At 55.6% G+C, this 49940-nt stretch carries 39 protein-coding genes and 1 pseudogene; 32 read left to right on the top strand and 8 right to left on the bottom strand.

All coding sequences use genetic code 11. The features are described 5' to 3' along the window. Positions 1-212: 212 nt before the first annotated feature. From B2590_RS16065 to B2590_RS16015, 11 genes are all read left to right on the top strand, one after another. Entirely contained in the window at positions 213-1733 is a 1521-nt protein-coding gene (locus B2590_RS16065; RefSeq protein ID WP_075194290.1) for an aldehyde dehydrogenase family protein, read from the top strand. A gap of 364 nt (positions 1734-2097) precedes the next feature. Next, positions 2098-2169, top strand: a complete 72-nt coding sequence (pqqA, locus tag B2590_RS16060; RefSeq protein ID WP_007153157.1) for a pyrroloquinoline quinone precursor peptide PqqA — start codon at positions 2098-2100, stop codon at positions 2167-2169. Between the two features lie 52 nt (positions 2170-2221). Beyond that, positions 2222-3151: a pyrroloquinoline quinone biosynthesis protein PqqB gene (pqqB, locus tag B2590_RS16055; protein WP_126811502.1), complete on the top strand. Its 930-nt coding sequence runs from the start codon at positions 2222-2224 to the stop codon at positions 3149-3151. 20 nt (positions 3152-3171) lie between these two features. After that, on the top strand, positions 3172-3903 hold the full coding sequence (gene pqqC, locus B2590_RS16050; RefSeq protein WP_206512162.1) for a pyrroloquinoline-quinone synthase PqqC: 732 nt from the start codon (positions 3172-3174) through the stop codon (positions 3901-3903). A gap of 11 nt (positions 3904-3914) precedes the next feature. Then, positions 3915-4178 carry a pyrroloquinoline quinone biosynthesis peptide chaperone PqqD gene (pqqD, locus tag B2590_RS16045; RefSeq protein ID WP_075194481.1) on the top strand — a complete coding sequence of 88 codons (264 nt, stop codon included), beginning with the start codon at positions 3915-3917 and terminating at the stop codon, positions 4176-4178. After that, positions 4175-5329: a pyrroloquinoline quinone biosynthesis protein PqqE gene (gene pqqE / locus B2590_RS16040; protein WP_178380751.1), complete on the top strand. Its 1155-nt coding sequence runs from the start codon at positions 4175-4177 to the stop codon at positions 5327-5329. Before pqqD ends, pqqE begins: the two co-directional genes overlap by 4 nt. Positions 5330-5471: 142 nt before the next feature. Next, on the top strand, positions 5472-7181 hold the full coding sequence (locus tag B2590_RS16035; protein ID WP_286811146.1) for a S9 family peptidase: 1710 nt from the start codon (positions 5472-5474) through the stop codon (positions 7179-7181). Positions 7182-7306: 125 nt separating this feature from the next. Continuing rightward, positions 7307-9079, top strand: a complete 1773-nt coding sequence (locus B2590_RS16030) for a CotH kinase family protein (RefSeq protein WP_286811131.1) — start codon at positions 7307-7309, stop codon at positions 9077-9079. Further along, positions 9079-9900 carry a polyphosphate polymerase domain-containing protein gene (locus tag B2590_RS16025; RefSeq protein WP_126811506.1) on the top strand — a complete coding sequence of 274 codons (822 nt, stop codon included), beginning with the start codon at positions 9079-9081 and terminating at the stop codon, positions 9898-9900. The genes B2590_RS16030 and B2590_RS16025 overlap by 1 nt, the downstream gene beginning before the upstream one ends. Continuing rightward, a complete protein-coding gene (locus B2590_RS16020; protein ID WP_075194295.1) occupies positions 9861-10439 on the top strand; it encodes a DUF4956 domain-containing protein in 579 nt (192 codons plus the stop codon). Before B2590_RS16025 ends, B2590_RS16020 begins: the two co-directional genes overlap by 40 nt. Then, complete coding sequence (locus B2590_RS16015; protein WP_126811507.1) at positions 10436-11557, top strand: OprO/OprP family phosphate-selective porin; 1122 nt, start codon at positions 10436-10438, stop codon at positions 11555-11557. The genes B2590_RS16020 and B2590_RS16015 overlap by 4 nt, the downstream gene beginning before the upstream one ends. On the opposite strand, the gene B2590_RS16010 is transcribed toward B2590_RS16015, so the two are convergent. The 3 genes from B2590_RS16010 to B2590_RS16000 are packed head-to-tail and all read right to left on the bottom strand — an operon-like array spanning position 11547 to position 14997. Beyond that, positions 11547-12923 carry a sensor histidine kinase gene (locus B2590_RS16010; protein WP_041335239.1) on the bottom strand — a complete coding sequence of 459 codons (1377 nt, stop codon included), beginning with the start codon at positions 12921-12923 and terminating at the stop codon, positions 11547-11549. The two genes, B2590_RS16015 and B2590_RS16010, sit on opposite strands and share 11 nt — an antisense overlap. After that, entirely contained in the window at positions 12920-13567 is a 648-nt protein-coding gene (locus tag B2590_RS16005) for a response regulator transcription factor (RefSeq protein ID WP_041336799.1), read from the bottom strand. Before B2590_RS16005 ends, B2590_RS16010 begins: the two co-directional genes overlap by 4 nt. Then, positions 13564-14997 (bottom strand): response regulator, encoded by a 1434-nt coding sequence (locus tag B2590_RS16000; protein WP_126811509.1) that lies wholly within the window; start codon positions 14995-14997, stop codon positions 13564-13566. Before B2590_RS16000 ends, B2590_RS16005 begins: the two co-directional genes overlap by 4 nt. Positions 14998-15197: 200 nt before the next feature. On the opposite strand from B2590_RS16000, the gene ercA reads away from it, so the two are divergent. The 5 genes from ercA to B2590_RS15975 are packed head-to-tail and all read left to right on the top strand — an operon-like array spanning position 15198 to position 20367. After that, positions 15198-16361 (top strand): alcohol dehydrogenase-like regulatory protein ErcA, encoded by a 1164-nt coding sequence (gene ercA, locus B2590_RS15995; RefSeq protein WP_286811132.1) that lies wholly within the window; start codon positions 15198-15200, stop codon positions 16359-16361. Continuing rightward, complete coding sequence (locus B2590_RS15990) at positions 16345-18096, top strand: PAS domain-containing hybrid sensor histidine kinase/response regulator (RefSeq protein ID WP_286811133.1); 1752 nt, start codon at positions 16345-16347, stop codon at positions 18094-18096. The genes ercA and B2590_RS15990 overlap by 17 nt, the downstream gene beginning before the upstream one ends. A 49-nt stretch (positions 18097-18145) precedes the next feature. After that, on the top strand, positions 18146-18430 hold the full coding sequence (locus B2590_RS15985; protein ID WP_036206012.1) for a hypothetical protein: 285 nt from the start codon (positions 18146-18148) through the stop codon (positions 18428-18430). A gap of 31 nt (positions 18431-18461) precedes the next feature. Then, positions 18462-19838 (top strand): class II fumarate hydratase, encoded by a 1377-nt coding sequence (locus B2590_RS15980; RefSeq protein ID WP_075194300.1) that lies wholly within the window; start codon positions 18462-18464, stop codon positions 19836-19838. A gap of 46 nt (positions 19839-19884) precedes the next feature. Then, entirely contained in the window at positions 19885-20367 is a 483-nt protein-coding gene (locus tag B2590_RS15975) for a CDP-archaeol synthase (protein ID WP_075194301.1), read from the top strand. 9 nt (positions 20368-20376) lie between these two features. On the opposite strand, the gene B2590_RS15970 is transcribed toward B2590_RS15975, so the two are convergent. Continuing rightward, on the bottom strand, positions 20377-21351 hold the full coding sequence (locus tag B2590_RS15970; protein ID WP_136633744.1) for a metallophosphoesterase: 975 nt from the start codon (positions 21349-21351) through the stop codon (positions 20377-20379). A gap of 145 nt (positions 21352-21496) precedes the next feature. Here B2590_RS15970 and chrA point away from each other — a divergent pair, with 145 nt between their 5' ends. The 3 genes from chrA (at position 21497) to msrB (ending at position 23875) form a co-directional block, all read left to right on the top strand. Next, complete coding sequence (gene chrA / locus B2590_RS15965) at positions 21497-22690, top strand: chromate efflux transporter (protein WP_286811134.1); 1194 nt, start codon at positions 21497-21499, stop codon at positions 22688-22690. Positions 22691-22788: 98 nt separating this feature from the next. Beyond that, entirely contained in the window at positions 22789-23436 is a 648-nt protein-coding gene (gene msrA, locus B2590_RS15960) for a peptide-methionine (S)-S-oxide reductase MsrA (protein WP_075194304.1), read from the top strand. 10 nt (positions 23437-23446) lie between these two features. Further along, entirely contained in the window at positions 23447-23875 is a 429-nt protein-coding gene (gene msrB / locus B2590_RS15955) for a peptide-methionine (R)-S-oxide reductase MsrB (protein WP_286811135.1), read from the top strand. A 9-nt stretch (positions 23876-23884) separates the two neighbouring features. Here the strand turns inward: msrB and B2590_RS15950 are convergent, their stop codons facing one another. Beyond that, a complete protein-coding gene (locus tag B2590_RS15950) occupies positions 23885-24856 on the bottom strand; it encodes a calcium/sodium antiporter (RefSeq protein ID WP_286811136.1) in 972 nt (323 codons plus the stop codon). Positions 24857-25186: 330 nt separating this feature from the next. Here B2590_RS15950 and mqo point away from each other — a divergent pair, with 330 nt between their 5' ends. The 5 genes from mqo (at position 25187) to B2590_RS15925 (ending at position 32751) form a co-directional block, all read left to right on the top strand. After that, entirely contained in the window at positions 25187-26668 is a 1482-nt protein-coding gene (gene mqo, locus B2590_RS15945; protein WP_075194305.1) for a malate dehydrogenase (quinone), read from the top strand. A gap of 153 nt (positions 26669-26821) precedes the next feature. Beyond that, on the top strand, positions 26822-28054 hold the full coding sequence (locus tag B2590_RS15940; protein ID WP_007153140.1) for an ATP-grasp domain-containing protein: 1233 nt from the start codon (positions 26822-26824) through the stop codon (positions 28052-28054). Positions 28055-28107: 53 nt separating this feature from the next. Further along, on the top strand, positions 28108-30132 hold the full coding sequence (locus tag B2590_RS15935) for a hypothetical protein (protein WP_075194306.1): 2025 nt from the start codon (positions 28108-28110) through the stop codon (positions 30130-30132). Between the two features lie 28 nt (positions 30133-30160). Next, on the top strand, positions 30161-31831 hold the full coding sequence (locus tag B2590_RS15930) for an acetolactate synthase large subunit (RefSeq protein ID WP_286811137.1): 1671 nt from the start codon (positions 30161-30163) through the stop codon (positions 31829-31831). 50 nt (positions 31832-31881) lie between these two features. After that, positions 31882-32751 carry a hypothetical protein gene (locus tag B2590_RS15925; RefSeq protein ID WP_286811138.1) on the top strand — a complete coding sequence of 290 codons (870 nt, stop codon included), beginning with the start codon at positions 31882-31884 and terminating at the stop codon, positions 32749-32751. A 132-nt stretch (positions 32752-32883) separates the two neighbouring features. Here the strand turns inward: B2590_RS15925 and B2590_RS15920 are convergent, their stop codons facing one another. Further along, positions 32884-33480: an exopolysaccharide biosynthesis protein gene (locus tag B2590_RS15920; RefSeq protein ID WP_286811139.1), complete on the bottom strand. Its 597-nt coding sequence runs from the start codon at positions 33478-33480 to the stop codon at positions 32884-32886. A gap of 181 nt (positions 33481-33661) precedes the next feature. Here B2590_RS15920 and B2590_RS15915 point away from each other — a divergent pair, with 181 nt between their 5' ends. Then, a complete protein-coding gene (locus B2590_RS15915) occupies positions 33662-34171 on the top strand; it encodes an MgtC/SapB family protein (protein WP_036212145.1) in 510 nt (169 codons plus the stop codon). Positions 34172-34367: 196 nt separating this feature from the next. Here B2590_RS15915 and dsr1 read toward each other — a convergent pair whose 3' ends face one another. Continuing rightward, the gene (gene dsr1, locus B2590_RS15910) at positions 34368-38147 is read right to left on the bottom strand and encodes an anti-phage defense-associated sirtuin Dsr1 (RefSeq protein ID WP_286811140.1); all 3780 of its coding nucleotides are present in this window, start codon (positions 38145-38147) and stop codon (positions 34368-34370) included. Between the two features lie 478 nt (positions 38148-38625). On the opposite strand from dsr1, the gene B2590_RS15905 reads away from it, so the two are divergent. The 7 genes from B2590_RS15905 to B2590_RS15875 all read left to right on the top strand — a co-directional run bounded on the left by B2590_RS15905 (position 38626) and on the right by B2590_RS15875 (position 49580). Further along, positions 38626-38976 carry a hypothetical protein gene (locus B2590_RS15905; protein ID WP_286811141.1) on the top strand — a complete coding sequence of 117 codons (351 nt, stop codon included), beginning with the start codon at positions 38626-38628 and terminating at the stop codon, positions 38974-38976. A gap of 31 nt (positions 38977-39007) precedes the next feature. Continuing rightward, on the top strand, positions 39008-39970 hold the full coding sequence (locus B2590_RS15900; RefSeq protein WP_286811142.1) for a DUF932 domain-containing protein: 963 nt from the start codon (positions 39008-39010) through the stop codon (positions 39968-39970). A gap of 86 nt (positions 39971-40056) precedes the next feature. After that, entirely contained in the window at positions 40057-41058 is a 1002-nt protein-coding gene (locus tag B2590_RS15895; RefSeq protein ID WP_286811143.1) for a YqaJ viral recombinase family protein, read from the top strand. A gap of 61 nt (positions 41059-41119) precedes the next feature. Next, a complete protein-coding gene (locus B2590_RS15890; RefSeq protein WP_286811144.1) occupies positions 41120-42007 on the top strand; it encodes a hydrolase or metal-binding protein in 888 nt (295 codons plus the stop codon). 282 nt (positions 42008-42289) lie between these two features. Next, positions 42290-47272 carry an AAA domain-containing protein gene (locus B2590_RS15885; protein ID WP_286847993.1) on the top strand — a complete coding sequence of 1661 codons (4983 nt, stop codon included), beginning with the start codon at positions 42290-42292 and terminating at the stop codon, positions 47270-47272. Next, complete coding sequence (locus tag B2590_RS15880) at positions 47269-48690, top strand: hypothetical protein (RefSeq protein ID WP_286847992.1); 1422 nt, start codon at positions 47269-47271, stop codon at positions 48688-48690. Before B2590_RS15885 ends, B2590_RS15880 begins: the two co-directional genes overlap by 4 nt. A gap of 8 nt (positions 48691-48698) precedes the next feature. Then, the gene (locus B2590_RS15875) at positions 48699-49580 is read left to right on the top strand and encodes a hypothetical protein (protein ID WP_286847991.1); all 882 of its coding nucleotides are present in this window, start codon (positions 48699-48701) and stop codon (positions 49578-49580) included. Between the two features lie 82 nt (positions 49581-49662). Here B2590_RS15875 and B2590_RS15870 read toward each other — a convergent pair. Continuing rightward, positions 49663-49917: pseudogene (locus B2590_RS15870) on the bottom strand (M48 family metallopeptidase); the annotation flags it as partial. Between the last annotated feature and the right edge of the window lie 23 nt (positions 49918-49940).

Genomic DNA, 49940 nt, shown 5'->3' with positions numbered 1-49940 from the left:
GAGGGTTTGTCAGCAATCTGGGGGCTGCCGGAAGGCAGCCCTTTTTGTCTGCGCAAGCGCTAGATTGTCGTAGTCCCCGCTTATCTACTACCAAGGGATGAGTTTTTCCCCTCTATCGAATCATTCACCTAACCGGTTTGAGGGTCTACATTGAATAGGTAAACGCGCAAGGCCGCGTTGTCCTGCGACAAACACAACAAGAGGTCGAGACCATGATCTACGCACAACCTGGTAAGGAAGGCTCCGTCGTCTCCTTCAAACCCCGTTACGAGAACTACATCGGCGGCGAGTGGGTCGCCCCGGTCAAGGGTCAGTACTTTGAAAACATCACGCCGGTGACCGGCGATGTCATCTGTGAGATCCCCCGCTCCTCGGCCGAAGATATTGACCTGGCTCTGGATGCCGCCCACAAGGCCGCGCCAGCGTGGGGAAAAACTTCGACCACTGAGCGTTCCAATATCCTGCTGAGAATTGCTGACCGTATCGAGCAGAATGTTGAAATGCTGTCGGTCGCCGAAACCTGGGATAACGGCAAAGCCGTTCGCGAGACGTTGAACGCCGACATTCCTTTGGCGGTTGACCACTTCCGTTACTTTGCCGGTTGTATCCGCGCCCAGGAAGACACGTCCAGCGCCATCGACAACAACACTGTGGCCTATCATTACCATGAGCCACTGGGAGTGGTTGGCCAGATCATTCCCTGGAACTTCCCACTGCTGATGGCTGTGTGGAAACTGGCGCCTTGTCTGGCAGCCGGCAACTGTACGGTGATGAAGCCAGCCGAGCAGACGCCAGCCAGCATCCTGATCCTGATGGACCTGATTGGTGACCTGTTACCCCCGGGCGTGGTTAACATCGTCAACGGCTACGGCATTGAAGCGGGCCAGGCCCTGGCCACCAGTAAGCGTATTGCCAAGATTGCCTTCACCGGCTCCACACCGGTGGGCTCTCACATTCTCAAATGCGCGGCCGAGAACATCATCCCCTCTACTGTAGAGTTGGGCGGCAAGTCTCCGAACATCTACTTCTCAGACGTAATGCAGGCTGAGCCGGAGTTTATCGACAAGTGTGTGGAAGGCTTGGTGCTGGCGTTCTTCAACCAGGGTGAGGTCTGTACCTGTCCGTCCCGTGCGCTGGTACAGGAAGACATGTACGAGGAGTTCATGGCCAAGGTTGTTGAACGCACGAAGTCCATCAAGCGTGGCAACCCGCTCGATACCGATGTGCAGGTCGGCGCTCAGGCCAGCAAGGAGCAGTTCGACAAGATCATGTCTTACCTCGACATCGGCAAGCAGGAAGGCGCGGAAGTGCTGACCGGCGGTGGCCGTGAGGAAATGGACGATGCCTATAACAATGGCTTCTACGTTCAGCCCACGCTGTTCAAAGGCAAGAACAACATGCGTGTGTTCCAGGAGGAAATCTTTGGTCCGGTGGTGGGTGTAACCACCTTCAAGGACGAGGAAGAAGCCCTGGCCATCGCCAACGACACTGAGTTCGGTCTGGGTGCCGGCCTCTGGACCCGCGACATCAACCGTGCCTATCGCATGGGCCGCGCCATCCAGGCAGGCCGCGTATGGACCAACTGTTATCACCAGTACCCAGCGCACGCTGCCTTCGGTGGTTACAAGAAGTCCGGTGTTGGCCGCGAGAACCACAAGATGGCGCTGGATCATTACCAGCAGACCAAGAACCTGCTGGTCAGCTACGACATCAACCCGCTGGGCTTCTTCTAAGTCCGCCAATGACTGTTGTGCCCGGGCCCTCCCACACAGGCCCGGTGGCGAGTCAGCACATGGATGTGCACATTCCTTCCCGGTGTCTGACCGGGGCGCATCTCTACCGGGTTGTAGTTGACTGGTGGGGATGGATGGGTCTTCCTGCCAGTTTTAGGTCCTTCCCAGGGCCTTTTTTTGTGTCTGAGCCGGTGCTCACCGGAATGGGTCGAAAGGATGAGTTTCGCGGCCTGGATCGAGCGGAAATCAGTGCCAAAGTACCATATTGGCCTTTTCGGGGACTGGGTAGGATTGAGAGTGAGTTACCGGGCAACCGGTTAACGGATCCTCAATGCCACAACAATCATCACAAGAGGTAAGCGTTATGTGGACCAAACCAGCCTATGAAGACCTGCGGATCGGCTTCGAAGTCACCATGTACTTCGCCAACCGCTGAGAAGTAATGGCCAGCCTCGTGCGCTGGCCATTTTGCTTCTGGAGTTTCTGTCATGCAGATTCGTATCCTCGGTTCCGCCGCCGGCGGAGGGTTTCCCCAGTGGAACTGCAATTGCGCCAACTGTGATGGATTCCGCAAAGGGACCCTGAACGCCAGCGCACGTACCCAGTCCTCCATTGCCATCAGCGAAGACGGCGTGCACTGGATTCTCTGCAACGCCTCTCCTGACATTCGTGCTCAACTGGCAAGCTTTGATGCCATGCAGCCGGCGCGTGCGCTTCGGGATACCGGAATTAACGCGGTGTTGCTGTGCGACAGCCAGGTGGATCACACCACCGGTTTGCTGATGTTGCGCGAGGGGTTGCCCCTGGACGTGTGGTGTACCGCCCAGGTGCATGAAGATCTGAGCAGCGGCTTTCCACTGTTTCGCATGCTCACCCACTGGAGCGGTGGCCCCCAGTGGCATGAAGTACCCTGTACCGATCAACAGTCTTTTTCCATTCCCTGCGCCCCGGCGTTGCGGTTGACGGCCATTCCGTTACTCAGTAATGCGCCGCCGTATTCGCCGCGCAGGAATAATCCCCACCCGGGAGACAACATTGGGCTTTTCATAGAAGACACCCGCAGTGGTGAAACCGTCATGTACGCCCCGGGGCTCGGGCAGCCCGATGAGCAGATTCTGCAGTGGATGCGCAAAGCCGACACGCTGCTGGTGGATGGTACCGTTTGGCACGACGATGAAATGTTGCGCTGCGAGGTGGGTACCCGTACCGGTCAGGAAATGGGGCATCTTGCCCAGAGCGGCCCCGGGGGCATGATCGATGTGCTGGATACCATGCCAGCACGCCGGAAAATCCTTATCCATATCAATAACACCAACCCCATTCTCAACGAAGACTCCCCGGAACGGGCCGTGCTGGCCAGGCACGGCATTGAGGTGTCGTTTGACGGCATGCATCTGGATATGGAGGTGCCCTCGTGAACGCACTCGCTACACCTGTCATGAATCGCGGGGATTTCGAGCAGGCCCTGCGGGCAAAGGGCCAGTACTACCACATCCACCATCCGTACCATAAAGCCATGTATGGCGGTGATTGTACTCCCGAGCAGATTCGTGGCTGGGTCGCTAACCGGTACTACTATCAGATCAACATTCCCCGCAAGGACGCAGCGATCATGGCCAACTGCCCGGATGCCTCAGTGCGCCGGTTGTGGCTCCAAAGAGTACTGGATCATGATGGGCACAGTGACGACGAAGGCGGTATCGAGGCCTGGCTGAGTCTGGCGGAAGCCGTAGGGCTAACCCGGGACGAGGTCCTCGACCAGCGCCACGTGCTGCCGGGTGTGCGGTTTGCGGTAGACGCGTACCTGAACTTTGCCCGACGGGCGACCTGGCAGGAAGCGGCCTGTTCCTCCCTGACGGAGCTGTTTGCACCCGAGATTCACCAGTCCCGGCTCGATAGCTGGCCCCTGCATTATCCCTGGATCCAGACCGATGGTTATGCCTATTTTCGCAAGCGGCTGTCGGAAGCGCGACGTGACGTGGAGCATGGTTTGACGATTACCCTGGATCACTTTACCTCCGCGGCACAGCAGGCCCGTGCCCTGGAAATCCTTCAATTCAAACTGGATATCTTATGGTCTATGTTGGATGCCCTGACTATGGCTTATCAGCACCGCACGCCGCCGTACCACACCGTAACCAACCAGCCAGTCTGGCACCGGGGGGTGTAGTGGCCACGCCCATGGAGCGCACACCGCGACTTCGCCCGGGTTTCCGCTTCCAGTGGGAGCCGGCCCAGAACGCCCATGTGCTGTTGTATCCCGAAGGTATGGTGCGGTTGAACGACAGCGCCGGGGCGGTGCTGAAGGAAGTGGATGGCCAGCGCACGGTGGCCGATATTGTCGCTATCCTGGAACAGCAGTTCCCCGATGCGGGATCCCTGGCAAACGATGTCAGTGATTTCCTCAAGGACGCCGAACAGCAGCATTGGATACTGTTTCCATGAGTCAGCACGACACCATGCCGACGGGCGATCGCCCTGGTATTGGTCCGCCCCTATGGCTGCTGGCGGAATTGACCTACCGCTGTCCACTGCAGTGCCCTTACTGTTCCAATCCACTGGATTTCGCGCAGACCCAGCAGGAATTAAGCACCGAAGAGTGGGTCAGGGTGCTGCGCCAGGGCCGTGAGATGGGAGCAGCCCAACTGGGCTTTTCCGGCGGCGAACCGCTGGTGCGTCAGGACCTTCCGGAGCTGATTGCAGAAGCCAGGCAGCTGGGCTATTACACCAATTTGATAACCTCCGGCCTGGGGCTCACCGAGGCCAAGGTGAACGCCTTCCGCGACGCCGGGCTGGACCATATCCAGGTCAGTTTCCAGGCCTCAGACCCGGAACTGAACAACGCCGTGGCCGGCTCACGCAAGGCTTTCGAGCAGAAGCTGGCGATGGCCCGTGCGGTAAAAGAAGCGGGTTACCCCATGGTGCTCAACTTTGTGATCCATCGGCACAATATCCACCAGATGAACGATATCATCAGTTTGTGTGAGCGATTGGGTGCGGATTACGTGGAGTTGGCCACCTGCCAATACTACGGCTGGGCGTTCGAAAACCGTGAGGGGTTGATGCCCTCCAAGGCACAGCTGGAAAAGGCTGAGGCCGAAGTAAACATCTATCGCAAACGTCTGGCAGATGACGGCTCGGCGATGAGGTTGATCTTTGTCACCCCGGACTATTACGAGGAGCGGCCAAAGGCCTGCATGAACGGGTGGGGCAGCCTGTTCCTCACCGTGGCGCCGGACGGCACCGCCTTGCCCTGCCACAGCGCCCGCCTGTTACCCATTGAGTTTCCCAATGTACGGGATTCCTCGCTACACTCCATCTGGTATGACAGCCCGGGTTTCAACCATTACCGGGGTGACAGCTGGATGCCGGAGCCGTGCCGGTCCTGCGACGAAAAAGGAAAGGATTTCGGCGGCTGCCGATGCCAGGCCTACCTGCTGACCGGTAATGCCGACAACGCCGACCCGGTTTGCAGTAAATCACCCCATCATGACCGCATCCTCGCCGCCCGCCAAGCGGCGGACCATGCCACCGCCGGGTTGGAGGAGCTGACCTATCGCAACGCCAACAACTCCCGGTTGTTCTTCAGGGGCTGATGCGCCCCGTGAGCCAGATGCAACGACAAAGCTGACGTCAGAACAGGCCTCGTCGGCGCTTTTACAGCGTACAGAGCTAGCGGCATCTGCGACCGGTGAATTCTGGCTGGAGTCCGACCCGGTCAGTGGTGGCAATGTGATAATGACCTTGGAGGCGGGTGTCGGGATTCCTTTGCTCTCTCGCAGCTTCAGCGCTCGCAGCCAGGTTAACGGTTATGGAGGTGGTGCGCTGTGTGCCGGGCCCGAAAGCGTATTCGCCGTCGAGGCGTCCGGGCAGCAGGTTTATCACATTGATACGGCCACAGGGGCGTGCTCTCCACTCACTGACGACGATGCCTGCTATGGCGGACTCTCCTGGGACGCGGCGCATCACCGGGTGTTGGCAGTGCGTGAGGCGAACGGCCGCCAGCAACTGATGGGTATTGCCCTAACGGACAGTGAATCAGCGAACTGCATACTCCACGAGTCGGAAGACTTTTACAGCGCCCCGGCGGTATCGGCCGACGGGCGGCACCTGGCCTGGGTGAGCTGGTCACTACCGGACATGCCCTGGGTTGCCTCCGTACTCTGGACAGCATCGATTCAGCGGGACGGCTCACTGACCCAAGCGCGACGCTGGCCCTCGCCTTCAAAAGGCAGTGTGCAGCAGCCGATATTTGATGGCGACGACGTGATTGTGTTGTCGGATCATGAGGGGTGGTGGCAACCGTGGCGACTGGCGTCCAGTGGGCAATGGCACTTGCTGGATGGCACGCGGGAGGATCATGCCAGCGCCCCCTGGCAACTGGGCGAGCGTCACCACCAATGCCTTCCCGACGGTGGCTGGGTACGTGTGCGGTACCAGGCTGGAGTCGGGCAGTTGTGGTTGTGTTCAGGGAATGAAGAAACAGGCGTGCGGATCGCAAGGGAGTACGTCGACTTTCGATGCCTGGTTGTGCAAGGCCAGAGGGTGCTGTGTATTGCCCGCTCGTCCACCCGGCTCGACACAGTGTTGTCGGTCGATTGGGCAACCGGACATGCCGAGCCGCTGTCTGGTGGCGAAGAGCCCTTTCCTGAAATGACGCTGTCTCAGCCGGAACTCTTTAGCGTTCCGACATCGGTCGGTGGTGGCGATCCCATCAGCGGTTTTTTCTACCCGCCAGTGCCATCCGCGTCTGATGGTAAGTCGGTACCAATCATCCTGATTGCCCATGGCGGCCCGACCTCCACGGCGTATCCGGTGCTCAACCTACAGACTCAGTTCTGGTGTCACCAGGGCTTTGCTGTGGCTGAGGTGAATTACCGCGGCAGTTCGGGCTTCGGCCGGGCCTTTCGCATGGCGTTGGCGGGCAGCTGGGGACAAGTAGACGTGGCGGATATGGAACGTGCTGCTCGCTGGCTGGTCGCCAACAAAGCCGTTGATCCCGCCAGGCTTTTCATCCAGGGCCGCAGTTCGGGCGGGTATACCGCATTGCTGGCCATGGTCCAAACTGACGTGTTTGCGGCGGGCGCCAGCCAGTTCGGTGTCAGTGATCCCCGGCGGCTGCGAGCGATGACGCATCGATTTGAATCCGGTTATCTGGATTGGTTGTTGGGATCTCCCGACGACTGTCCCGACAATTGGCAGCAGAGGTCGCCACTGGATCAGGCAGATCGCCTCTGGCGACCGATGATCTTTTTCCAGGGTGCGCAGGATCGGGTGGTGGTCCCGCAGCAGACCACTGCCATCGTCAATGCGCTGCGTCGCAATGGTGGCTCTCCGGAGGTGTATGTGTACCCTGACGAGGGTCATGGATTTCGCAAACAGAACAACGTTGCCGATATGCTGGAACGATTGCTTCGGTTTTATCGCAGGCAGTCGACCGATCAGTAATGTGACGCCTGTCCGCTTTCCTGTTTCGCTGTAAGACAGTCTTACATACAGTTTTCAGTCCCCCCGACAATACTCTTCCATCAGACAAGAAACCGGCCAATTCGGCCTGATGTGGGGATAAAACAATGAAAATAGGGACTGATGGATTTCCGGGAAAGGCAGTCGTTCTGCTGGGCGCTCTGGCGGTATTGACCGGCTGCGGTGGCGGTGGGAGCAGCAGCGAATCCAGCCCGTCGGATTTTGACGCACCGGTAGAGCCGGTCAACATCGGCGGCGATGGCGATATTTTTGACCCGGAGCGCCTGCTCGACGTGGACATCACCATGTCTGCCAGCAACTGGCGAACATTGAAAGCCGAGGCGCGAACGTTGGCTGACACCTCCCGCGAATGCCTGCCCGAGTTCGAGTACAGCGAGTTGCCTGCCATCGTCACCATCGACGGCGATACCATGGGCAACGTGAACGTGCGGAAAAAAGGCTTTATCGGGTCCCTCAGCCCGGACCTGCCTTCCCTGAAACTGGATTTTAACGACCTGCAGGAAGGGCGTACTTACCAGAACGTGTCCCGTATGACCCTGAACAACAATCGTCAGGATCCCTCCAATGTTCGTCAATGCCTGGCTTACGACCGGTTCCGGGATATCGGTATCGCAGCGCCGTTATGCAACTACGCCCAGGTGACCGTCAATGGCGAGGACCTGGGGGTTTTTGCCCATGTTGAACCTATCCGGAAGCCCTTTTTGCGGCGCACGTTTGGCGATGACTCGGGCAATCTGTATGAGGCGCAGCAGGCCGATTTCGGCAACTATCTGATCCGCCGGTTCGAGACCAAGACCAACGAAGACGCCAACAACCGCTCTGATCTGCAAGCCGTTGCGGACGCCATGGCGCTGGATGATGAGGCGATGATGGACGTGTTGCCCCAATTGCTGGATGTGGATGAGTTCATCCGTTTCTGGGCCATGGAAACCTTGCTGGGAGCGTGGGATTCGGCGAGCGGCAACGCCAATAACTTTTACCTCTACCATTCTCCGGACGATGGGCTGTTCCACTTCATCCCCTGGGGTGCCGATACCGCCTTTCGTGGAACCCATCCCCTGAAGCCTGGCTCCGCGCCTCTGTACCGTAACTTCCGTCTGGCGGAGCGGCTTTATGGGATGCCGGAATACCGCCAGCAATACCTGGACGCGCTGGAAGACCTGTTGGCCAACCACTGGGACGAAGAAGCGATGCAGCTGGAGATCGAGCGGGTGATGGCGTTGACTGGGACCACGGAGGCCGACGTTGAAAGTGTTGAAAGCTTCCTGCTTGGCACCGGCATGCCCGGAGACGACGGGTATGAGCGATCGCAACGGGAGGTGTTGCTCAGCGCCATCGCCGGAAACGAGCCGGAAGAGGCGGTGACCTTGCTGGAGGATACCCAGCCGGACTGCTCCGAGCCAGCCACCACCAATCTGACCGCCAGTGTTTCAGCGGTATCCGGCACAGACTCCGGAGTATTCAGTTTCACCTTGCCGGATGGTCGACAGGTCAGCGCGAGCCTGACGTTCGCTGCCTTTGAAGTAGACAGCCTGGTGTACTCCGTTGACACCGAGCTGGCTCCCGCCGTGCACAGTTTGCTGCTGATTGGTGTCGACGCCGCCCAGGGCTTCAAGCCTTATGTGTTGCAGGTATTTATCGAAGACACCGATTACATACCCGGAACCCATAAGCTCCATGGCTTTGCCACCAATGCGTTGCTCTTTGAAGTGGATGAATCCGTACCTGGCGACGTGGTGTCACTGGCGCTGGGGGCGACCGGCACCATCACCCTCAACAGCGTAGGCAGCGGCGCAAACGCCGGCGATGTGGATATGGACATCGACATGACCATGGAATACCTGCCGGGTACTGAATAATGGCCAGTTGTTTCAGCCTGAACGCATTTGAATCCCACTCACTGGCGGATCAGAGCTCGTCAGCGTTGATGGATCGGGTGGATACCAAGTATCTGATCGACGCTGCCGAACTGAACCAGTGTCTGGCAGAGCTGACGGCAGAGTACACGGTGCTGGAGATGAACGGGTGTCGGGGAATGGCATACGACACGCTCTATTTCGATACGCCCGGCCGGCAGCTCTACCTCGATCACCACAATGGCAAACTGAACCGCGTAAAGGTCCGCACTCGCCACTACCGGGCCACCGGTGAGCGTTTTCTGGAGGTCAAGGTCAAGACCAACAAACTGCGCACCTCCAAACAGAGAATGGTATTGACCGGGGCGGAGCCAGACGCACGAACCCTGCACCACTTCCTTCAAGAGCAACTGGGCCTGCCGGCGACACGGATGCTGCCGGCTCTTTTTGTTCACTACCATCGCATCACGCTGCTCAGCAGAACCGGTCACGAGCGGGTTACCGTGGATACGGATATCTGCTTCGAGCATAGCGGGGAACACCAGCGGATCGGGTTGCCGGGCGTTGTGTTGGTGGAGGTCAAATCGTTGCGCCATCAGCGGCGTTCACCCGTTCTGGACATCCTGAAAAGGATGGGCCACAGGCCCGTCAGCTTCAGCAAATACTGCATCGGCACGGCGCTGCTGTGCCGGGGCCGGATCAAGGCCAACCGCTTCAAGCCAGTGTTGTCGAAGCTTGATGCGCTCAGGGCCCCGAGAGAATACCGCTACTTCAAGGAGTCATCATGGAATCTGCAGTTGATGTCCATTTCTTTATCCGCCTGATCATTAACCTGATCTCGGTTTTCATCCTGATCCGTTGTTACTACGCATTTTCCCACCATCGTGAAAACGCCGCCTCGTTCATCCTGTTTGGCGTGGGTGTGTTCCTGGTCACGGCGTTACTGAATTCGGTGACCGTGTCCATGGGTTTCGCCTTTGGGTTGTTCGCGGTGTTCTCGATGTTGCGATACCGCACCGAAGCATTGGGTATCAAGGAAATGACCTATCTGTTTCTGGTGATCGCCATGGCGCTGTTGGCGGCCGTCGGGAACGTGGAGCATTGGGTGTTGGCGTGCCTGAATGGCCTGGTGATCGCCATCGCCTTGTTGCTGGAAACCCGGATGATGTTGCCATTGTGCGGCGAGAAGGACATCGAGTACGAAAAAATTGACCTGATTCACACCGACCGTCAGGACGAACTGATTGCCGACCTGCGATCTCGGACTGGCCTGGATGTGAATCGGGTGGATGTGGTTTCCGTAAGCTTTCTGCGGGATACAGCGCAGCTAAGGATGCATTACCGCATGGAGCAGGGATCATGATGGGCGATCTGCGCTGGGCAATGCTGGTGATGTGGCTGACGGCCTGCTTTTCCCTGCAGGTGCATGCAGACACCACTGATTTTGAGGCCGACATCGGCGGCTACGTGGTGGGCGGTGTGGACCATTATGGCGCTTTCCATGACGAAGATGGCGTTGACTCGACCACGAACACGGTACTGCGGAAATTCAGGCTCGGACTTGAACTTGCCTATGGCAAACACTGGTCCTTCGAGCTTGATGGTGACTATCAGTACGACGGTGATGAGCAGGTACTGGAATTCGATGACGTCTGGTTGCGATACGATGGCTTTGGCTGGGGTGGCGTCCAGGTGGGTCGGATGAAAGAGCCTTTTGGTTTTGAACGTACCAGTGGCTATTCCAGCCTGATGACCAACGAACGCTCCCTGGCGACCAGCGCCTTTGCGCCGGGGCGCTCCGAAGGCGTGATGGTAAACCGGGCCGGTAAAAAGGCCACCTGGGCACTGGGCGTATTTCGGGAAAGTGGCGATTCCCAGGCTCCCAGGGCGGTAACGGGCCGCGTGACCTTTGCCCCGCTTCACACTGAACATCAGACAATCCATCTGGGCCTGGCCGGATCCTGGCGTGACATGCGCGGCGAACGGTTCCAGATACGCGATCATGGGGAGGTCTACAGCGCCGACAATGTGATCCGAAGCCCGCGTTTTGACGCGGATGACCTGGCACTGTTGGGTGGCGAGTTTGCCTGGAGTCGCGATTCAGTCACCGTCACATCGGAGGCGATGACCCAGCGTGTCAGGCAGGTTGGGGGCGACGAATGGCAATTCACTGGCGGTTATGCCCAGCTGGGCTACCTGCTCACGGGCGAACACCGGGGGTATAGCCGAGGCGAGTTTGACCGCATTGACCCGCTCAGCCATCTGGGTGCCGTCGAACTGGTGGCGCGCTGGAGCGGGGTGGATCTCAGGCAGCGGGATGTGGGCGCCGAAGCCTCCATAGCGATGCTGGGGATCAACTATTATTGGCGTAAATCGGTTCTGCTGAGGGTGAATTACCTGATTCCGACCATCAGCGGCAATGCTTTGATGGCAAACCCCGATGGGGATGCGGTCACCGTGCGTGCCCAGCTCAGGTTCTGACGCGATCGGCCTCCAGGGGCAGCGCCAGTGTCACCCGCGTCCATTGCCCCAGCGCACTGCTAATCGACAGTGTCCCACCGTGGTGGCGCAGGATGGTCTGGCAAATGCTAAGGCCCAGCCCGAGGTTTTCCGGTGTGTCACTGGTCGAATAGAAAGGATCCGTCAGGCGACGTATCTCCTCCTCGGGAATGCCGCAGCCATTATCGGCCAGTGTGATATCAAGGGTCCGGGCATCGCGAGTCGTCGACACATGAATGATGGCGGGCTGACGATCCAGTTGGCTCTGAAGCGCCGAGGCAGCATTGAGAAACAGATTCACGAACACCTGAGTCAGCGCCGAAGGGTAGCAAGGTACTGTTAGGGTTTCCGGTACGTCGATCTCCAGGTCAATGCCGCGCAGTTTGTGTTTGGTGAAGCGCGTGGCGGCATTGATAAGCCCCGTGAGGTTTGCCAGTTCTTTGGCGTGCTCCGGATGAGGGACAGAGAAATCGATAAGGTCCGAGACGATGTCGGCAATGCGTTTCTGATGCGCCGCGGCATCGTCGATCGCTTCGCCCAGTTCGGGGTCTTCGTTGATATCCTTTGCGTACTGCAGCGCCTGCACGGAGCAGTTGACCGGATTCATGATTTCATGGAGCAGGCCCTTGGCCATGTGACTGAGGGCCTGATGCTTCTGTTGCTGGATCAGGTTTTCCTCAGTCACCTGAAGCGTTCGCAGAGTGCGGCTCAACATCCGGTTTCTGTCGCGCAACAGGAACTGCAGCGCCAGGATGTTTCGCACGAAGCGACGAAAAAAAACGGCTAACAACGGTGAAATGACCAGGCACATCAGAACCAGCCAGTTCAACAACACTTCCTGTAGCTTGGTTGCCACATCCGCTGCGGGTACCGCGGCCCAGGTAGCGGCGTAGAGAAACGCCAGATTGATGGCGATCATGATCAGGGTATGCCGTGGCGACAGTGTCACGATGCCGAGGAAGCTGATGAAGAAGTAGAGCCCGATCGTCGGTGTGAGATCTCCACCGGTTTTGATAAAGGCAAGATAGCTGAACAGGGCCATGTTCAGGAAAACCAGATACATGATCAGTGGCGTGCGAAAACGCACGGCCTTGAATCGGTGGGCCACAATGAGACAGGAGAGAATCGTGGTGTAGACAAACAGTCCGCTCGGAACGTTGGCAGGGCCAAGCTGTGTGGCCAGCGTCATCATGTGCGCAAGGGTTCCGATCAGTGTGATTAGCAGCGAGACGTCCGCAAAGACCGGCAGGAAACGGAACCGGGATTGGGCGCTGTAGAAACGCTCGAACTGTCGTTGCTTGCGCGGAGTAAGTTGCTGAACCTGTTTCAGGCCGTCGAGTATTTTCATGAGTCGAGATTGTTCCTGAAGCGTTTCATGAACAGCATCAGATCCGGTTGCCGTTCAAAGCCCATCTTGATGAATATTCGGTCCTTGTAGGAGTGCACTGTTTTATAGGAAACCCCGAGTCGATCCGCAATGGTCTTGAACGCGACCCGATCCGCCATGAGGCGTGCCACTTCCCGTTCACGGGCAGATAGCGCGTGAAACGCCTCCAGATCTGGTGATGTTGTGGTAGCGGGTGCCTGGCACGAGTCCGCGTCCACATACACTTGCCCGTTGCGAATGTAGTGCAGGGATCGAATGAGTTCCTGTACTGACTGAGTCTTGGCCACAACCGTTTTGATGCCTGACTCCAGATAGATCGCCAGGCGGGCTGGAGAGACCGGTCGCTCGACCAGCAGTAGCACAGACAGCGCGGGGTGATTGGAAAGGGCCACTTCGGCGATGGTCAGGCCATCGTTGTCCTGCAGGGCTTCCTCAATGATCAGCACGGTAGGCCTGACGGTCGGCAACTGCTCCAATGTATCGACACCGGTTGCGGACTCGCCCACCAGATCAATGTTCTCTTCGAGAAGCAGCTGATAGAGGATGGCGTCCCGGTACAGGCGCTTGTCGATGGTGACGTACAGCCGGATATCATCTTTTGTCACGGCTGCCGGCTCCCGCCCGAGGGCGCGCGCAGAGGCAACGACAGCTCAAGGGTGAAGCGTTGTTGGCCTCCCTGAAGGAGAACTTGGCCGCCCTGTTGTTGGGCCATGATGTAGAGCGCAAGCAAGGCGCCCTGTTGCTTCAGTAATTGGCTGGAAACACGCGCCATTGGCGAAAGGACATGACTGTATAGGTGGAGGTTCTTTCCGGCTTCCAGCCGAAGGGTCGTGACGTCCTCATCCTGCTCACTTATGAGGTGGTCACGGCTCATTCCGGACGCGCTCAACAGCACATCCAGCGCTGACTGAATGGCGTCGGGCAGGGTACCGTTGCTGGGAACGGCGTCGGTTAACGGTATCTCCAAATACCGAGTCAGTTCGGCGCGTAGCCCGCGGACCAGAGCGTTATCCAGAGCCTCAGGGCTATGGTCACGAAAGTGGGAGGCGCCGGGAGGCAAGGTGCTGATGGCGTCCATATCCCTCAGGAAATTCTGTATCACGTCCCGTGACGCCCAGGGAACTGATGGCGATTCGGTCAGAGCCCTGAGAAGAGCGGCTTTTCGCCGTTCGCGAACGCCCTCGAAACGCTCAGCAAGTGCAAATTGCCACTGCTCCGATTTCTGGCGCGATGCGTGGTGCTGAGCAATAGCGTCGTCCAGCACCGGGAGCAGGGATGCGGCATGCCACGGCTTCTTCTGATAACGGAAGATTCGCCCCTGGTTAACCGCGCCCAGCGCAACGTCCAGTTCCCCGTAGGCCGATGTGAGGATGCGAGTAATATGGGGATAGGACTGTCGCATCTCGTTGATCAACTGCAGTCCTTTCATGCCTGGCATGCGCTGATCTGTCATCAGGACTGCAGTCCGGTGACCTTCCTGATGGAGAGTCTCCAAAGCCTGCTGAGCGCTGGCGGCGCAGCGGGTTTCGAAGCGGTCCTGCATCCGCATCAGCTGTTTGCTCAGGTACTTGGTCGCCGATTGTTCGTCGTCAACGATCAGTACCAGCGGCTTGGGGTGTCCGCTCTCGACGGGAGTGGGCCCGGCGTTATCCTGTACCGACATGGTGGCTGCAAACAGGTCGGTGCGTACGAGGTTGATGTCCCAAGGCTTGGCGTAGCAGCGGTCGACAACCCTATTCTCCAGCAAGTGAATGATCTGATCGAGGGAAAACTGGCCGCCAATGACGATTCGCAAGCAGCAGCCACCATCGCTGACCTGCTGAAGTAGAGAAGACGTCAGCAACTGATCGGTGTCGGTGGTGATGAATACGAGCGCGTCGGGCAGGGATCGGCCCCGTGCAATGGCGGCCAGGGCCTCTTGGTCAGAGGAGTAGCTGTCAATTGAAAATGCCCCGGCAAAATCCTGGAGAAAAGCATCCCGATCGTCTTCCCGGTCGTACCTGAGAAGTACCCGATGTGGTTGATCAGCGGACATGTGAGCTGGATCCTTGGAGACAGGTTGGCCGAGCGATAATACCAATCGGGTATCGACCCGAATGTAGGAACATCCTACGCTGTTTGGGTGCCGAAAATCCCGGCACAGGTCTCAGGATGAGGAACCAGATGAGAAGGCACCCGGGTTGGGTTAAACTCCGGGTGAGACATAATAACAACGACAAAATGGCGAGACCTTACATGAGCTACGACATTTCCTCCCTGCGCAAGTTTGTGTCCCCCGAGATCATCTTTGGTGCCGGCTCACGCAAGGCAGTAGCCAACTTCGCCAGTAACTTTGGTGCTCGACATGTGTTCCTGGTATCTGACCCTGGCGTGGAGAAAGCCGGCTGGGTTGCGGAAATCATGGATATCCTGGTGGCAGCGGGTCTCCGTGTCACGGTATTTACCGGCGTCTCAGCCAATCCGAAAGTGGACGAAGTCATGGCCGGGGCTGAATTGTATAAGTCCAGCCAATGTGACGTGATTGTCGCCATCGGCGGCGGCAGCCCCATGGACTGCGCCAAGGGTATCGGCATTGTCAGTGCCCATGGCCGGAACATTCTTGATTTTGAGGGTGTGGACACCATTACTTCGCCCTCGCCCCCGATGATCCTGATTCCCACCACGGCGGGGACATCCGCCGATGTCTCCCAGTTCGCGATCATTTCCGACCCCAGCCGGCGCTTCAAGTTCTCCATCATTAGCAAGGCGGTGGTGCCGGATGTGTCGCTGATCGACCCGGAAGTGACGGAAACCATGGACGCCTACCTGACGGCCTGTACCGGGGTGGACGCCATGGTGCACGCCATTGAAGCCTATGTCTCCACTGGTAGCGGGCCGCTGACGGACACCAACGCCCTGGAAGCCATCCGGCTGATCAACCGCCATCTGGAGCCGCTGGTACTGAACACCGCCAATGTGCACCTTCGAGAGCAGATCATGCTGGCGTCCATGCAGGCCGGCCTGGCGTTTTCCAATGCCATCCTGGGGGCGGTGCATGCCATGTCCCATAGTCTGGGCGGGTACCTTGATTTGCCCCACGGACTTTGCAACGCCTTGCTGCTGGAACACGTTGTGGCCTACAACTACACCTCGGCCGAGGATCGATTCCGGCGGGTGGCGGAGGCCATGGATATCGACACCCGCGGCATGTCGAAACCGGTGATCAAACAGCGCCTGATGGGGCGAATCATCACGTTGAAACAGGCCGTGGGGCTGGAGGCCAAACTTGGCAAACTGGGCGTGACCACATCTGACATCCCTTACCTGTCGGGCTTCGCGCTGCAGGACCCATGCATCCTGACCAATCCCCGCAAGTCCTCACGCCGTGACGTCGAAGTTGTTTATGAAGAAGCCCTCTGATTCCAACGACGCTGACTACGACATCGGCGATCTGCTCGGCCTTGGCAGCCAGTCGGTACGCAAGAATTACTACCCGGCACTGCAGCAACGGATCGATGAACTGGAAAACGAGCGCAACCGCTACAAATGGCTTTTTGAAAACGCCCTTCATGGCATCTTCCAGGCCAATCTCCGCGGTGGCTTTGTGGCCGTCAATCCGGCCATGGCGCGGATTTGCGGCTACGACAGCGCCGAGGCCTTGGTGGCCGGGGTTATCCGCTTGCGCGAACAGCTATTCTGCAGTTCTGGTGAGTTTGATGCCATCCGGCAGGAGTTGCTGGACAACGGCAGCCTCAGTGCAAGGGAAACCCGGCTCAGACGCGCGGACAATACGCCAGTGCAGGTGGCAATCACGTTGTTGCGGCGGCCAGACCTCGGTCCGGAAGTGGTGGAGGCCTTTGTCGCCGATATCACCGAGCGCCACCAGGCGCGAGAAAAGTTGCGCCAGCTCAACGCGGATCTGGAACGCCGTGTGGAGGAGCGCACCGAAGAGCTGCAGAACGCCAACGTGGTGCTACGTTACCAGATCGAGCAGCGCGAACGGGTGGAGCGGGAGTTGGTGGTGGCTGTAGAGGCCGCCAAGGAGGCCAGTGAGAGCAAAGACAAGTACCTCGCGGCGGCCAGTCATGATTTACTGCAACCCCTGAATGCGGCCAGGTTACTGGTGTCCGCCCTGATGGACAGCGATCTGCCTGCGGACGAGAATCGACTTGTTCAGCGTGTGCAGCGGTCTTTGGAAAGTGCCGAGGATCTGCTGGCGGATCTTCTGGATATATCCAAACTGGACCAGAAGGCCATGCGACCGGACTTTGTCCATGCCGACATTGGCGAACTGATGCGGGGACTCGCCCAGGAATTCGAACCGGTGGCTGAGAACGCGGAACTGCACTTCCGGGTACGCTCAGGCGCAGGTTACGTGCGTACTGACCCGCGAATGCTGACACGGATCCTCCGTAACCTGTTGAGCAACGCGTTTCGCTACACCCGTGAAGGTGGCGTGCTGTTTGCGGCCCGCAAGCGTGGTCCCAACCTGGAAATCGGGGTGTGGGATACGGGCGTGGGTATCGAGCAGGAAAAGCTGGAGGATATCTTCCGGGAGTTTCATCAGATACTGCCCAAGGGCGGTGGCCGCCAGGGGGTGGGCCTGGGATTGGCGATCGTTGAGCGAATGGCGAGGGTATTGGCCTGCGACATCCGTGTGGATTCACGTCATGGCAAGGGTTCCTGCTTTAGTGTTCTCATTCCCCTGGCCCGCTTCACAGAAGCGTCCGCCAGCGGCCAGAAATCGGAGCCTTTAGCGATTGCGCCCGCGTTCTTCGACGGGCTGCGTGTTCTGGTGATCGACAACGAAGAGCCAGTACAGGAAAGTATGCGGGCCCTGCTGGAACGCTGGGGTTGTATAGTTGCCACAGCAGGCAGCGCGGCGGATGCCGTGGCGCATTGCAGTGGCACTGATATCATCCTCGCCGATTTCCACCTGGATGAGAACCTGACGGGTTGTCAGGCGGTGTACGCGGTTCGGCGTCACTTTGGTCGTGATATACCGGCCGCCATCATTACCGCTGATCGCAGCGATGAAACGCGCCGGCTCATCAGTGCACAGTATCTGCCTGTGCTCAACAAGCCGGTCAAGCCCAACCGCCTTCGGGCGTTGGTATCCAGTCTTGCCACATCCCTGAACTCAGAATCGCAATGACGGTCTACACTTTATTCTGTCAATGTTCGTTTTGTCAGGAGAGTGTGCCATGTCCGTTCCGGAAAACGCCCTTACCAATCACGAAGTGACTGTTTGCCTGTCTGGCGGTGCCGTCCTCGGGCCCTTCAACGCCACCTGGTCGAGGGACGAGGGAGGAGACGTGCGCGAGCTGGTGCGGGAGTATGACGGTTTCCTTCAGGGGGAGAAGCAACATCGCTTCAAGTTTCACCTTCACGACACCTATACCAATACGGTTCATACCCTGATCCTGAATTTTGATCAGGTTACCGGCATTTGCGACCATGTCAGACTGAAGTCACCGCCAAACGGGTGAGCCCCAATGCCTGTGAACAGAGGAGGATGTCATGACGAATTTCAGGACTGAAAAAGACAGCCTGGGCGAAGTACGCGTTCCTGAAGACGCTCTTTGGGGCGCACAGACCCAGAGGGCTATCGAAAATTTTCCGGTAAGCGGCCAGCCAATGCCACCGGCGTTCATTGCGGCAGTGGTAAGAGTGAAGCAGGCCGCCGCCGATGCCAACGCCAGCCTCGGTTTACTGGATAACGATCTGCGGGACGCGATTGTTGCGGCCGGTGACCGCCTGGTAAACGGTGAATTCGCTGACCAGTTCCCCATTGATCGTTATCAGACCGGGTCTGGCACCAGCACTAACATGAATGTGAACGAGGTCATCGCCGCCCTGGCGGCGCAGGAGGATGTTGAGATTCACCCCAACGATCACGTCAACATGAGCCAGAGCTCCAACGACGTGATCCCGACCGCCATCCATGTCAGTGCCGTGGCGGGTATATACGAGCGTCTGATTCCCGCGTTGACCCACCTGTGTGGGGTGATCTATGAGCGTGAGGCGTTGTTCGCGAATCAGGTCAAGACCGGCCGTACTCACCTGATGGACGCCATGCCGGTCACCCTGGGCCAGGAGCTGAGAACCTGGCGGGAGCAATTGCTCGCCGCGGAAAGACGGCTTGAGGCGGCCGCCGATGATCTGCTGGCGGTGCCCCAGGGTGGCACGGCCGTGGGAACCGGGGTGAATGCGCTGGAAGAGTTTCCTGGGCAGTTCGTTAAGTTCCTCACCTCCAATACGGGTTACCACTTCCGCTCCCTGGAGCATAAATTCGTGGGGCAGAGTGCTATCGATGCGCCCGTAGCTCTGTCGTCCCAGTTGCGGGGGCTGGCCATCGTACTGACCAAGATCGCCAACGACCTGCGCTGGATGAATAGTGGGCCGATTCACGGTCTGGCGGAAATCAGCCTGCCGGCGTTGCAGCCTGGCAGCAGCATCATGCCAGGTAAGGTCAACCCGGTGATTCCCGAGTCGGTGGCCATGGTCGGGGCCCAGGTCATGGGGCTGGACAGCACCGTTGCGATGGCAGGGCAGTCGGGTAACTTCCAGTTGAATGTGATGTTACCGCTGGTTGGTGCCAATCTATTGGACATGATCGAACTGCTGACCAACGCCTCAACCATGCTCGGAGATAAGGCGATTCGGGATTTCACGGTGAATACCGATCATCTGGACGCCGCAGTCGGCAAGAACCCGGTACTGGTTACCGCACTCAACCCCGAAATTGGTTATAGCCTGGCGTCTGATATTGCCAAGGAAGCCTACCAGACCGGACGACCGGTGATTGACGTGGCGGAAGAGCGCAGTGGCCTGGATCGCAACCGGCTGGAGGAACTGATGGACCCGCTGAAGCTGACCAAAGGCGGGCTTGCCTGATAGTAAGTAACCGCCGAAAGGGCGGCCCTGACGGAGACTGAGCCGATTGCTGATTTCTATCGAGCTCTTCGTGATGCTGGTGCTGGCAAATGGCGTACCGGTTCTGGCCGCCCGGCTGTTTGGCCGGCGCTGGTCGGCGCCTGTTGATGGTGACAGGCTATGGCGGGACGGGCGGCCGGTGTTGGGGCGCAGCAAAACCTGGCGCGGTATCGTATCCGGTGCGCTAGCGTGTTGCCTGTTTGCGTGGATCACCGGGATAGGTGTCATATTCGGCCTGGCGTTCGGGTTACTGGGGTTGGCTGGCGATATCATCAGCAGTTTCATCAAGCGTCGTGCCGGGCTCGCCTCCAGTGCCCGGGCCTCAGGGCTCGACCAGATCCCCGAAGCCTTGCTGCCGATGCTTCTGGCATGGCTTTGGCTGGACCTGGGCTGGTTTATTGTGGCGGTTGTCGTGGTGCTGTTTACGCTGTCGAATATCCTGCTGTCGCCCGTACTGTACCGCCTGGGTATACGCCATCAGCCGCACTGAGCTCAAGCTTTAGCCGGGGCCCCTTGTCAGGGTGTGTATTGTTACCTCTGGTGGGCAATTCAGCCGTACGTTGACCACCGATGTGCCCGCGCCTGGTGAGGTATACCCCTGCATGCCGTTGCGGCGCCAGTAGCCGCGGCCGAGTTCTCTGGGGCAATCGGAATCCAGGGTCACGGGGATGCCACCGGGCAGGCAGATTTGGCCACCGTGGGTATGGCCGCATAGGAAGATGTCGTAGCCCGCATGGGCAGCCTCGCGCCAGATCTCCGGCGTGTGGCTCAGTAATACGCTGATGCCACCCGGGGGGATCTCGTCTCCTGCTCGGTGTAGGTTGTGTACCTTGTAGAAATGGGCATCGTCCACACCTGCCACATAGAGTTTGTCCTCGCCACGCTGCAGTACGGCATGTTCATTCATCAGCAGGTGATAGCCCATGTCCTCAAGGCCAGGAACCATGCGTACGCTGTCGTGATTGCCCAGTACAGCGTAGGCTTTGCCGCGAATAGCGTCCCGCAGCCTGGCCATGCCATCCATGGCACCATCAATCGGGCCCCAGGTGAGGCGCCGGTAGTCCCCGGTGAGCACACACACATCGTACTCGAGGGGCTCGATTTGACGGATGACGGCCTGCAGGTTGGCTTCATCCATATCCACGTGAAGGTCGGTAAGGTGCAGTATGCGGAAGCCTTCGAAGGCCTGAGGCAGGCCAGGGATGTGGAACTGGTTGTGGGCGGTGTCCAGCCGGCGGCTGTTGTGCTGTCCCCGCCGGAACAAACCGGCCAGTTTCAGGCAAACACTGATGAAGCGTGGAGCGGAGGTGATGTTTTCCAGGTGGAACGAATGGCGGTCCGGGCCGAATACACGAGCTTCCGCTTCCCGCTCAATGCCCAGGCGCTGGCGCGCGTGTACCGGGCCAAGGCGGAGGCTCAGGCGATACTCCAGGAGGTCATCCTGATTGTCTGGTGTATGGGCCCGGGCGGTCATTGCTGGTCCTGTTGGTTGTTGGAAACGTTACCTGTCACGATCCGGTCAACCCGTCCCTTCATTATGGTCTGGACTGGGAGTGATGCAACCGAAGCGTCATAATGTTCATCTTTCTTAACACACGTTGCCACGATCAGAGTGTTCCATGACCAAGGATAGCTTCACCAGGGAGACGTATGCCGGGGCCCTGCCAGCCTGGCACATTTTTCTATTATTTCTGCGTTTGGGCCTGACGTCTTTCGGTGGTCCGGCGGCCCATCTGGGATTCTTCCATGACGAATTCGTAAAGCGCCGGCGTTGGTTGTCGGACGCGGCCTATGGCGAGGTGGTGGCACTGTGCCAGCTGTTACCCGGCCCTGCTTCCAGCCAGGTGGGATTGACCCTGGGGTTCCTTCAGCGCGGCTATCGAGGCGCAGCAGCGGCCTGGCTTGGCTTTACCCTGCCGTCGGCATTGTTGATGACGCTGTTTGCACTCGGCCTTGGCCTCTGGCCGGATGCCGGGCAGGGTGGCTGGATAACCGGCCTTAAGCTATTTGTGGTCGCCGTGGTTGCCCAGGCGGTTTGGCAGATGGGCAAAACCCTGTGCCCGGATGCTCCGCGCCTTTCGATTGCCGTGGTGGTCGCGGTTGTTCTGTTGATGGCGGGCGCAGCCTGGATGCAGATACTTGTCCTGCTCGCAGCCGGTGCTGTAGGTGCTGCAATGCAACTGCCGCAAAAGCGTGTGGAAGAGTCATTGACCATACCGGTTCAGACCCAGCGGCCTATGATATTCCTGGTGGCATTTTCAGTGCTGCTGTTGATGGCATTCGTTCCCCTGGCTACCGGCTCCCTGGCCTGGATCTGGTCTGAGCTCTATCGCGCGGGTGCCCTGGTGTTCGGGGGTGGTCATGTGGTGTTGCCCTGGCTGCAGGAGGGGTTTGTGGCGCCCGGACACCTGTCGGCGGATACCTTCCTGGCCGGTTACGGCGTCGCACAGGCCATGCCCGGACCACTCTTCACTTTCTCAGCGTTTTTGGGCGGTGTCGAGAGTGGGTGGACCGGTGCTGCCGTGGCTGTGGTCGCTGTTTTTCTGCCGGGAACCCTGCTGGTATTTGCCGGTCTACCCCTGTGGTCATACATTCGCAGCCATTCGGTTGCACGGGCGGCCCTGGCTGGGGTGAATGCCGGCGTTGTCGGGCTTCTGCTGGCGGCGCTGTATGATCCGGTGTGGACCTCTGCCGTACACAATGCAGGGAGCGTTGCGTTTGTCCTGCTGGCCTGGGTTTCCCTGTCGATATGGAAAGTACCGGTCTGGATACTGGCACCCGGCAGTGCGCTGGTGGGCTTGCTGGTTTTCTGATGCCCCCAAAGTGGGGGTAGCTAAAACCAACCAGGGAGGCCACACTTGGACATTGGGAAACTAAATGAACGGTAATAATCCAGAAGCAGAGGCTGATTATGTCCACATCCTGCACGATTCCGGGCTTGAACGTACCGAAAAGCCGCTTTCCGGAGCCTGAAAGCGATTTGCCAACCGGCGATAACCGCGAGCAAAGGGTTGTGCTTGGGGGTGGCTGTTTCTGGTGTGTGGAAGCCGTTTTTCTGGCGGTGAACGGTGTCAGCCGGGTGGAATCCGGCTATGCCGGGGGCACAGCGGAAACCGCCAACTATGAGGCGGTGTGCGGCGGCCAGACCGGCCACGCCGAAGTGGTCGATGTTCATTACGACCCGCAGACCGTCAGCTTCGGGGATATCCTGAAGGTGTTTTTCTCGGTGGCCCACGACCCAACCCAGCTTAACCGGCAGGGAAACGACCGTGGTACCCAGTACCGTTCCGCCGTTTTTTACGAGAATGACGAACAGAAACAGGTGGCGGAAGCCTACATTCGCCAACTGAACTCGGCGGGCGTTTATGATAATCCTCTGGTGACAACCCTGGAGCCGTTGGAGGCTTTTTATCCGGCGGAAGACTATCACCAGAATTTTGCCGCACGGAATCCATACCAGCCCTACATCACGGCTGTTGCGGCACCAAAGATTGAAAAGCTTGTGGACACGTTCGGTGACCAGCTCAAGCCCGGTTACACCGACAACAACATTGCCTGAGGAGGCTGCTATGAGCGTTTCTGCTGCAGGTTATGACCTGACCCCGCTGACACCACAACAAGTGGACGAAAAGGCCGCGGGCCTGACGGACGAGGAGCGCCGCGTGTTGCTGGATCATGGCACCGAGCGGCCATTTTGCGGCACCTTGCTGGACAACAAGAACGCAGGTGCCTATTACTGCCGGTTGTGCGAGTTGCCGCTGTTCAGTTCCGATTCCAAGTTCGATTCCGGTACCGGTTGGCCGAGCTTTTTCCAGCCTTTTGACACCGACCACATCCGTTACATTGAAGACAACAGCATGGGCATGGCTCGCACGGAGATCCGTTGCCCGCGTTGTGACAGCCACCTTGGGCACGTGTTTCCGGATGGCCCGCCGCCAACCGGCCAGCGTTACTGCCTGAATTCAGTGGCGATGGTGTTCAGGGAGAACCAGACCTGACCGGCCTGGTTAGCGGATGACTGTCGACACCAGATAGCTGGTGTAGCAAACGTACACCAGCAATAACAGCACGCCGTCCGGTCGCCCGATGGTCCGGGACTTACCCGTCAGCCCAAAGCTCATCAGCAGAAGCCCGATGGTGAGGGCTGTCATCAGGGTCCAGTCGCGGTAAAGCACTTCCATATCCACGGCCAGGGGCTCAATGGTCGCAGCCAGGCCAACCACGGCCAGAGTGTTGAAAATACCAGACCCCACAATGTTGCCGAGTATCAGGTCGTGTTCGTTTTTCTTGACGGCCGCCAACGCAGAAGCCAGTTCCGGCAGAGAGGTGCCGATGGCAACGATTGTCAGCCCGATGATCAGGTCACTGACGCCGAGGCTCTGGGCAATAAACACCGCGCCCCAGACCAGCATGCGCGAGCTCACCAGCAAAAGCACCAAGCCTACCACCAGCCACATCACGGCTATTTTCAGCGGCATCGGGTGGGCAACCAGCTCGGAGTCGGTCTCGCCGATCAGTGAGTCCCCCTTGCCCTGGATGCCTTGATAGATGGACCAGCCCATGACGGCTGCGAACACACCAAGCAGTACCCAGCCATCGAGCCGGGTCAGGTTGCCATCAATCAACTGGTAACCGGCGATGGCCGTCAGTACCAGTAGTAGCGGGAGTTCCTTGCGTATTACCTGGGAGTGCACGGCAATTGGTGCAATCACCGCAGTCACACCAACGATCACGGCGATGTTGGTGATGTTCGAACCGTAAGCGTTGCCCAGGGCCAACCCGGGATTGCCATCGAGTGCGGCCATGGCTGACACTGCCAGTTCAGGCGCAGAGGTGCCGAATCCGATAATCACCATACCAATCAGCAGCGATGGCATACCGAGGTGTTTGGCGGTGGCTGCTGCGCCTTCAATGAAGCGGTCTGCGCTCCAGACCAGTAAAACCAGGCCAGCGATGATTGCTGCGATTGCCCATAGCATAAAGGATGCCCTGTTGGTGTAAGCCGCACGGTATGAGACTAAAGTGGCGGTGATATCGTTGAGCACAGACGCGAGAATGTAACAAAGAGCGCCCGGCGAGCGCATTTTAAACGTTTGACCTACACACGGCCACCGTTGGTAAATAAATCAGGACGTTGGCCCTTGTCAGATATGTTGGCGCGACCAGCCCCAGGCGGGCCCGACCACGAGTCAGTTGATATTCGCAATTTATTATCCGATCAAAAAACGGGATAATCGCGCCACAATTTCCAAGCCCCTCTGCTGATCGTGGGCGGGCAACAGGCTTTAAACTAGCTAGGGTGATAACCAATGGCCGTTAGACAGGCAGATGTGGTGCTGGTCGGCGGGGGCGTCATGAGCGCCACCCTCGGCATGATGCTCAGGCAGCTTGATCCTTCCCTGGACATCGTCATGGTTGAACGTCTTGATCACGTCGCCCATGAAAGCACCGATGGATGGAACAATGCAGGGACCGGGCATGCCGGCTACTGCGAACTCAATTACACCCCCGAAACCGACGATGGCGATGTTGCTATCGAGCGGGCGTTGAAGATCAATGCCTCGTTCGAAGTATCGTTGCAGTTCTGGTCTCATCTGGTTGAGCAGGGGATGCTGCCGGAACCCAAAAGCTTCATCAACCGAACTCCTCACCAGAGCTTTGTATGGGGCGAGGATGGTGTGAAGTTCCTCAAGCGTCGCCACGAAAAGCTCAGCGCCCACCATTTGTTCCGGGAAATGGAGTACACCGAATCCCCGCGGGATCTGGAAGAGTGGATGCCGCTGGTGGTGAACAACCGCGACCCGATGCAGAGAGTGGCCGCCACGCGTATCAAGCACGGTTCAGACGTGGACTTTGGCTCTCTCACCCGCAGCATGGTGGAGTTCCTGGAAACCACGCCGAACTTTGAACTGATGTTAAGCAGCCCCGTGCATTACCTGGCCAAGCGCGACAATGGCCGCTGGAAGGTACGGGTGAAGAACCAGAAAACCGGAGAGCTGACGAAGCTTGAGGCTGGGTTTGTCTTCCTGGGCGCCGGTGGCGGCGCCTTGCCGATGTTGCAGAAGTCCAACATCGACGAATCCAAAGGCTACGGTGGTTTCCCGGTCAGCGGTCAGTGGCTGGTTTGCCAGAAGCCGGAAATCGTCCAGCAACATCACTCCAAGGTGTACGGAAAGGCGCCAATCGGCGCACCGCCGATGTCGGTTCCGCATCTGGATACCCGTATTATCAACGGTGAACCCGCGCTTCTATTCGGCCCGTTTGCTGGCTTCACCACACGGTTCCTCAAGCAGGGTTCGGTATTCGATCTGTTCGGATCGGTCCGCTCAGCGAATCTTCGTCCCATGTTGTCGGTGAGCCGCACCAACATGGACCTGACCCGCTACCTGATTGGTGAGGTATTCCAGTCTCACAGCGACCGCGTGGCTTCCCTGCGCAATTACTTCCCGGATGCCCGCGAAGAGGACTGGCGCCTGCAGGACGCCGGCCAGCGCGTGCAGATCATCAAGAAGTCGCCGGAAGGTGGCGGTAAGCTGGAATTCGGTACCGAAATTGTGGCGGCGAAGGACGGCACCCTGGCCGCTTTGCTGGGTGCATCGCCGGGGGCTTCGACGGCTGTCCAGGCCATGATCGATGTGATCCAACGTTGTTTCCCGGAACGTATGGAGTCTTCGGAATGGCAGGAACGCATGAAAGTGATGGTGCCTTCCTACGGTCAGTCGCTGGTAGACGATGAGCAATTACTCAATAGAGTGCGGGAACGAACGCTCTCAACCCTGAAATTGAGCTGATATTCCCAAACGATCTAACACTGGCGGAAGCGCTGGTAGTCCTGGCTTAAAAGCTGGGGCTGCCGGCGCTTTTTGTTTTCTGGGCGCCGGGCCCGGTTGCGATTTGCGCCTGAAACGTTAGGTTATAAGGAAACACCACCAAGGAGAACGAACATGAGCGAGCAAGAATTCGATCCGAATAAAGGCTATATCGCACTCCTGGGATGGAGCCTGAACGCGGTGGAAGCTGCCGATAAATTTGATCGACGATATGTGGTGGTTGCGCCGGATTGGGCGGAGGCTTACTGCAAGGAACATGATATTCCCTATGTACCTTGGAACTTCGAGCGCCTGAACGACCGGTCAGTTGAGATTGCTCAGACACTCAAAGAGATGGGCGTTAATGTGGCTATCCCATTGTTTGAGGAAACCGTGGAATGGGCCGGCGCTATCAACTCGGTTCTGATGGATCAGCCGAAGCTGTTCGGCCAGTCCATGTTGTTACGGGACAAGGCCCTGATGAAGCGCCGCGCGCAGCTGGGCGGCATTCGCGTTGGGATCTTCGAGGAAGCCCATGACCGAGACGACGTTATCCGTTTCCTCAAGCGCGTCAACCAGACCCTGTTGAAGTTGGACGGTGACCCCAACGATCCGATTCACCTCAAAGCATTCGACAAAGCCGGTTGTCTGGGCCACCGGGTGATTCGTACCCCGGACGAAGTGGACACCATTCCCGAGGAAGAATTCCCGGTGCTGATGGAATCCCATCTGGACGGTTGGGAATTTGCCGTCGAAGCCTGGATTCACAACGGCAAGATCGCATTCCTGAACATCTCGGAGTATGTGACCCTGGGTTACTCGGTGTTTGTGCCGGCCACGCCGGACCTGGAGAAGTACCGGGAACAGATCACCCGCGAGATCGAAAAGCTGATCAAAACGTTCGATATCGAGTTCGGGTTTATTCACCCAGAGTACTTCGTGACCAGCGACAGTACCATGTACTTCGGAGAGGTGGCGTATCGGCCGCCAGGCTTCAAGGTGTTCGAGCTGCTTGAGCGTGCCTACGGCTTTAACGCCTATCAGGCACTGATCATGACCTTTGACCCGAAAACCACGGCAGAAGAGGTAAAGGCGTTCTTCCCCAAAGAGGTGGTGGATGCCAAGGGCTATGCCGGCTGTTTCGGCGTTTATCCGCGCCGCCGGGTGGTCAGCCAATTGGAAATGCCGGAAGAGACCGAGAACCACGATTACTTCGAGTCCCACGAGCTCACGCCGCCGTTGGAAGAAACAGTTACCAAGCGTACTGCCTTTGGCACACATTGGGGCCTGGTTTACTTCTTCGGTGAAGACCCTTATGTAATGCGGGATTTACTGAAACATCAGGAAGAACTGGATTTCTATGTATAATTCCGTAAGGAATTAACAACAATGGGTCTGATTCAGACTCTGAGGAACACAGTTTGAGCAACTCCGACGCTGGAAACCCGGCACCTGTCGTCAATTTCGATAAGCTGGTTCAGCGACTGGACGATGCCATCGCGGCTCTCGATGAGAGCCGCGATTTTGCCAAACTTGGCAAGTTACCCCGGTTGTTCGACATCGTGCGACGGGTGCTTCTGCAGCCGGAGGGCTGCCTTGCAATTGAACAGCGAGCCGAACGGCTTGAGAAAGCCGGCGTGTTCCTGGGAACAGACTGGGCAGACCCCTCCATTCTATTGCCATCGTTGACCACCTTTTCCTTGCAAAGCCCACAGGCCGATACGGTCATCATCGAAGGGCTCAGCGAACTGCGTTTGCTGGCGGTCGCGCGCGGTGAATACCTGCATGAGTCGATGTCGGCGGAACAGGCGCATCACTACCTGACCCAGGTATTGGCCATCAACCTGAACATGCTGTTTGGTGAAGCAGGCGAAGCCGAGCGGGAGCAGGGCAAGCTGGCACTGGTCAGCCGCGCGGTGGTACAGCATGTTGCCACCCAGATCGGCTATGAGCATGTCATCGATCAACTGATTGAAGAGATCTGGCGCATATTGCAGCAACGACCGATCCAGGTCAGCAGCGTACGGCAGATGATTACCCAGATTGCACTGTGCCGCATTGATCCCAATGTGGATCTCGGTGGTGCGGGTCAGGGTGCGGAGCGTCTGATTTCGAGCCTTTACGGGCCAACACAGGCGTGCCGCGAAGATCCTGGCATTCCTGTTTACCAGGAACGGCTGCAGTCCATGGACGCCGTGGCCCTGCAAAGTGAGGCGACCGGTTTTGCCCGTTCCATGCACGACACCGGATTGGTGTCGCCGTATCACGCCACTTTTGTCCGCCACATCCTGGAGAGTCAGGATGCGCTATTAACTGAAGCCCTGGGCCTGTCCAGTACCGGCCGCGATTGCCTGCTCTGCTACAAGGATCTGGTGCATGAGTTGATCAATGAAGGCGTCTATCCGGAAACAGCCCAAGGTCTTTATGGCCTTGCGTTGATGCTGGAGCGAGGCATTCTCTATCAACCGCCACTTGCACCCGCGCTGTGGCGCCAGGCCAGGCTCTCCATCTGCCCGCACGCCCGGGAGCGTATCCGATTGGCATATGGTTACCAGCCACAGCCGAAGGCATGGCTGTTGCAGGGTGTGCTCAACATGCTGGGCCAGCCCCTTGGCGTGGGGCAGGGAAACAACCCTACCTGCCAATCTGCACGGGCGCTGTCCATGTGGGCCTACAACGATCCGGACTATCTGTTGCAGATGGTGGCCTGGGCCGCCCGCGACAACGAAATCATCATGCATTTCGAGGGTCGCCCGGTATCTTCCTCCGGCAGCCAGGGTGGCGTGGCCTCCGAAGTAACGCTCGACCTGGATCCGGTTTCGCTGGTGGTAGTACCGCACCTTGACCGGATTTATGCGGAAATGGGGCGCCTGTGTACGGACCGCCAGGGCGACCCCCACCAGTGGGTTAACCCCGAGTTCCATGGTTGGTCCGCCGGCCGTGGATTCCGCATAAACGTGGATGTTGCAACCGGTCACCTGGAAGACCTGGACACCTTCCTGCGACATTTCTATGCCAGCTACCACCCTTACTATAATGGCAACCAGCCGCTGATCCATCCGCAACCGGCTGGCGTAGCGGTTACCGACAGTGCCGCAAGATTCATCGGCTGGCACGCGATTACCATCCTCCGTGTGACTCTGGACCCGGAAGAGGTCATGCGGGTGTATTTCTTCAACCCCAACAACGACAGTGGTCAGAATTGGGGCGACGATGTGGTGGTCAGTACCTCCAGGAAAGGGGAGCGGTTCGGTGAGGCATCCTTGCCCTTTGAACAGTTCGCCTCGCGGCTGTACATTTTTCACTTCGACCCCCTTGAACGCGGTGAACCCGCAGACGTGGGCGAGGAGGAATTGGAGCGGGTGATCAGCCGCGTTCACCGCAGTTGGGGCCGAGACCGGTTGCCGGCTGAGGCATTGCAGGCCGAACCTCCGCAGGAAAAGTAGACCCAACCAAGCCAGAACGGGAGAGATGATGACCGCTGAGGCCACTACCCGCCGCAACGGCGCCGAGCTGTTTGTTCGTGCCCTGGAGAACGAAGGTGTTCGGTACATCTTCGCGGTACCGGGTGAAGAAAACCTGGATCTCCTTGAGGCCCTGCGCGAATCCAGCATTGAGCTGGTGCTCAATCGTCACGAGCAGGCAGCCGGCTTTATGGCCGCGACCTACGGGCGCCTGACAGGCCGTGTGGGCGTTTGCCTGTCGACCCTGGGCCCTGGGGCCACCAACCTGGTAACCGCCGCTGCCTATGCCCAGCTCGGCGGCATGCCAATGATGATGATTTCCGGGCAGAAGCCCATTAAATCGTCCAAACAGGGGCTGTTCCAGATCCTGGATGTGGTGGACCTGATGCGACCACTTACCAAGTACACCCGCCAGATCAGCAACGCCAACACCATCCCCGCCAAGGTGAGGGAAGCCTTCCGGTTGGCCTCGGAAGAGCGCCCCGGTGCGGTTCATCTCGAATTACCGGAAGACATCGCCTCCGAGGTGGCAGAGAGCGATACCCATATCTTCCAGCCCAGTGATGCCCGTCGGCCCACTGCCAGTACCAAGAGCCTGGACATTGCCTGTGACATGATCAGTAAAGCCAGGTATCCGCTGATCATGATTGGCGCCGGCGCTAATCGCAAACGGGTGTCCCAGGCCCTGATCCACCTGGTCAACGTGACTGGCATTCCCTTCTTCACCACCCAGATGGGCAAGGGCGTGGTGGATGAGCGCCACCCCCGTTACCTGGGTAATGCGGCGCTCTCGGCCGGTGATTTTGTGCACTGCGCCATCGATCACGCCGACCTGGTGATCAACGTCGGGCACGATGTGGTTGAGAAACCGCCGTTTTTCATGCATCCCGGCGGCAAGCAGGTTATCCATGTGAACTTCAGCGCCGCCGACGTGGACCCGGTTTACTTCCCCCAGCACGAGGTGGTGGGCGACATTGCCAACAGCGTGGAGTACCTGGCCGAGAAGTGCGGCCAGTGCTCTTCACACGACTTCAGCCGGTTTATGGAAGTGAAAGCGTCCGTGGACAGCCATATGGCCGACAAGGCGGACGATGGCCGTTTCCCGGTTATTCCCCAGCGCATCGTCAACGACGTACGCCAGGTCATGCCCGACGACGGCATCATCGCGCTGGACAATGGCATGTACAAACTCTGGTTTGCCCGCAATTATCCCGCCTACGACAACAACACTGTGCTGCTCGACAATGCCCTGGCTTCCATGGGCGCCGGCCTGCCCAGTGCCATGATGGCGGCCATGCTCTATCCACACCTCAAAGTGATGGCGGTGTGCGGCGACGGTGGCTTCATGATGAATAGTCAGGAGCTGGAAACCGCTGTGCGGCTGAAACTGAACCTGGTGATACTGATCATCAACGACAATGCCTACGGCATGATCAAATGGAAGCAGGCCCAGGAAGGCTTCCAGAACTTCGGGCTGGACTACAACAACCCGGACTTCGTGAAATACGCCGATGCCTATGGTGCCACTGGCCATAGAATCACCCGTACCGAAGACCTGCGGCCGACGCTGAAAAACGCACTGACCTCGGGGGGGGTGCACCTGATCGATGTGCCCGTGGACTACAGCGAAAACCGCCGTGTGTTTGATGAAGAATTGGTAAATCTGACCTGTAACCTCTAAGGCCTGTAGTATTATTCGCCCAGTATTGAACATTGATTGAGGATGGGCGAATGAGTTACTCGTGGTTCAGAGTGGTGGCACTAGCGCTGGCGGCCGTGGTGGTCGCTGGATGCAGCAAGCCGGAAACGCCCCAGGAAGTGGCCGCTGAATTCTGGCAGGCCCTGTCCGAGAAAGACGCGGATACCGTTGCCGATCTATCGACGCTTGCCGCCCCCTCTGCCTTCGATGGCTACGCCCGGGACTGGTCTGGCACCGTGCCTGATTTCGGTCGGGTGGTCATCGACGATCGCGAAGCTACGATCGTAACCCGCCTGCCCGCTGAGAACGGCGTCCCCGGCGAGCGCCGGGAAGTGAATACCTACCTTGTGGAACAGAGTGGCGACTGGTTGGTGGATTATGACCGCACCGGCGAGGCGATCATGAATCCGTCTCCGTTTGCAGGTTTAATCGGAGAAATGAACCGGCTGGGCGAGCGCTTGACGGCCAGTTTCGGACAGTCCTCCGACGATCTCTCTCGCCAGATGGACGCCATTGCCCGCGAATTCGAGGCGTATTCCGACCAGGCCCAGCGCCGGGCAGAGCAGGCCATGGAAGAGTACGGCCAAGTCTTGCAGGGGCTGATGGAAGAGTTGGAGGAATCCATCGAAGAGGCGCTGGAAGACAACCAACGGGCGCCTGAGATAGATCGAAGTGCCTTACAGCGAACCGCGGCGGACCTCAATCGAAGCAGCGACAGGCTGGATGAGCCGGATTTCGACGCCTTTGCCGACAGTTCTCGCGCGTTAGCCGAGGCGGGAGCGCGTTTCTCGCGCCTGAGTGACGATACCTTCAAAAGCTACAAACGCACGTGGGACGCCAAACTGGACGAAATTACCGAACGTAGCCGGGCATTTTTTGAAGAACTTCATGGGCGTGGGTGATAACCCGGCGTCATAGAACTGTCATATTGATCTGGTGTACTGAAGATGTGTTAGTCCCTGAAAGCGACTAAAGGAGCTCCTGCTCCACTGCATCTTTGGGCCAACGGACGGCTCCTTTTTACGCATCCAGCATTACCCCGCCAGCCCGGTAACCACAAACCAGCCGGTCACCAGCGTGAGCGACGTTGCGACTATCGCCAACAACCCGTCCCTTGCTACGATTGCCAGACCGAAGGCCGTCAACGCAGCGCCGCCACCATTGGCGCTGAAGGGCACCACCTCCATCGCCGGCATGGCCAGAGCCACCAACATGCAGATGATGGCCATCACATAGAGCCCTGGCCCGTCCGCCAGAAACACCAAACGCGGCCCCGTCCAGCGATCCAGAAAACGAGCCGGTTTTTGCAGCCAGTCCAGTCCCTTCAAGAGCTTGTCCTGGGGCACGGAGCGCTGGGAGATCCAGGACGGCATCCAGATGGTGCGTCTATGGAACAACAGTTGCCCCAGCGTCAGCAGAACCACCAGCCCCAGAATGGTTGGAACGCCGGGAATGTCACCGATCAACGGCGCCGGGGTGATCAGCCCTGCTACGAGCACCACGGGCCCGAACGAACGTTCCCCCACGCCATTCAGGATATCGTTCACCGACACTCGCCCGGCCCCGGCCGCCGACTCGCGAATCTGCTCCAGCAGTTGTTGCATGTTGGTAGGGTCGCCATTATTGCGCATAGATAGGGCTCTTCCTCGAATCAGGGTAACGTCTGCCAAATCCGGCCTTTAAAACCTACCATTCCCGATAATCGGAAAACAGCGATTGTGGCCGAACAGAAGCGGAAACAATTGAAGCCTTTGCAGACCAGGACTAATCTCGATCCAGCGATAACAAAAACTTCAAAACCCGGAAATCCCCATGGCAGACTTGCTCAACGTTGACTGGATGCTCACCCTCAACCACCTGCTGTTGATGGCCATTGCCTACCTGCTGGCGTTCCCCATCGGTTTCGACCGGGAAGAGCAGGGGCCCAGGATCGGCCTGAGAACCTTCCCGCTGGTGGCCGTGGTTTCATGTGGCTTCATGCTCGTTGGTCGAGCCGTCATCGACTCCCCGGGCGAACAGGGCCGCGTACTGCAAGGCATTGTCACCGGCATCGGTTTCATTGGCGGCGGCGCCATCCTCAAGGACGACAGCCGCGTAATCGGCACCGCCACCGCCGCGAGTATCTGGAACTGTGGCGCGATCGGTGTGGCTGTTGCGTACCACCACCTTGAGATTGCCATAGCCCTGAGCGCCCTGAACTTCTTCACGCTGCGCTACATGGGAAGGCTGGTGCGGTCGGTGACCGGTGAGCCTGTGGTTGAAGATGGGCAGACAACCAAGCCTGTGGAAGTTCGGGAGTCTGATAACGAAAAAAGCCCCTGAAATCAGGGGCTTTTTTCGGTTGGTTGGTGGAGACGGCGTCACTTTAATAAAGTTTTTAAATAATTGATTTAATTGCGTTATTTAAAGTCTGAGTGATATGATTACCCTTATTGTTACCCACAATTTTAGGGGGTATCCTGAAGAACGATGCCTTTTATCGAGCAGCCTTTCACGAACTGGCGAGCCCAAATTGCTTTTAAGGCCGTAGATGAAGACGTTCCAGGCGAACAAAACGCGGATCTCTTGCGGCATTCGGCCGAGCCGCTGATATCAACTTTAGACACTCACCCAGCTTGCTTCCTTGGAGCGACCGATCCGGTACTAGCCTATCCAGCAAAGTTAGGCACTCTTCTGGAGATGATTCACAGAGCCCAGACTTCCATAGTCTTTGAATAGCCGTGTGAGGGAACGGAAGAGGGACAAACCAATTAAAAAACAGGCTAATGGCTTCTGAAAAATCTGTGTTGCTGGCAATTGCGACTGATGCTAAGCCATCAGATAGCTTAGCAGATATCAACAGATTGTTTTTTGGCCAGAAATTATTCCAGAACGGCTTTACTCTGTTCTGCCAAAACTGGTGTCGCTGATCGCCGGCTGCTTTCAGTCTCTCTGCGAGAATACGCGTAGATTGAATTAATCCTTCTTCAGGCAAGTAACTAACTGCCTCCACCAAGTTGGCTTTTTGATCAATGTCTGGCGCTTCGATTGCGGTTAACGTAAGTAGCGCAGCGTATCTTCGTCCAAAAACTCCGAGGTCACCGTAATGCTTGGCTGTTTCAGAAAAATCGTGTAACAGTCGTAATAGCAGTGGGCGGTAAAGGCGTCCTGACCAGATGAAGCCTCTCCAAACAGCACGTGCTTCTTCGCTACTGTTTTCCCAACAAAAATATCTAAGTAAATTATCACTCGTCCATTCTGGGTCAATTCTGTACAGAGATATAAGATATGTGGCCAATACGACTCGACCATGAACAAACTGAGTTTTATCTGAGCTGCAAAGGCTCGTAAAAATGGTCTCAACCGTATCCGGGATTTCATCATTGTCTTTTGGTTTATCTGCCAGCCAACGAGTTATAACAGCCTGAGTCGCTCCTCCTGTTCTATGGTTTCTTGCTGCCATGACGGGATCATCAGTATCGACACCATCACCGTCAACTTCGAGCTCGATCATTCTATTGCAGAGCGAGTAAAACGTATCTTTATCCTTGCGTCCTTTTTCTGCCACTACTTGGAGCCAACGGGTCAAACTTCTCGCTATGTCACGAAGTGGTTCTTCAGGAATTTCCGAGAAGAAGCCTGCGACCATACACCAAGAAAATCGCGCCAATCGCGAATTCTGAGACCATGAATGGAAAGCCTCCCGCCAGCGCTCTGTTGGCCAAGTATTCTCTTGGGCTAATAGTCGAAGCGCGAAAGCAGCTTTGCTTGGATGATTGCGGCAAATTTCTGCCCAAGTGTCTTTCTGGAACAAACTGGTGCTAGGAGGTTTCCTTAGCCAGACTGCAAGTTGATCTTTCTGAAGAGGGGCCTTCTCTATTTTCTGGTTTTCCTCAAAGCCAGGGTCCCCTGTGCCGCTCATCCAGTGAGAAAATTCATCACTCTCATCGGAAGAAAGTTCCCATCTTGGGTGTGACGCGCTTATTTCTGTATACTTTTTGGCCGCGATCTCGGAGAGAGTAGCGCCACCTTCAAGGAGCTTGGCCAAACGAAGCCAAGTGTCGTACTGAGATCTTTCGGTAATCTCGGGCTCATCCGCATCCTTGCTGAACAAATGTCTTGGCGGTCCATCTAAAATTGCAGTTTCCAGAGGTCTTTGTTCTTCGAGCGTTAAGTCGCTCCCTTTTGTGACAAAAAGCCTCAGGATTTCGCGTTTAGTTTCTTCGTCCCAAAGTGATACATGGTCATCCATAAGTACCCAAGACGACCATTTGGCAGAAGAAATTAACTGAGATTTTGACGCTGCGAAGAATGCGAGTCGTTTAAACGTCGGGAATTCAGAGCTAATCCATCGCGTTGCTGTCGACTCAGCTCGTTCAGGGGCTATCGCATTTGTTTGAATCCATGCATCTCTGACGAGTTCCACTAAAATCACCCATTGCTTGAATCCTTGGTTCTGCCAATGGGGTTCGATGGACGGTAAGTCCCATTCGCTGTAGTCGGACGCTACCTCACTATCTCCAATTTCGAGCTTTAACCTGAGCGCATCATGGAGAAGGTTTTCGAAGTCTGGTAGGAGCGTTTCAAGGTGATTTGGCCATTCGGCCAAGGCTTTCAAGGACTGCAAAGATGAGTCAACGTCATCCTCCTGCAGGGTCAATTCCAGATCAATGGAGTCGCTTCTTTCTTCTCTTTCTTCGATTAACTCAAAGGATGGTTTCAACTCAACTTTTGGGGACAGTAACTCACGAAGTTCCAATCTTAAATCTGTGGTCAGACCGAACATTCTGATGCGGTCAGCCCATCTGAATAGATTAAGGTTCATGCCACCCGTTCGGACTCTGTTGGTCAAAAACAACCTCCAAACCAACTCTAAACGAGATGATGGGAAGGCTTCGGGAGCATCGGCGATAATCGTTTCAATCGCATCCGAATCCTTTCTCTGCTTCAAGCCATTCAATAATTCCAAGCGAGACTGAATGAGGTCACAGAAACTCCGGTTAAGCTGACCTCCGCGACGGACCAGTGCAAGGCATAAAGAAGCGTTGCCTAGGTGTCGTATTAACCATCGTGCCATCTGATGCATTACTGCGTCCCATTGCATCTGTCCCTCTGACAAAAGCAGTCCCATCCAAGGTGCGTGCTCGTAAGGAGATGGACGGGATAACAAACTGAATGAGTAGGTTAGGTCGCTTTTCTCATTTGGAGTTACTCCAAATTGCTTTAGGTGTTCCTCTCGATAGCGAAAGCTGTAAAAGACATCTAACCACGCGAGTTTGGGCACCGGGTTGTGGTCGGCGAACAATCTGGCGGGATCACCAGTCCTGTCGGTTATGGCCCACAACAGGCGACCTATGAAATCGTCCTCTTGAGACGATCCCAGTGGGTGAGCCATTGCGTAGTCGAGAACGATCTGTTCTTTCCCTTGAATGCCATCACGGTATGTCTCGGCCCATGCCCAAAGTGTTTTATGCAAGGACGAGTGATCAGGCGGATTGGATTCCGGGACTTCGTATAGGATCGGCTCAACCCCCTTTGCTCCCCACTCTTTCTTAGCTTCTTCATATTCGCTCTTGCCTCCAGCGAAAGATCCAAAAGCATAAGCTTTTGGGGTTGACTCACCTAATCGCCTGTCAGCTGCGAGCGCATCCATCATATATCGAAGAACTGGATCATCGATTGAATAACCAACAAAACAAACCGTGTAGTTTCGGAAAAGCTCAGATACAAACCTCGCTGCCCAGCGGTCCGTGAGATAAGCCTGGCCAAAATCCCCACTGGTTAGGACAAGTTGTTGAAGCCCCTCTGATTCTCTCTTTTGCGGGAGCAGTCCGTGTAAGTGGACGATCCCATCCCAGCGACTATTTTTGGGTATTGGAAGCATCGGTGCACTGAACACCCGCAGCTTCTTGTCTACCTTCGTGAAAATTCGATCAAAATTAGTTGTGACTAAACGAGTTTTGCCGTCACGTGACTTTGAAAGCTCAATCAAGGCCTTGTGTGTAGTCTTTGCATTTTTTCTCTTCAGCTTTGGCGCCAAAACATCATGCAGCACTTCCCGCATGGCAAGCTTTTCGCCGGGGTATCTGCGTTCAAGTAACTCGAGGGCGGAATCATATTTACTCTGATTTAAGGCTTTTTGTTCAAATACTTCAGGAACTGTGCCCAATGCAGCGTATACATCCGATACCAAACCTTTAAAGGTGGGAAGTCCGGCGGGATAGGAAATTCCAGCCCCACAAAAAAAGACGACATGACCTTCTTCATGTTCTTGAAGGAGTTTCTCGGGAACGTCCGGCCCGTTGTTAACAAACTGCATTCAAATTCCTTTTGACTCTCATGGTATTGCCCGTCAGGAGGAAGAGTTAAATCAGTGATACTAAGAAAGATGCAACCTAAAACCTAGCACTCCCGTGAGTCTTTTCAGTTTTTCGGTAATCCCAACCGGCATCAACGAGCAAAGGAATCGCAATGTTTCGCGTTCGTTTGTTTTGTAAGGCACCGAGGTACCGTCCGTTATTTTGAACCTGGACTTTGTGGATCTGAGGGCTAATAAGTTGTGGAGAGCCCACAAGGTCCCCCAGCCCACACGGGATTGCTCCCAAGATCATTGTGTCGACTGCCGCCAGAAAGACCTTCGTGCTTAAATATCCTTTTTATGTGCGTCGGCGAGAAAACCGGAAGACGATCTGGTAGAGCGCCCCCTCATCGACTCAAAATAATTTCAGACCTATATCACCTCTGTGAACCAGGGCACTGACAGTGCCTTCCCTCCATATTCACAGAGGTAATCTCTAATGTCTGAACAATGTCCCAACTGCCTGTCCCAGCGGATTGGCAAGAACAACTACGGCAAGAAAGCCGCTGGTGTGGTTGGCGCGTCTGCCGGTACCTACGGCGGCTATGCGGCTGCCACGGCCGGTGCCCAAGCGGGTGCCGCCCTGGGGATCGTTGCTGGTCCAGTGGGTGCGACCGTAGGCGGTATCGGTGGTGCCGTCATTGGTGCGCTACTAGGTGGTGCAACGGGCGCTTCTGCTGGCGTGATTCTGGGCGATGTCCTGGATGACCGTGTGCTGGATAACCTTCGCTGCCTTGATTGCGGCTATTCCTTCAGTACCGATCCTGACTCCCGCGACGATATCCGCTAATTCCCCTCGCAAATTCCATAGGAGTACAACCATGGCTCATCTCATCGAGCAAATGGCCTACGTTGGCCAAACCCCGTGGCATGGCCTGGGGAACGAACTCACCTCGAATCAGCCCCTGGAGGTCTGGGCAAAGCAAGCCGGTCTGGACTGGCAGATCCAGGAAAGCCCGGTCCGTTATGTAACTAATACTGGCGGCACCCTGGGCGAGATCCTGTCCTACCCGGATTCCAAGGTGCTTTACCGCTCCGATACAAGGGCACCGTTGTCGGTGGTTGGTAACCGTTTTAAGGTGGTTCAGCCCGAGGAAATCCTAGAGTTCTACCGGGACCTGACTGAAGTCTCCGGTTTTGAGCTGGAAACGGCTGGTGTTTTGAAAGGTGGCCGGAAAATGTGGGCACTCGCCCGTACGGGTCAGTCGGGCATGCTCAAGGGCAATGACCAGACCAATGCATACGTGCTGCTGGCCACCGCCTGTGACGGCACCATGGCAACCACTGCTCAGTTCACCAGTATCCGCGTGGTGTGTAACAACACTCTCGCGGTTGCCCTGAAAGGCTCCACCGCCAATGCCGTCAAGGTGAAGCACAACACCGCCTTCGATGCGGACCTGGTGAAGAAGCACCTGGGTATCTCCGTATCCGCGTGGGACGACTTCATGTACCGCCTGAAGACCCTGAGCGAACGGAAGGTGAGAGCCACAGAGGCCAGGAACTACTTCCTAAAGGTGTTCACTGACGATTCCGGAAATGGCGTAGGCAAAACCAACGAGCGATCCATGGCCAAAGCGCTGTCCCTCTATGAAGGCAAGGGCATGGGGGCCACGTTGGCTTCATCGGACGGCACGGCATACGGCCTGCTGAATGCTGTCACTGAGTTCATCGACCACCAGCGCCGGGCCAAAACCGTTGACCACCGGCTGGATTCCGCTTGGTTCGGAACCGGTGCCGCTGTTAAGAACCGTGCATTAGAGCAGGCCATGTCACTTGTGGCCTGAGCCAGTCTCACAAGTCTCAAAACCGCCATAAAGCCCGCCGGAGCCTGATGCTCTGGCGGGCTTTTTTATGTCTGGAGGAAAACACCATGAACATCAGTGCAAACACAATTCAGAAACAGCGACCGGCATTGCGGCTGGTCTCCACCAAGGGGCTCAGCCGGGATGAATGGCTGAAAGTGCGCAAGCAGGGCATTGGTAGTAGTGATGCCGCTGCAGCCGTTGGCATGAACCCTTATCAATCCCAGTTGGAGCTCTGGATGGTGAAGACCGGCAGAGACGCTGGCTTACCAAAACCAGATTCGGATGATCCCACCTCGCCGGTCTACTGGGGCCATATCCTGGAACCAATTGTGGCCGAGCAGTACAGCCAGCAGACGGGCCGGAAAGTGCGCCGGGTGAATGCTGTATTGCAGCATCCAGATCCGGAAAAGCACTGGATGTTGGCCAACCTGGATTACTCCGTGGTGACCGATGACGACGTGCAGATCCTGGAATGCAAAACGGCAGGGGAGTTCGGCTCACGCCTCTGGAAAGAGGGTGTGCCGGACTACATCCAGTGCCAGGTGCAGCACCAATTGGCGGTCACCGGCAAACAGGCGGCGGACGTGTGCGTTCTGCTGTGTGGTCAGGAGTTGAAGATCTATCGCATTGAACGAAATGAAGAGCTCATCGAAGCGCTGTACGTGTTGGAGCGCCAGTTCTGGGACTTCGTGGAAACGGATACTCCTCCACCGGTCGATGGAACAGACTCTGCAGAACGTGCCTTGCGCCATCTGTACCCAGTGGACAGAGGGGAGACCCTGGACTTCAGCCAGAGCAAGGACCTGTCGGATGCGTTCGACGAGCTACTGGCCATCCGCTCGGAAATGGAAAGCCTTAAATCCACTGAATCCCACCTGAAGCAGCGAATCGAGAGCCAGATGGGCGAAGCGTCAACGGCAACCTTCCCAAGCGGCAGCGTCAGCTGGAAGCGGAGCAAGGATTCCGTTGGGCTTAACGTGAAACAGTTGTTGAAGGATCAGCCAGAACTGCTGGAGCAATACCCACTGACGAAGCCAGGAAGCCGTCGATTCCTCATCCAAGCATAAAACCCCCATTGGCCACGCGGGCGTGACGAGTGCCCCGTGGTCCTTTTTCAGGAGAGTCATCATGATTAAAGGTTTAGCCATCACGCCTCCCGTGTTGGGGCGCATCAGCATTGGCCGGGTTGTCGAAAAGAATGGCATCCGGCTACCCAAGAAAGACGATCAATTCACCATCACCTCTCAGGTCCAGGAAAAGGATGGTTGGGTACTTCATCCCATAGATGAGGAGCTGAGAAAGGATGCGCAAAACGGAAAGCTTCGAACTATCCCGGTACGCATGCTCTTCAATGACGCGGACCTCAACCTGAGGGCTGAGTACACCATGTTTGATCGTAAAAGCGGGCGCCCAATGTGTGTAGGTAATGGCGACGCCTGTAAGCGCCTGACGCAATCAGGAGTGCAGTCTTTGCCATGCCCGGGACCAACGTTGTGCGAGTTCGGTAAAGGAGGCTTGTGCAAGCCCTACGGCCGCCTAAACGTCAAGGTCGGTGACGACGATGATCTCGGCACCTTCATCTTTCGCACGACCGGTTACAACAGCATTCGGACGCTTGCTGCCAGACTGAGCTACTACCAGGCAGTTTCTGGTGGTCTATTGGCGTACATGCCATTGGAATTGAAGCTGCGGGGCAAAAGCACGACGCAGAGTCATCGCACGCCGATCTACTATGTGGATTTGGTGCTCAAGGAAGGGATGTCACTGCAGGAAGCGGTGGCTGAGGCAAGGGAAAGGGCCAAGCAGGTAAAAGAGGAGGGCGTTGACCAGGCCGCACTAGATGCGGCGGCTGCGAAGGGCCTTGGCAATGGGCTGTTTGAATACGATGAGGATGAGATGGCGCAGGTGGTTGAGGAGTTTTATTCGTCAGAGCCAGAGAGTTTGCCGAATAATTATCCAACGGTATTGAAATTGAGAGAAGAGCTGAGGACCACTGGCTCAACTGCCCAGCAGTGATAATACGAGTGGCCGAACACGGCCACTCGTATAGATCAGAAGTTTGCGTTTATTTTTTGGCAGGCTCGACATCCCTCCGATACAGTAGCTGCCTATCTACCACGTCTTGCACTAGCGGGTTTCAAAAAATCTACAATCTAGCAGCGCATAGTGCGATAACCTTGGATTGCAAAAGCAGTTGATCTAAAAAGCAAAAGTTCGATGCCAATGCTTTTGACTGGTGGCGTTTTGGGTTTCAGCGCAGACTGAGCCGAGAAAATTGTTGGGGTAAAAAGGGGATTTATGGAAGTTAAGCTATGGGAAGGCGGCTTGCAGTCGCAAGAGATCAAAGCGATTGAAATTATTCAGGAGGCCTTCAGTCCAGATCCGATTTCTGGCAAGTCAAGGCCCAAATCTGGTAGTTCGATGCAAGATCAAATGCGTGGCCTAGGGCTCAAAGGTATGTTTCCCTGGAAAGGTTACGCTGGCTTTCGGTTTGTAGATGCGAAGGGTAACGAAGGTGAGTTTGACCTAGTTATCGTCACTCACTGTAATGTCCTGATCGTCGAGCTCAAAGATTGGAATCACGGAGAGGTCAAGTCGAGAGGGGATCGTTGGTATAAGAATGACGTCGATATGGGGCGGTCACCAGTTAGCGTCACTCAAAAGAAAGTGCATTTGTTAAAGAACAAGCTTGAGCGCTTCAAACATAGATTCAGCAATTCTGGCTGGACGCCCTTCGTTCATCATTTCGTGGTTATGACGGGTAATGCTGGATTCTCGAAAATTACTGACCAAGAGAGAATCCATACATTAAGCCTCAAGGAATTCTTGAGCCTTGCCGATGAGGGCAACTTCAACAAGAAATTCGTCAAAGTCCACTCGAATGCCAAGGTGCTTAATCAAGATTTCGACATTTTTGATGAACTATTTCTCGGCAACAATACGGCGCCAAAGCAAATCCGAGTTGATGGCTATCGGGCGACAGACCTCATTTTCGAACATCCCCAGAAGGTCTATAAAGAATTCCAAGCGGTATCTGAAATATCCAAAGGCGATGAGGCTTTATTGCGGCTGTGGAATTTTGAGAACCTCAGTGGTTCTAAGGCAAAAACGGCCGATGGCAGATTCGCCATTGTGTCGCGGGAGCGAGAGGTGCTTCAGTTCATAAAGCACCAAGATCATGACCTTTATAAACATTGCCTTCGCTCATTAACGAGCGTGCAAAAGGACGAGGTAACAACCGAGTACTCAGAGGTTTATGAACTTCCTCCTAATCATCTCAGATTCAATGAATTTATAGCGAAGCATGGCCCGTCTTTCTCAGATATTGATAAATCCAATTTGATGAAGTTGCTCGTCGCAAAGTTTGCAGACCTTCACCAAATAAAAGTTGCACACCGTGATCTTGGTGATCACAGCATTTGGATTTCTCCGAGCAAGGAAGTTGCTCTGTCGAACTTCATCTCGGCTTATCACAAGCCGGCTGGTACTGTTGGCGACTATCGGCAGTTTCTTGCAGTAAACGAGATTCTTGATGGTGCCGACTTGGAAGGCGTTGGAACGCCTTTCGAGGCTGATGTTCGCGCGCTTGGACTATTGTCTTGGCATATCTTGAATGCAAAACGTATTTCGCCAAAAAGTATCGCGGAGATAAAGGAAGAGGCTGTAACGAGTACGAGCTTCTACGGGCCTGTTCTGTTGAGTGCACTCACAGGCGGCCATTTCGCTGATGCCACTGAACTCTTCGATGCACTAAAAGACGCTGAACCAAAAGACGGGGAAATACTTTCTTTTGACCAGGCAGAGCTCGATCCGTACCGAAAGACGATAAATCACTCCCGGCAGTTTCGTGAAGATGATGATTTTTTGGTAGAGACTGAGGAGAGGGAGGTTTATCTATCAAACGGACTGATTGTAAAGGCCTGGCTTAACGTAGCGGCCGCTGATGATGCGTCATCAGGCCACAAGCTTCTTCACTTCTTGCGGCGCGTTGAAAAACTCCAGGCTGCGTCACCCCATTACATACCTTGTATTCGAGAATTTGGTATTGCCACCAAGTCCGCGAGTCTTTACGTGGTGATGGATAATGCAGAAGGTTTCCACTGGAATGAACTTAGTCTGGAGGAGCCCGATAAGTTCATATTTATCAAAAGGCTAATTGACGCAGTTGAACATCTTCACGGGATGAACATCGCCCATGGCGACCTCCATCCGGGAAACGTCATTGCAGGACGTGAAGATGGCGACTATGCGCTGTATCTGATCGATATTCCGGACTACTCTGCCGATTCTGAAGAGACTTTCAACCATCGATATAGTCCAGAGAATATCGACTCCTGCACCGCATATGAGCGCGACAACTATGCGGTCATGAGAATGGCTTGTGAGCTATTGGGAATTGAGTGGGAGAAGTCTTCTGAAGAGTATAAATATATTACGGACGCTGTTGCTGAGGAATTAGAAGATACGCTATTTGGCTTCAAAGATCTTGCTCGCTTTAAGTCTGCGATCCAAACACCTGAAAGTGAGCTTGCCCAGCCGGTTAATATTTCGCTTAAGGGTTCCTTCGAACCAATAACGATTTACCCTGACAATGGACACTTATATGTCCAGATCGAACCAAGTAATAAAGACCCTTCGGATGCAAGAGTGCGAATGCTGGGAATCGGTGGCAGCGTCGATTTGATATTTAAAGTGAAAGATCGCGCTTTTGTCGTGGGGTTTGCCCCTCGTGCTAGATCATCTGTTCGAAGGGATGACACTGAAAAAAGCCAATTGGAGTTAGACTTCCCGATACGCGTCGCCCCTAGCTCTGGGTATGACCTATCGGAGCTTTCAAAGAAGCTTGAAAGCAGTGATGCATTCGCCCGTGCGATCGAGCTCGCGCTTCAAAAAGAAGAATTAAAGGAAGTTGCTGCCGTTGAGTCAGTTATGGACTCAAATGAGATCGCTCCAGAAGCGATTGAAGAATTTGGTACTCGGACTGAGCCAGAGCTCAGAATTTCTACCGAAAACTTGTGGAAGGCAATCCTCGAGACGGAAACGGAGTCGTATCCCTATATCGAGGTATACGATGGCCCGAGACCGGTAAAAGACAACAAAGACCAACTCATTATCCCTTACCAAGCTGATGTCGATGCTCTTGGTCAGTTTCGAAAGACCGACGTTATCGAAGCGTTGATTCTAGATAAAGATAAAGAGATCTCTATAGGAGAGGTCCTCTTGAAGCAGTCAGCGCTGAACGAAATTCGGCTATCGAAATTACGTTTCAAGGCCAAGAACTTGTCTGAAGGCGATCTCATCTTTTTCAGGACAAAGCAGGACAGAGCGTCCTATGAAAAGAGAAAAGCGGCATTGCAATGCTTGTTGGATCGAGAAGGTTTAATCACCAACCTAGTCACCTATTTCGATCCATCGTGCGCGCTTTCTGCTCAAACCTACGATGTTGATGTCACTGAGGAGGATTTTTCTCGTTACGACAGGACAGATGACCAAGGAAATTTAATAAGCCTCAACCAACAGCAGCGCGGAGCTTTTCAGAAGTTAATACAAAATGGTCCACTTTCTCTGTTGCAAGGGCCCCCAGGAACTGGGAAAACCGAATTCATAGCGGCATTCGTCCATTACCTAATTGAGAAGCAGCAGGTCCAAAGAGTTCTGCTAGTGAGTCAGTCGCATGAGGCCGTGAACACGGCTGCAGAGCGGATTCGCAATCACTGTGCGAGGTTGGACACATCACTTGATGTGGTTAGATTTAGCAACCGGGAAGGTGCGGTTTCCTCTGGGCTGAAGGATGTCTACTCGAATTCGATCATCTCAGAAAAAAGAGAGCTTTTCCGCGCAGAAGCTAAACATCGTGCCAGTTCGCTAGGGAGAGCATTGGGGCTAGAACCTGGCTACTTGTCGGCATTGGTTAATGTTGAACTAAAGCTTTTCCGACAAATTGATCACTCCACGTCGTTAATGGACTCTTTAGCTAGCCAGAAGTTAGAGGCGGAGGACGCCAAGGAATTGAAGAAGTCTCTGAAGGAACTGAATGAGACGATTCGTATATCAATGCACGAAGAGTTTGGAATTGATCTGGCGCCCGAAGATGGTGTTGATGTGGCTAAAAAGCGTGTGATTGATAAGCTGAATCACGACTACGCGGTTAGGCCAGATGAAGCTTTGCGGGCGAGAGCGCTGGCGAAGATCTCTCGAGATATGTTGAACGTGCTTGAGACGGAAGAAGTCAACTATGATGAATTTCTAGCGAGGTCTCGCCAGTTGGTGGCTGGCACATGTGTTGGAATCGGACAGCGCCATATTGGGATTCGAGAGAACCAATACGACTGGGTGATAATCGATGAGGCAGCTCGCTCAATATCCAGTGAACTAGCAATTGCTATGCAGGCCGGCAAACGGGTTTTGCTCGTCGGTGACCATAAACAGCTGCCGCCACTCTACACCATTCCCCACAAGCAGGCGTTAGCCCGTCGACTCGGCATATCAGCTTCAGCGAGCGATTTGGATGTAATGCTTCAAAGCGACTTCGCACGCGCTTTTGAGTCCAAGTTCGGCGATCAAGTCGGAGCGACTTTGCTGACTCAATATCGCATGGGGCCCCAAATAGGGGATCTGGTCTCTGAAGTTTTTTACGATGGGAAGCTTGGCAATGGGAATCGCGCTATTCCAGACATTTATGATCCTTTGCCGACTGCGCTGCAAGCGCCGGTAACTTGGCTCGATACATCTAGCTTGGGAGCTAAGGCAAATCATCAGAGCGATAAAGGGGTGAGTATTTACAATAGGAGCGAGGCTGACCTCATTATCAAACTGCTTAAAGAGGTAGCAGAGAACCTGGACTTGCTGCTCGACCTGAAATCCTCAGTCAAAGACGGAGAGCCTGCAATCGGTGTGATATGCATGTATGGAGAGCAGAAGCGAATTCTTCGCCAAAAGTTCAAGGAAGTTCAATGGGATGATGATTTCAAGGCACTGGTGAAGATCGATACTGTGGATAGCTATCAAGGCAAAGAGAACAGAATCATTATTCTGTCACTCACGAGGTCAGACAAGCATCAAAGCCCTGGTTTCCTAAAAGCCCCGAATCGAATAAACGTAGCTTTGTCTCGGGCAATGGACCGATTATTAATTGTCGGCTCGTTGCAGATGTGGCAGTCAAAAAACAAAGACCTTCCGTTAGGGAGGGTTGCGAGTTTCATGGAGGAGAAAGGGCCGAGCGGCGGTTACCGATTCGTAAATGCGCAAACCGGTAAGGAACAGGGAGGGCAGGTGCAATGAGTCAGGAAATGAACGTTGCTTATCACGAAGTGGACTTTTTACTGCCCGTTCATAGATTCAATATCCGGTTTTCATATGTCACGAAAAAGGGGCTGCCATTCGTGCGAGAGTTTGTGTTGAGACTGGTTCACGTTTCTCCGATGATGCCGGCGGATATTGCAAACTACTTTGGGTTGGCCAAGAGAGAGGCAGATGAAGCGATCAGTGATTTAGTCGACAAAGGGGATCTTCAGTTTCTAGAAAATGGCCAGATTGACCTGACAGCGCAGGCCCGGGGCTATTTTGTTCAATTGGGGGCGACACCACACGTCTCAACACTAATGGAAAGCGGCGGCGCTTTTGCCTTCGAACTGGCAAGTTTTAATTGTGTAGGCAGAAAACGTACAAATGAAAGCTGGGTGCCTGGTCTGAGGTTGGAAGTTCCAAATGAAACGATCGCTAACAGTGAGCGCTTGGCAAAACGAAAATTTCAAGAGAATTTCCACAAGATCCAGGAGCAAGGATTTTGGGAACATAAGTCCGTCAACGACGAACCGGGCAGACCCAGCATTTATACCATGGAGTCTGTTCGCAAGCTGGGGCAGGAGCCGCTTAGGCTGACTAGTAGGTTCGCCATGGATCTAGACGGCATGCAGGTTGAAAGGGCGGACTACGATGTTTTGGAGGACTCCTCCACAGTTCAAGAGCTCGTCACCGACGCTCTTGCTTCCGCTCAAAAACCAACGAACTTTGAAGAGATCACGAGGGCGATGGAAATATTGGAGGATCGTGATACTCCAGTTCTGCTCAATGATTCCTCAATCGATATCGCCAAGCTGATGCTGGATCAACAGGAGGGCTCGCTAGACGACCCTGTCCGGATTCCGCTTTTAGGCCCGATCTATTCCAAGGAAAACTGGGAACTAATCGTTCGATACCTAGATAGGCACGTCGATTCACCGAAAAGTAGTGACGAATCTCCTCCAGATTTGCTGTGGCTTGCGCCTGCTGACGGGTTCTGGGGTCAAACCGTGCGGACCAATGCCTGTCTTGATTCATTAATAGATCGCGCTGTGACTAAGGGGAAGAAGCCCGCTCGGCTTTATACGCCAAAGCTTTTTGTACCAGTTCAGGATGCAAAAGATCGCCTTACGATCAACCGTTGGAAGCAGCAGTTCTCGAAACAGAGTTCCGTTGTCTTTGGTCTCGTAGAAGGGTTCCTGGATGGAAACGTAGAGGTCCTGCTGTACCCTGAACGTTGGGCGGCAGTGTCATACCACGTTTCCAGGCCCGAGAGTCTTCCGGTTACCCTCCCGGTGGGCTTCATCACAGCTGATCCGGAGAGTGTTCGGGTAATTACTGGTTTGGTTGACGACTACATTAAAAGCGTAGTTGGCTTTGAAGATCCACGGGATCTGGGGCTGCTACGACAGTTGTAAGGACTTGCATGGCTGTGTTTGGCGAGATTAATTCTTTCTTGGATTTCTGTGAGAGAGTCAAAAGGTGGTTTGGTAAAAACAAAGGACCTGCCATCAATGACAATCCGGCGAAGAGATTTTTTGAGCTGTTTGAAGCTCACGGAATACACCGAAATCAGATTCCTCGGTACGTCAGTCAGAAGCTTTCCCTGACAGATGTTCAAGATGAAAAAAGCCTTCTAAAAAAACTAGATCAGAAAATGATTGATGATGCCGCTGACCTTTTCGCAGTCAATCGGGAATGGTTGGAATGTGCAAGTCCAGACATTTACATCGCTCATGATTTTTACAAAAGACCAAAGAAATTCCTGGCTTTCATAGAAGAGGTTCTTTCAAAGGGCTCGGATCTCCAAGGAATTATTTACACATCAGCGACCGAAGAGTCACCTCAACGCGAAGATACGTTTATCCTCTTGGAGGAGGATTTCTCTATCGGTGAGGGCCAAGTGCTATCACGCTATCATATCTGCAACAACTGGCATTTTAACTATGGAAAGTCCCGTGCTTATCTAACCGCCTGTGTTGCTGCAGCTTGGAAAAAGGACGTGTTTCTCCATGGGAGAAAGGTACCTCATGAGTTCATTACCAAGTATGCAGAAGGTCAAAGCCTTTTGGGTGAGGATATACGAGATCATTCGCCTGGCCAGCATTGGCATCCCGAAGATATGGCGTTGGACCCTGATAAACTTCTTGCTGGGTTCCGAGAAGGTCATAATAAGGTTTCTGCACTCGAGACCATAATCAGAGTTCAAAGTGATGACGAACAATTCACGTTGAACGAGATGTATAGCGTTTTACGGGGCGTGCCATTTTCGGAAAAGCTGAAATCGCTTGAACAGAGCGCGGAGTAGCCAGTTTTAACCTAGCTCTGCAGCACTGACCATATAGGTTGGCGCAGACTTATATTCAGCTAGCGGAGTTGATTGGCTATGTTCAAACATTTCCTTCGACCTCGATTCCATTCTTAGCCAGCCAGCTCTTCCGCCGCTCATAATCCGGCATAACCCGCTCAACCCGCTTCCAAAACTGGGGTGTATGGTGTGGCTCATGCAAGTGCGTGAGTTCATGCACCACCACATACTCCACGATCTCTCTCGGTAACAGGATTGTCTTCCAATTGAAGTAAAGGCGGTTACCCCTGCCGCAAGATCCCCAGCGATAACCCAGGTCTTGAATTCTGACGCCTGCATGTCACCGCCGGAGTAATACTG

The organism is Marinobacter sp. UBA3604 (genome assembly GCF_002375325.1).
Lineage (GTDB): Bacteria > Pseudomonadota > Gammaproteobacteria > Pseudomonadales > Oleiphilaceae > Marinobacter > Marinobacter salarius.
Note: the sequence above shows the minus strand (reverse complement) of the source record. Positions and strands in the feature narration are given on the sequence as shown.

What these genes read in the sequence shown, in the direction of transcription:
- B2590_RS16065 (WP_075194290.1), top strand. Translation starts at nt 213, where the DNA reads ATGATCTACGCACAACCTGGTAAGGAAGGCTCCGTCGTCTCCTTCAAA.
- pqqB (WP_126811502.1), top strand. Translation starts at nt 2,222, where the DNA reads ATGCAGATTCGTATCCTCGGTTCCGCCGCCGGCGGAGGGTTTCCCCAG.
- pqqC (WP_206512162.1), top strand. Translation starts at nt 3,172, where the DNA reads ATGAATCGCGGGGATTTCGAGCAGGCCCTGCGGGCAAAGGGCCAGTAC.
- pqqD (WP_075194481.1), top strand. Translation starts at nt 3,915, where the DNA reads ATGGAGCGCACACCGCGACTTCGCCCGGGTTTCCGCTTCCAGTGGGAG.
- pqqE (WP_178380751.1), top strand. Translation starts at nt 4,175, where the DNA reads ATGAGTCAGCACGACACCATGCCGACGGGCGATCGCCCTGGTATTGGT.
- B2590_RS16035 (WP_286811146.1), top strand. Translation starts at nt 5,472, where the DNA reads ATGACCTTGGAGGCGGGTGTCGGGATTCCTTTGCTCTCTCGCAGCTTC.
- B2590_RS16030 (WP_286811131.1), top strand. Translation starts at nt 7,307, where the DNA reads ATGAAAATAGGGACTGATGGATTTCCGGGAAAGGCAGTCGTTCTGCTG.
- B2590_RS16025 (WP_126811506.1), top strand. Translation starts at nt 9,079, where the DNA reads ATGGCCAGTTGTTTCAGCCTGAACGCATTTGAATCCCACTCACTGGCG.
- B2590_RS16020 (WP_075194295.1), top strand. Translation starts at nt 9,861, where the DNA reads ATGGAATCTGCAGTTGATGTCCATTTCTTTATCCGCCTGATCATTAAC.
- B2590_RS16015 (WP_126811507.1), top strand. Translation starts at nt 10,436, where the DNA reads ATGATGGGCGATCTGCGCTGGGCAATGCTGGTGATGTGGCTGACGGCC.
- B2590_RS16010 (WP_041335239.1), bottom strand. Translation starts at nt 12,923, where the DNA reads ATGAAAATACTCGACGGCCTGAAACAGGTTCAGCAACTTACTCCGCGC.
- B2590_RS16000 (WP_126811509.1), bottom strand. Translation starts at nt 14,997, where the DNA reads ATGTCCGCTGATCAACCACATCGGGTACTTCTCAGGTACGACCGGGAA.
- ercA (WP_286811132.1), top strand. Translation starts at nt 15,198, where the DNA reads ATGAGCTACGACATTTCCTCCCTGCGCAAGTTTGTGTCCCCCGAGATC.
- B2590_RS15990 (WP_286811133.1), top strand. Translation starts at nt 16,345, where the DNA reads ATGAAGAAGCCCTCTGATTCCAACGACGCTGACTACGACATCGGCGAT.
- B2590_RS15985 (WP_036206012.1), top strand. Translation starts at nt 18,146, where the DNA reads ATGTCCGTTCCGGAAAACGCCCTTACCAATCACGAAGTGACTGTTTGC.
- B2590_RS15980 (WP_075194300.1), top strand. Translation starts at nt 18,462, where the DNA reads ATGACGAATTTCAGGACTGAAAAAGACAGCCTGGGCGAAGTACGCGTT.
- B2590_RS15970 (WP_136633744.1), bottom strand. Translation starts at nt 21,351, where the DNA reads ATGACCGCCCGGGCCCATACACCAGACAATCAGGATGACCTCCTGGAG.
- chrA (WP_286811134.1), top strand. Translation starts at nt 21,497, where the DNA reads ATGACCAAGGATAGCTTCACCAGGGAGACGTATGCCGGGGCCCTGCCA.
- msrA (WP_075194304.1), top strand. Translation starts at nt 22,789, where the DNA reads ATGTCCACATCCTGCACGATTCCGGGCTTGAACGTACCGAAAAGCCGC.
- msrB (WP_286811135.1), top strand. Translation starts at nt 23,447, where the DNA reads ATGAGCGTTTCTGCTGCAGGTTATGACCTGACCCCGCTGACACCACAA.
- B2590_RS15950 (WP_286811136.1), bottom strand. Translation starts at nt 24,856, where the DNA reads ATGCTATGGGCAATCGCAGCAATCATCGCTGGCCTGGTTTTACTGGTC.
- mqo (WP_075194305.1), top strand. Translation starts at nt 25,187, where the DNA reads ATGGCCGTTAGACAGGCAGATGTGGTGCTGGTCGGCGGGGGCGTCATG.
- B2590_RS15940 (WP_007153140.1), top strand. Translation starts at nt 26,822, where the DNA reads ATGAGCGAGCAAGAATTCGATCCGAATAAAGGCTATATCGCACTCCTG.
- B2590_RS15930 (WP_286811137.1), top strand. Translation starts at nt 30,161, where the DNA reads ATGACCGCTGAGGCCACTACCCGCCGCAACGGCGCCGAGCTGTTTGTT.
- B2590_RS15925 (WP_286811138.1), top strand. Translation starts at nt 31,882, where the DNA reads ATGAGTTACTCGTGGTTCAGAGTGGTGGCACTAGCGCTGGCGGCCGTG.
- B2590_RS15920 (WP_286811139.1), bottom strand. Translation starts at nt 33,480, where the DNA reads ATGCGCAATAATGGCGACCCTACCAACATGCAACAACTGCTGGAGCAG.
- B2590_RS15915 (WP_036212145.1), top strand. Translation starts at nt 33,662, where the DNA reads ATGGCAGACTTGCTCAACGTTGACTGGATGCTCACCCTCAACCACCTG.
- dsr1 (WP_286811140.1), bottom strand. Translation starts at nt 38,147, where the DNA reads ATGCAGTTTGTTAACAACGGGCCGGACGTTCCCGAGAAACTCCTTCAA.
- B2590_RS15905 (WP_286811141.1), top strand. Translation starts at nt 38,626, where the DNA reads ATGTCTGAACAATGTCCCAACTGCCTGTCCCAGCGGATTGGCAAGAAC.
- B2590_RS15900 (WP_286811142.1), top strand. Translation starts at nt 39,008, where the DNA reads ATGGCTCATCTCATCGAGCAAATGGCCTACGTTGGCCAAACCCCGTGG.
- B2590_RS15895 (WP_286811143.1), top strand. Translation starts at nt 40,057, where the DNA reads ATGAACATCAGTGCAAACACAATTCAGAAACAGCGACCGGCATTGCGG.
- B2590_RS15890 (WP_286811144.1), top strand. Translation starts at nt 41,120, where the DNA reads ATGATTAAAGGTTTAGCCATCACGCCTCCCGTGTTGGGGCGCATCAGC.
- B2590_RS15885 (WP_286847993.1), top strand. Translation starts at nt 42,290, where the DNA reads ATGGAAGTTAAGCTATGGGAAGGCGGCTTGCAGTCGCAAGAGATCAAA.
- B2590_RS15880 (WP_286847992.1), top strand. Translation starts at nt 47,269, where the DNA reads ATGAGTCAGGAAATGAACGTTGCTTATCACGAAGTGGACTTTTTACTG.
- B2590_RS15875 (WP_286847991.1), top strand. Translation starts at nt 48,699, where the DNA reads ATGGCTGTGTTTGGCGAGATTAATTCTTTCTTGGATTTCTGTGAGAGA.